54 protein-coding genes (1 of these 54 cut by a window edge) are annotated in these 56,719 nt (G+C 73.0%); 20 read left to right on the top strand and 34 right to left on the bottom strand.

What is annotated here, in order from left to right; all coding sequences use genetic code 11:
- Together FHP29_RS21385 and FHP29_RS21380 are read left to right on the top strand one after the other, a co-directional pair.
- Positions 1 to 1,931, top strand: partial view of an MMPL family transporter gene (locus FHP29_RS21385; protein WP_139624870.1) — the 3' portion only. It extends 238 nt beyond the left edge of the window; 1,931 of the gene's 2,169 nt are visible here — the last part of the coding sequence; the start codon falls outside the window, past its left edge; it ends in the stop codon at positions 1,929 to 1,931.
- A 23-nt stretch (positions 1,932 to 1,954) separates the two neighbouring features.
- Positions 1,955 to 3,130: a THUMP-like domain-containing protein gene (locus tag FHP29_RS21380; RefSeq protein ID WP_139624869.1), complete on the top strand. Its 1,176-nt coding sequence runs from the start codon at positions 1,955 to 1,957 to the stop codon at positions 3,128 to 3,130.
- Between the two features lie 65 nt (positions 3,131 to 3,195).
- Here FHP29_RS21380 and tsaD read toward each other — a convergent pair whose 3' ends face one another.
- The 11 genes from tsaD to glmS form a co-directional block, all read right to left on the bottom strand.
- On the bottom strand, positions 3,196 to 4,260 hold the full coding sequence (tsaD, locus tag FHP29_RS21375; RefSeq protein WP_139624868.1) for a tRNA (adenosine(37)-N6)-threonylcarbamoyltransferase complex transferase subunit TsaD: 1,065 nt from the start codon (positions 4,258 to 4,260) through the stop codon (positions 3,196 to 3,198).
- Complete coding sequence (gene rimI / locus FHP29_RS21370; protein WP_139624867.1) at positions 4,257 to 4,715, bottom strand: ribosomal protein S18-alanine N-acetyltransferase; 459 nt, start codon at positions 4,713 to 4,715, stop codon at positions 4,257 to 4,259. The genes tsaD and rimI overlap by 4 nt, the downstream gene beginning before the upstream one ends.
- The gene (gene tsaB, locus FHP29_RS21365; protein ID WP_139624866.1) at positions 4,712 to 5,335 is read right to left on the bottom strand and encodes a tRNA (adenosine(37)-N6)-threonylcarbamoyltransferase complex dimerization subunit type 1 TsaB; all 624 of its coding nucleotides are present in this window, start codon (positions 5,333 to 5,335) and stop codon (positions 4,712 to 4,714) included. Before tsaB ends, rimI begins: the two co-directional genes overlap by 4 nt.
- A 41-nt stretch (positions 5,336 to 5,376) precedes the next feature.
- Positions 5,377 to 6,513, bottom strand: a complete 1,137-nt coding sequence (locus FHP29_RS21360; RefSeq protein ID WP_139624865.1) for a glycoside hydrolase family 16 protein — start codon at positions 6,511 to 6,513, stop codon at positions 5,377 to 5,379.
- A gap of 156 nt (positions 6,514 to 6,669) precedes the next feature.
- Positions 6,670 to 7,575 (bottom strand): glycoside hydrolase family 16 protein, encoded by a 906-nt coding sequence (locus tag FHP29_RS21355; protein ID WP_139624864.1) that lies wholly within the window; start codon positions 7,573 to 7,575, stop codon positions 6,670 to 6,672.
- Between the two features lie 117 nt (positions 7,576 to 7,692).
- A complete protein-coding gene (tsaE, locus tag FHP29_RS21350) occupies positions 7,693 to 8,646 on the bottom strand; it encodes a tRNA (adenosine(37)-N6)-threonylcarbamoyltransferase complex ATPase subunit type 1 TsaE (RefSeq protein WP_139624863.1) in 954 nt (317 codons plus the stop codon).
- Positions 8,643 to 9,740 carry an alpha/beta fold hydrolase gene (locus tag FHP29_RS21345; protein WP_139624862.1) on the bottom strand — a complete coding sequence of 366 codons (1,098 nt, stop codon included), beginning with the start codon at positions 9,738 to 9,740 and terminating at the stop codon, positions 8,643 to 8,645. The genes tsaE and FHP29_RS21345 overlap by 4 nt, the downstream gene beginning before the upstream one ends.
- Entirely contained in the window at positions 9,737 to 10,906 is a 1,170-nt protein-coding gene (alr, locus tag FHP29_RS21340) for an alanine racemase (RefSeq protein ID WP_139624861.1), read from the bottom strand. Before alr ends, FHP29_RS21345 begins: the two co-directional genes overlap by 4 nt.
- A 4-nt stretch (positions 10,907 to 10,910) precedes the next feature.
- Positions 10,911 to 12,347, bottom strand: a complete 1,437-nt coding sequence (locus FHP29_RS21335) for an NAD(P)H-hydrate dehydratase (RefSeq protein WP_139624860.1) — start codon at positions 12,345 to 12,347, stop codon at positions 10,911 to 10,913.
- Positions 12,348 to 12,354: 7 nt separating this feature from the next.
- Positions 12,355 to 12,708, bottom strand: coding sequence for a holo-ACP synthase (locus FHP29_RS21330; RefSeq protein WP_139624859.1), 354 nt, complete (start codon positions 12,706 to 12,708; stop codon positions 12,355 to 12,357).
- A 13-nt stretch (positions 12,709 to 12,721) separates the two neighbouring features.
- Entirely contained in the window at positions 12,722 to 14,566 is a 1,845-nt protein-coding gene (glmS, locus tag FHP29_RS21325) for a glutamine--fructose-6-phosphate transaminase (isomerizing) (RefSeq protein ID WP_139624858.1), read from the bottom strand.
- Between the two features lie 95 nt (positions 14,567 to 14,661).
- Between glmS and coaA the strand changes: the two genes are divergently transcribed.
- Entirely contained in the window at positions 14,662 to 15,657 is a 996-nt protein-coding gene (coaA, locus tag FHP29_RS21320) for a type I pantothenate kinase (RefSeq protein ID WP_139624857.1), read from the top strand.
- A gap of 42 nt (positions 15,658 to 15,699) precedes the next feature.
- Here coaA and FHP29_RS21315 read toward each other — a convergent pair whose 3' ends face one another.
- The 5 genes from FHP29_RS21315 to rplM form a co-directional block, all read right to left on the bottom strand.
- On the bottom strand, positions 15,700 to 16,503 hold the full coding sequence (locus FHP29_RS21315; protein WP_139624856.1) for an ABC transporter permease subunit: 804 nt from the start codon (positions 16,501 to 16,503) through the stop codon (positions 15,700 to 15,702).
- The gene (locus FHP29_RS21310) at positions 16,500 to 17,399 is read right to left on the bottom strand and encodes an ABC transporter ATP-binding protein (RefSeq protein ID WP_139624855.1); all 900 of its coding nucleotides are present in this window, start codon (positions 17,397 to 17,399) and stop codon (positions 16,500 to 16,502) included. The genes FHP29_RS21315 and FHP29_RS21310 overlap by 4 nt, the downstream gene beginning before the upstream one ends.
- 43 nt (positions 17,400 to 17,442) lie before the next feature.
- On the bottom strand, positions 17,443 to 18,798 hold the full coding sequence (gene glmM, locus FHP29_RS21305) for a phosphoglucosamine mutase (RefSeq protein ID WP_139624854.1): 1,356 nt from the start codon (positions 18,796 to 18,798) through the stop codon (positions 17,443 to 17,445).
- Between the two features lie 206 nt (positions 18,799 to 19,004).
- Positions 19,005 to 19,505 (bottom strand): 30S ribosomal protein S9, encoded by a 501-nt coding sequence (gene rpsI / locus FHP29_RS21300; protein ID WP_139624853.1) that lies wholly within the window; start codon positions 19,503 to 19,505, stop codon positions 19,005 to 19,007.
- 36 nt (positions 19,506 to 19,541) lie between these two features.
- Positions 19,542 to 19,985 (bottom strand): 50S ribosomal protein L13, encoded by a 444-nt coding sequence (gene rplM, locus FHP29_RS21295; protein ID WP_139624852.1) that lies wholly within the window; start codon positions 19,983 to 19,985, stop codon positions 19,542 to 19,544.
- A 343-nt stretch (positions 19,986 to 20,328) separates the two neighbouring features.
- Between rplM and FHP29_RS21290 the strand changes: the two genes are divergently transcribed.
- A complete protein-coding gene (locus FHP29_RS21290) occupies positions 20,329 to 21,618 on the top strand; it encodes a citrate synthase (protein ID WP_139624851.1) in 1,290 nt (429 codons plus the stop codon).
- A gap of 73 nt (positions 21,619 to 21,691) precedes the next feature.
- Here FHP29_RS21290 and FHP29_RS21285 read toward each other — a convergent pair whose 3' ends face one another.
- Both FHP29_RS21285 and FHP29_RS21280 read right to left on the bottom strand, forming a co-directional pair.
- The gene (locus FHP29_RS21285; RefSeq protein WP_139624850.1) at positions 21,692 to 22,993 is read right to left on the bottom strand and encodes a M1 family metallopeptidase; all 1,302 of its coding nucleotides are present in this window, start codon (positions 22,991 to 22,993) and stop codon (positions 21,692 to 21,694) included.
- A gap of 9 nt (positions 22,994 to 23,002) precedes the next feature.
- A complete protein-coding gene (locus FHP29_RS21280; protein ID WP_240044650.1) occupies positions 23,003 to 26,860 on the bottom strand; it encodes a Pls/PosA family non-ribosomal peptide synthetase in 3,858 nt (1,285 codons plus the stop codon).
- Between the two features lie 93 nt (positions 26,861 to 26,953).
- Between FHP29_RS21280 and FHP29_RS21275 the strand changes: the two genes are divergently transcribed.
- Together FHP29_RS21275 and FHP29_RS21270 are read left to right on the top strand one after the other, a co-directional pair.
- Complete coding sequence (locus FHP29_RS21275; protein ID WP_205014309.1) at positions 26,954 to 28,594, top strand: long-chain-fatty-acid--CoA ligase; 1,641 nt, start codon at positions 26,954 to 26,956, stop codon at positions 28,592 to 28,594.
- Positions 28,595 to 28,678: 84 nt separating this feature from the next.
- The gene (locus FHP29_RS21270) at positions 28,679 to 29,896 is read left to right on the top strand and encodes a S1C family serine protease (RefSeq protein WP_139624848.1); all 1,218 of its coding nucleotides are present in this window, start codon (positions 28,679 to 28,681) and stop codon (positions 29,894 to 29,896) included.
- Positions 29,897 to 29,966: 70 nt separating this feature from the next.
- Here FHP29_RS21270 and FHP29_RS21265 read toward each other — a convergent pair whose 3' ends face one another.
- The 6 genes from FHP29_RS21265 to FHP29_RS21240 all read right to left on the bottom strand — a co-directional run bounded on the left by FHP29_RS21265 (position 29,967) and on the right by FHP29_RS21240 (position 36,584).
- Positions 29,967 to 30,149, bottom strand: coding sequence for a DUF5302 domain-containing protein (locus tag FHP29_RS21265; RefSeq protein ID WP_139624847.1), 183 nt, complete (start codon positions 30,147 to 30,149; stop codon positions 29,967 to 29,969).
- A gap of 93 nt (positions 30,150 to 30,242) precedes the next feature.
- Entirely contained in the window at positions 30,243 to 31,943 is a 1,701-nt protein-coding gene (locus FHP29_RS21260; protein WP_139624846.1) for an ABC-F family ATP-binding cassette domain-containing protein, read from the bottom strand.
- A 66-nt stretch (positions 31,944 to 32,009) separates the two neighbouring features.
- A complete protein-coding gene (locus FHP29_RS21255; RefSeq protein ID WP_139624845.1) occupies positions 32,010 to 34,751 on the bottom strand; it encodes an ABC transporter permease in 2,742 nt (913 codons plus the stop codon).
- Positions 34,748 to 35,473, bottom strand: a complete 726-nt coding sequence (locus FHP29_RS21250; protein ID WP_139624844.1) for an ABC transporter ATP-binding protein — start codon at positions 35,471 to 35,473, stop codon at positions 34,748 to 34,750. Before FHP29_RS21250 ends, FHP29_RS21255 begins: the two co-directional genes overlap by 4 nt.
- Positions 35,470 to 36,063 carry a PadR family transcriptional regulator gene (locus tag FHP29_RS21245; protein WP_240044649.1) on the bottom strand — a complete coding sequence of 198 codons (594 nt, stop codon included), beginning with the start codon at positions 36,061 to 36,063 and terminating at the stop codon, positions 35,470 to 35,472. Before FHP29_RS21245 ends, FHP29_RS21250 begins: the two co-directional genes overlap by 4 nt.
- Before the next feature lie 98 nt (positions 36,064 to 36,161).
- Entirely contained in the window at positions 36,162 to 36,584 is a 423-nt protein-coding gene (locus FHP29_RS21240; RefSeq protein ID WP_139624842.1) for a hypothetical protein, read from the bottom strand.
- A gap of 185 nt (positions 36,585 to 36,769) precedes the next feature.
- Here FHP29_RS21240 and FHP29_RS21235 point away from each other — a divergent pair, with 185 nt between their 5' ends.
- The 6 genes from FHP29_RS21235 to FHP29_RS23210 are packed head-to-tail and all read left to right on the top strand — an operon-like array spanning position 36,770 to position 41,021.
- The gene (locus FHP29_RS21235) at positions 36,770 to 37,339 is read left to right on the top strand and encodes an RNA polymerase sigma factor (protein ID WP_139624841.1); all 570 of its coding nucleotides are present in this window, start codon (positions 36,770 to 36,772) and stop codon (positions 37,337 to 37,339) included.
- A complete protein-coding gene (locus FHP29_RS21230; protein WP_139624840.1) occupies positions 37,336 to 38,217 on the top strand; it encodes a zf-HC2 domain-containing protein in 882 nt (293 codons plus the stop codon). The genes FHP29_RS21235 and FHP29_RS21230 overlap by 4 nt, the downstream gene beginning before the upstream one ends.
- Positions 38,214 to 39,074, top strand: coding sequence for an ATP-binding cassette domain-containing protein (locus FHP29_RS21225; protein WP_139624839.1), 861 nt, complete (start codon positions 38,214 to 38,216; stop codon positions 39,072 to 39,074). The genes FHP29_RS21230 and FHP29_RS21225 overlap by 4 nt, the downstream gene beginning before the upstream one ends.
- A gap of 59 nt (positions 39,075 to 39,133) precedes the next feature.
- On the top strand, positions 39,134 to 40,066 hold the full coding sequence (locus FHP29_RS21220; RefSeq protein ID WP_139624838.1) for a hypothetical protein: 933 nt from the start codon (positions 39,134 to 39,136) through the stop codon (positions 40,064 to 40,066).
- Positions 40,063 to 40,725 carry a hypothetical protein gene (locus FHP29_RS21215; protein WP_139624837.1) on the top strand — a complete coding sequence of 221 codons (663 nt, stop codon included), beginning with the start codon at positions 40,063 to 40,065 and terminating at the stop codon, positions 40,723 to 40,725. The genes FHP29_RS21220 and FHP29_RS21215 overlap by 4 nt, the downstream gene beginning before the upstream one ends.
- The gene (locus FHP29_RS23210) at positions 40,722 to 41,021 is read left to right on the top strand and encodes a response regulator transcription factor (RefSeq protein ID WP_139624836.1); all 300 of its coding nucleotides are present in this window, start codon (positions 40,722 to 40,724) and stop codon (positions 41,019 to 41,021) included. The genes FHP29_RS21215 and FHP29_RS23210 overlap by 4 nt, the downstream gene beginning before the upstream one ends.
- 20 nt (positions 41,022 to 41,041) lie before the next feature.
- Here FHP29_RS23210 and FHP29_RS21205 read toward each other — a convergent pair whose 3' ends face one another.
- The 4 genes from FHP29_RS21205 to FHP29_RS21190 are packed head-to-tail and all read right to left on the bottom strand — an operon-like array spanning position 41,042 to position 44,140.
- Positions 41,042 to 41,716 carry an SIMPL domain-containing protein gene (locus FHP29_RS21205; protein WP_139624835.1) on the bottom strand — a complete coding sequence of 225 codons (675 nt, stop codon included), beginning with the start codon at positions 41,714 to 41,716 and terminating at the stop codon, positions 41,042 to 41,044.
- Between the two features lie 25 nt (positions 41,717 to 41,741).
- Positions 41,742 to 42,341, bottom strand: a complete 600-nt coding sequence (locus FHP29_RS21200) for a class I SAM-dependent methyltransferase (protein WP_139624834.1) — start codon at positions 42,339 to 42,341, stop codon at positions 41,742 to 41,744.
- Positions 42,338 to 43,198 carry a tRNA pseudouridine(38-40) synthase TruA gene (truA, locus tag FHP29_RS21195; protein ID WP_139624833.1) on the bottom strand — a complete coding sequence of 287 codons (861 nt, stop codon included), beginning with the start codon at positions 43,196 to 43,198 and terminating at the stop codon, positions 42,338 to 42,340. The genes FHP29_RS21200 and truA overlap by 4 nt, the downstream gene beginning before the upstream one ends.
- A gap of 9 nt (positions 43,199 to 43,207) precedes the next feature.
- Positions 43,208 to 44,140 (bottom strand): PfkB family carbohydrate kinase, encoded by a 933-nt coding sequence (locus FHP29_RS21190; RefSeq protein ID WP_139624832.1) that lies wholly within the window; start codon positions 44,138 to 44,140, stop codon positions 43,208 to 43,210.
- 28 nt (positions 44,141 to 44,168) lie between these two features.
- Between FHP29_RS21190 and xseA the strand changes: the two genes are divergently transcribed.
- Entirely contained in the window at positions 44,169 to 45,407 is a 1,239-nt protein-coding gene (xseA, locus tag FHP29_RS21185) for an exodeoxyribonuclease VII large subunit (RefSeq protein WP_139624831.1), read from the top strand.
- Positions 45,400 to 45,633, top strand: coding sequence for an exodeoxyribonuclease VII small subunit (locus FHP29_RS21180; RefSeq protein WP_139624830.1), 234 nt, complete (start codon positions 45,400 to 45,402; stop codon positions 45,631 to 45,633). The genes xseA and FHP29_RS21180 overlap by 8 nt, the downstream gene beginning before the upstream one ends.
- On the opposite strand, the gene FHP29_RS21175 is transcribed toward FHP29_RS21180, so the two are convergent.
- Positions 45,634 to 46,215: a DUF4245 family protein gene (locus FHP29_RS21175; RefSeq protein ID WP_158296667.1), complete on the bottom strand. Its 582-nt coding sequence runs from the start codon at positions 46,213 to 46,215 to the stop codon at positions 45,634 to 45,636.
- A 111-nt stretch (positions 46,216 to 46,326) separates the two neighbouring features.
- Here FHP29_RS21175 and FHP29_RS21170 point away from each other — a divergent pair, with 111 nt between their 5' ends.
- The 5 genes from FHP29_RS21170 to glpX are packed head-to-tail and all read left to right on the top strand — an operon-like array spanning position 46,327 to position 50,395.
- On the top strand, positions 46,327 to 46,737 hold the full coding sequence (locus tag FHP29_RS21170; RefSeq protein WP_139624828.1) for a TOBE domain-containing protein: 411 nt from the start codon (positions 46,327 to 46,329) through the stop codon (positions 46,735 to 46,737).
- A complete protein-coding gene (gene modA, locus FHP29_RS21165) occupies positions 46,737 to 47,510 on the top strand; it encodes a molybdate ABC transporter substrate-binding protein (protein WP_139624827.1) in 774 nt (257 codons plus the stop codon). The genes FHP29_RS21170 and modA overlap by 1 nt, the downstream gene beginning before the upstream one ends.
- A complete protein-coding gene (locus FHP29_RS21160) occupies positions 47,507 to 48,292 on the top strand; it encodes an ABC transporter permease (RefSeq protein WP_240044648.1) in 786 nt (261 codons plus the stop codon). The genes modA and FHP29_RS21160 overlap by 4 nt, the downstream gene beginning before the upstream one ends.
- 7 nt (positions 48,293 to 48,299) lie before the next feature.
- A complete protein-coding gene (locus FHP29_RS21155; protein WP_139624826.1) occupies positions 48,300 to 49,340 on the top strand; it encodes a sulfate/molybdate ABC transporter ATP-binding protein in 1,041 nt (346 codons plus the stop codon).
- Positions 49,341 to 49,381: 41 nt separating this feature from the next.
- Entirely contained in the window at positions 49,382 to 50,395 is a 1,014-nt protein-coding gene (gene glpX, locus FHP29_RS21150; RefSeq protein WP_139624825.1) for a class II fructose-bisphosphatase, read from the top strand.
- A 290-nt stretch (positions 50,396 to 50,685) separates the two neighbouring features.
- Here the strand turns inward: glpX and FHP29_RS21145 are convergent, their stop codons facing one another.
- Positions 50,686 to 51,519 (bottom strand): esterase/lipase family protein, encoded by an 834-nt coding sequence (locus FHP29_RS21145; RefSeq protein ID WP_139624824.1) that lies wholly within the window; start codon positions 51,517 to 51,519, stop codon positions 50,686 to 50,688.
- Between the two features lie 58 nt (positions 51,520 to 51,577).
- Here FHP29_RS21145 and FHP29_RS21140 point away from each other — a divergent pair, with 58 nt between their 5' ends.
- Entirely contained in the window at positions 51,578 to 52,519 is a 942-nt protein-coding gene (locus tag FHP29_RS21140) for an alpha/beta fold hydrolase (RefSeq protein ID WP_240044647.1), read from the top strand.
- Positions 52,520 to 52,532: 13 nt separating this feature from the next.
- Here the strand turns inward: FHP29_RS21140 and FHP29_RS21135 are convergent, their stop codons facing one another.
- The 4 genes from FHP29_RS21135 to FHP29_RS21120 all read right to left on the bottom strand — a co-directional run.
- On the bottom strand, positions 52,533 to 53,732 hold the full coding sequence (locus FHP29_RS21135; RefSeq protein ID WP_139624823.1) for an ABC transporter ATP-binding protein: 1,200 nt from the start codon (positions 53,730 to 53,732) through the stop codon (positions 52,533 to 52,535).
- A 7-nt stretch (positions 53,733 to 53,739) separates the two neighbouring features.
- Entirely contained in the window at positions 53,740 to 54,624 is an 885-nt protein-coding gene (locus FHP29_RS21130) for a carbohydrate ABC transporter permease (RefSeq protein WP_139624822.1), read from the bottom strand.
- Positions 54,624 to 55,562 carry a carbohydrate ABC transporter permease gene (locus FHP29_RS21125; RefSeq protein ID WP_139624821.1) on the bottom strand — a complete coding sequence of 313 codons (939 nt, stop codon included), beginning with the start codon at positions 55,560 to 55,562 and terminating at the stop codon, positions 54,624 to 54,626. The genes FHP29_RS21130 and FHP29_RS21125 overlap by 1 nt, the downstream gene beginning before the upstream one ends.
- Positions 55,559 to 56,719 (bottom strand): extracellular solute-binding protein (locus FHP29_RS21120; RefSeq protein ID WP_158296666.1); only part of this gene is annotated, 1,161 nt, incomplete at its 5' end. The genes FHP29_RS21120 and FHP29_RS21125, both read right to left, overlap by 4 nt.

Here is a 56,719-nt window from a genome sequence, read left to right as displayed (position 1 = left end):
AGCTGACCGGCGACGACGCCGAGAAGGTCACGGCGATCGGCTCGAGGCTCGGTCCCGAGCTCGGCCCGAAGACGTTCCAGCCGCTCGTCGTCGCCCAGGACGAGTCGGGCAAGCCCAACCTGTCCGAGGACGGCACGGTGATGTTCGCCGTCATCCCGCTCGCCGACGGCGCCACGGGCTACGACACCCAGGCGATGGACGACGCCAAGGCGCTGCGCAAGGACATCGAGAAGCTGGTCGCCGGGTCCGGGCTCGAGATCCGCGCCACCGGCGCGGTCCCCCAGGGACTCGACTCCCAGGAGTCCAGCGCCGACACGCTCCTCATCGTCGGCATCGCGACCGTCGTGCTCATCGTCGGTCTGCTCGCCCTGATCTTCCGCAGCGTGCTGATCTGCCTGCTGCCGATCGTCGTCGTCGGCCTGGTCTCCTCGATCGCCACGGGCGCCATCGCCTGGGCCAACGACGTCTTCGACCTCAAGGCCGACTCCTCGGTGCAGCAGATCCTGATCGTCGTCCTCTACGGCGTCGGCACCGACTACATCCTGTTCTTCCTGTTCCGGCACCGCGAGCGGCTGCGCACGGGCGCCACGGTCAAGGACTCGGTCGTCCACAGCCTCGACCGGGCGGGCGAGGCCATCGCCTCCGCGGGCGGTGCGGTGATCGTCGCGTTCATGGCGCTCGTCCTCAGCTCGCTCAGCATCTTCCGGGCGATCGGCCCGGCGCTGGCGATCGCGGTGTTCGTCACCCTGCTGGCGGCGCTCACGCTGGTCCCGGCTGTCGTCTCCCTGCTCGGCAAGGCGTTGTTCTGGCCGTCCAAGTCGTGGCAGGAGGAGCCGAAGCACGGCACCTTCATCAAGCTCGGCAACGCCGTCGGCCGCCGCCCCGGCCTGACCGCGCTGGTGTCGGGTGGCGCCATGACGGTGCTGGCGATCTTCGCGCTCAGCTTCAACCCGTCCTTCGACTTCAACTCCAGCCTGCCCGAGGGCGTCGAGTCCACCGAGGCGATGGAGACCTTCACCGAGCACTTCTCGGCCGGTGCGGCCGAGCCCGTCCCGGTCCTGGTCGACGCCGAGGGCGCCGACGTCGCTCCCGACCAGCTCGCCGCCTTCGCGACCGCGCTGGGCGAGGCCGAGGGCGTGGACTCGGTGGCCGGGCCCCTGCCGTCGAAGGACGGCACGGCCTACCAGTACTACCTGACCCTGTCCGACGACCCGGTCTCGGACGCCGCACAGGACAACGTGGCCGGGCCGATCCGCGACGCCGCCCACGACGCCGCACCGAAGGGGACCGAGGCGTACGTCGGCGGCACGCCCGGCATCTTCGCCGACATGTCCTCGGCCATGGCGCGCGACTACAAGGTGGTCTTCCCGGTCGCGGCGGTGATCATCATGCTGATCCTCGCCCTGCTGCTGCGCAGCCTGGTCGCGCCGTGGTTCCTGATGGCCGCGGTCGGGCTCGGCTTCGCCGCGACCCTCGGGCTGACGGTCATCGCCTTCCAGCACATCGGTGGCGAGGCCGGCCTGATCTTCATGCTGCCGATCTACATCTACCTGTTCGTCACCGCGCTCGGGACCGACTACAACATCTTGATGATCGCCCGGCTCCGCGAGGAGGCGCGCGAGGGACGCGACCCTCACGACGCCGCACGCCAGGCGGTCACCCACGCGGGCCCGACGATCGCCGCTGCCGGCGTGATCCTGGCGGGCACCTTCGCCTCGCTGATGCTGGGCGGCAACACGCTCATCGTCTCGATGGGCTTCGCGCTCGCGGTCGGCATCTTGATCGTGTCGTTCGTGATGTCGATGTTCTTCACCCCTGCGCTGACCTCGCTCCTCGGCCACACGGCCTGGTGGCCCGGCCACGGCGACGAGAAGCGCGACGGGGCGACGGGCGGCGACGAGCCGGAGAGCGAGCTCGTCTCCGCGACCTGACCGGACCTGACAGGATCGGGGGCGTGGACCTCGACGACTTCCGGTGGCTGCTGACCGACGACGGCCAGACTCTGCTCGCCGAGGCCACCGCCCTGGTCGCCGCGGGCACGGCTCCGCTCGCCGCGGGCTCCGCGCTGCGTCGTACGACGACGCCGGAGCGCGCGGCGACCGCGCTCACCCAGGTCGAGCTGCGCGACCGCGCCGCCGCGAAGTTCGGCGAGCTGGCGCCGCGGATGTACTTCACCCCCGACGCCCTCGAGCAGGCGACCCGCCTCCGGGTGGCCCAGCACCGCGCCGGGCGCGCACAGGCCTTCGGCACGCGGACCCTGGTCGATCTCGGCTGCGGGATCGGGGGCGACCTGCTCGCCGCCGCGTCGGCCGGGATGGTGTGCGCCGGCGTCGACCTCGACCCCGTCCGGGTCGCGGTCGCCGAGGCCAACCTCGCCGCGCTCGGCCTGCCCGGCGCGGTCCAGGTCGCCGACGCCACCACGGTCGACCACAGCGGCTTCGACCTGGCCTTCGCCGACCCGGCGCGCCGCTCCGGGGCGGGACGCACCTTCCGCGTCGAGGACTGGAGCCCGCCGTGGACCTGGGTGGAGGGACTGCTCGCCCGCGACGCCTGCGTCAAGGTCGCCCCCGGGATCCCCCACGCGCTGGTCCCCCGTGGCGTCGAGGCCGAATGGGTCAGCGACGAGGGCGAGGTCAAGGAGGCGGCGCTCTGGTCCGGACGGACGGCGACCGTCGCCCGGAGGGCCACCGTGATCGGCACCGGCGGCCTGGCCACGATCACCGACGAGGACGACCCCGGCGCCGACGCGGTGGGCGTCCGCGAGGTGGGCGACTACCTCTACGAGCCGGACGGTGCGGTGATCCGCGCGGGCCTCGTCACCGCCGTCGCCGCCGGGATCGGCGGCGGGCTGGTCGACCCGAAGATCGCCTACGTGACCGCCGACCGGCCCTTCCGCACACCCTTCGCCCGCAGCTACCGCGTCCTCGAGACGCTCCCCTACCGGGAGAAGCAGCTCAAGGCGGCCCTGCGGGAGCGGTCCGTCGGTCGGCTGACCATCAAGAAGCGCGGCGTCGACATCTCCCCCGAGGCGTTGCGCAAGCGGCTCGCCCTCAGCGGGGACGCCGAGGCGACCATCGTCCTCACCCGGGTCGCCGGCGCGGGCACCGCGCTGCTCGTCGAGCCGATCTGACGGGCCGATCCGACGGGCCGATCCGACGGGCCGATCCGACGGGCCGACCGCGGCACCGTGCGGGGTCAGCCCGCCAGGACCTCGGTGACCGGGAGGCTCGAGTCGGCGGGCAGGTCGAGCGGCGAGGGGGTCCGGCCGCGCTCGACCATGGTCGCGCCGAGGGCGGCGACCATCGCGCCGTTGTCCGTGCACAGGCCGGGACGGGGGACGCGGACGCGGATGCCCAGCTGGGCGGCACGCTCCTCGGCGAGGGCGCGGAGCCGGGAGTTGGCGGCGACGCCGCCACCGATCATCAGATCCTCGATGCCCTCGCTGCTGGCCGCGTCCAGTGCCTTGCGGACGAGCACGTCGCACACGGCCTCCTGGAAGGAGGCGGCGACGTCGGCCACGGGCACCGGCTCGCCCGAGCGCTCGCGGGCCTCGACCCAGCGCGCGACGGCGGTCTTGAGCCCGGAGAAGGAGAAGTCGAAACGATGCCGCTCAAGGTCGCGGCGGCCGGTGAGCCCGCGCGGGAAGTCGATCGCGACCTGGTCGCCCTCGCGCGCGACGCGGTCGATGTGGGGCCCACCGGGGAACGGCAGGCCGAGCAGGCGGGCGACCTTGTCGAAGGCCTCGCCGGCCGCGTCGTCGATGGTGGCGCCCAGCGGGTCCACGCCTCCGTCGTACCCCGTGATGTCGGTGACCTTGAGCAGACTGGAGTGGCCGCCGGAGACGAGCAGCGCGAGGCAGGGCTCGGGCAGCGGTCCGTGCTCGAGCTGGTCGACGGCGACGTGGGCGGCGAGGTGGTTGACGCCGTAGATCGGCTTGCCCAGCGAGAGCGCGAGCGCCTTGGCCGAGGCGACGCCCACCAGGAGCGCGCCGGCGAGGCCCGGCCCGTGGGTCACGGCGATCGCGTCGACGTCGGTGAGCGAGACGCCCGCGGTGTCGCAGGCACGCTGGATGGTCGGCACCATGGCCTCGAGGTGGGCCCGGCTGGCGACCTCGGGGACGACGCCCCCGAACCGCGCGTGCTCCTCGACGCTGCTCGCGACGGCGTCGGCGAGCAGGGTGTGGCCGCGGACGATGCCGACACCGGTCTCGTCGCACGAGGTCTCGATGCCGAGGACCAGGGGTTCGTCGCGGGTCGTCACGGGACCATTGTGACGGGCGAGCTCAGCACCCGTGCGTCGGTGCCGTCGCGGTAGTAGCGCAGGCGGCGGCCGAGCTCGGTGAACCCGTGCCGCTCGTAGAACAGCAGAGCCGCGAGGTTGTCCTCGCGGACCTCGAGCAGCAGCCGCTCGGCACCGCCGCCGGCCGCGACCGTGCGGGCGGCGGCGAGCAGGGCCGTGGCGATGCCGGTACGACGCAGCTGCTCGGGGACCGCGATCCGCTGCAGCTCGGCGTCGACGTCGACCACGCTGAGCACCGCGTAGCCGGCGAACGCGCCGTCCTCCTCGGCGACGAGGTAGGTGACGGTCGGCAGCGAGCCGACGACGCCCTCGCGGACCAGGTTGTCCGACCAGGGGTCGAGCGGGAAGGAGTCGGCCTCGAGCGCGACGATCGGCGCGACGTCGGCGACCGTCGCCGAACGGGTCGTGGTGGTCATCGAGGTCCCGCCACCGCGTCGGGGCGGCGGAGGTAGAGGGGCTCGGAGCCCAGGATCTCGAACCGTCCGGCGACCACGCCGCGCGCCAGCCACGCGGCGTCCGGGCGCTGCGGGCCGCGCGCGTCGGGGAAGGACTCCGGGTAGAGCCGGGCACCCTCCCCCACCACCGGACCGGCTGTTGCGAGCGCCGCCGGCTTGTCGACGACCGGCCCGTCCCGGCGGGTCCCGTCGGCGTCGTACGACGCGAGGTAGACCTCCTTGCGCCGCGCGTCCGAGGCGACCACGAACGCCCCGCTCACGGCCCCCGTCTCGACCGCCTCCAGGGCGAGCGCGTCGAGCGAGCACACCCCCTGCACCGGGACGCCGAGCACGTGGGCCATCGTGCGGGCGGTGACGAGGCCGACCCGCAGCCCCGTGAACGGACCGGGTCCGACGCCGACCGCGATCCCCGTGAGATCGGCCGGACGGGTGCCGCCCTCGGCCAGCACCTGCTCGATGAGCGGTGCGAGCTGCTCGCCGTGCTTCATCCCGTGCGCGGAGCTCGTGGCGGCGACCACGTCGGTCCCGTCGTGGAGCGCGACGGTGACCGTCGATGAGGCGGTGTCGAAGGCGAGCAGCACCCTCCGAGGCTACCGGCCGGCCGGAGGGGCTACGGCGAGTCCTAGCGCCAGACCTTGACGTAGTCGACGTCGAGAGTGGTCGGCGACAGGTCACCGGGGAGGAACTGGTTGGCGCCGCTGGGCGTCAGCAGCTGCGAGAAGGCCATGATGAACCGCTTGCGGAAGCTCGCGCCCCCCGTCGTGTTGCGCAAGCACTCCCGGCCGTCGACGGAGATGACGAGCTGGTCGGCGGTCCACTCGAGCGCGTAGGTGTGCCACTGTCCGCGCGCGGCGGCGCAGTTCCAGGCCGTGTTCAGGCCGGGGACCGGGCCACCGTTGTCGTTCCCGGTGTAGTGCAGGAACGGGATCGCGAGGTTCGGGTGGGCGGCGTAGGTCTCGGCGATGTCGATCTCGCCCGACGCCGGCCAGGTCAGGTCGGTGCTGTAGCGGATGTCGGGCCACAGCCAGAACGCCTCCTGGGGTCCGGCGAAGGGCACCGCCTGCGACCTCATCCGCGCCTCGAACCGTCCGTACTGCTGGCTCCACTTCCAGAAGGTGTTGACCGAGCCGGTGACGAACTCGGCGCGGGTCCCGTCCGGGCGCAGCGGGCACTGGTCGGCGCTCGCCGCCGGGCGCACGGTGAGGTGGAGGGCGCCGGAGTGCACGGCGACGGTCTGCGGGGTGTCGACCATGCAGGCCGCGCCTTCGCTCACCTTGTCCATCACGTGCCAGAGACCGCGGTCCACGGCCGAACCGTCGAAGTCGTCGACGAGCGTGCACTGGTAGGTTCCGCCGCCCGGACGCGTCACGAGCGGTCCGCAGGCATCCGACCCGACCGGCTTCGAGGCCGGCACGGCGACGGCCGGGGTGGACGCGACGTCGTACGTCTTGCTCGTCCGGCCCGCTGAGACCGCACGGAAGGTGCGTCGCCGGTCGGCAGTGGCGACGACGATCCGGAAGCGGCCGCCGCGCGAGGCGCGGTCGCGGCCGACCGTCGCCCAGGCCGAGGGTGACCTGACCTGCAGGCGGACCTTCGCGCGGGGACGCGCACGACCCGTGAAGACCACGGAGGTGCCCGCCTGTCCGGGACGGTGGAGCACCGGCGCCCTGTCGTCGCTCGCGGCCTCGGCAGCAGGGGCCGCGAGCCCCCAGCTCACCACGGACAGGAGCAGCACCAGCGCTGCGCTCCAGCTCTTCACTTCGATCCCCCCGGACAGGATGTGCGGACTCCATCGAGCCTAGGAATGGCGGCCCCCGTCCCGGCACCTCCGCACGATCCGGATGACTAGTCCTAAAAACAGCCGAGTCCCGGGACCGAGGTCCCGGGACCGTCGACCGATCGGCGGACCGTCAGCTCACCGCCAGACCTTCACGTAGTCGACCTCGAGCGTCGTCGGCACCGCCGCGGCGGAGACCATCTTGTTGGCGCCGCTGTCGTCGAGCAGCTGGGAGAACGCCATGATGAAGGGCTTGCGGAAGCTCGCGGCGCCGGCGGTGTTGGTCAGACAGGTGTTGCCGTCGACCTTGATCACCAGCTTGGCCGCTGTCCACTCCAGCACGTAGGTGTGCCACTGCCCACGCTGGGCGAAGCAGCTCCACGAGGTGTTGAGCCCGGGCACCGGGCCGCCGTTGTCGTTCGAGGTGTAGTGCAGGAAAGGGATCGCCAGGTCCGGGTGGGCCGCGTAGGTCTCGGCGATGTCGATCTCGCCGGACGCGGGCCACGTGGCGTCCGTGCTGTACCGGATGTCGGGCCACAGCCAGAAGGCCTCGTGCGGCCCCGCCGCACTCGCGACCGGCGACTTCATCCGCGCCTCGAAGCGGCCGTACTGCTGGCTCCACTTCCAGAAGGTGTTGACCGAGCCGGTGACGTACGCCGCCCGCGTGCCGTCCGGGCGCACGGGACACTGGTCCGCCGAGGCGACCGGTCGCGCGGTCAGGCGCAGGGTGCCGCCGGCGACCACGACCGTGTCGCTGCTGTTCGCGGTGCACGCCTCACCTTCGCTCGACCCGTCCATCACGTGCCACAGCTGGCTGTCGAGCGTCGAGCCGTCGAAGTTGTCGACCAGGGAGCACTGGTAGTAGCCGCCGGCGGCCCGCCTGATCCGCGGTCCGCAGGGGTCGGTGCCCGCTGCCATCCGGACGCTTCCCGCTCGGTCGCCCGGCGACGCCTCACTCTGCGGGGTGACCAGGACCTGCAGCCCCAGCACCACCAGCGCGGCGCCGCCCAGCGCCAGCGCGCGCTTCATTGCGATGTTCCCCATGAACCCTCCGACTCCGTTCGTCCGTGGACATGGGGGACCATATTGTAAAACACTGGCGCGCAGGAATCCGTGCCTGGTCGGACGGCATGGCACGCCCGGACCAGCACGATGGGCCCGTCAGGCGGTAGCGGACTCCGGTCCCCGCGTGCCGAGGGAGCGCAGGTCCTCCCTCAGCCACCGCGCACCGACCCCGTCCAGTTCGACCAGCCGTGGGTCGGCGTCGGGGTCGACGTCCGGCTGTGCGGTCGCCCGGCTGATCCGCACCTCCATGCGCGCCTCCGCAAGGCTCTCGGCGATGCCCGTGCCCCACTCGACGACCGTCACCGCCTCGTCGAGGTCGGTGTCGAGGTCGAGGTCGTCGAGCTCGGCCCGTCCGCCGAGGCGGTAGGCGTCGACGTGGACCAGCTCAGGCCCGTCGCCGAGGGAGGGGTGCACCCGGGCGATGACGAACGTGGGCGAGGTGATCCCCCCGCGCACGCCCAGCCCCTCGCCGAGGCCCTGGGCGAACGTGGTCTTCCCGGCCCCGAGCTCGCCGCTGAGGACGAGCACGTCGCCCGCGGTGAGGTACGCCGCCACGCGGCGGCCCAGGTCGTGCATGTCCTCCGCGCCGGGCACCTCGACGACGACCGGCGCGGGACGCGCCATCTCGACGTACGGCGTGTGGCGACCCGTCTCGACGAAGCCCAGGTCGCGCCAGAAGCCGATCGTGCGGGGCAGCTCCTCGCGGGCGAGCAGTCGGACCCGCCGGGCACCGGAGCGCGCGATCTCCGACAGCGCGGCGCGGACCAGGCCGTGGGCGAGGCCGTGGCCCTGGGCCGACGGGTCGACGCTGACGCGACGCAGGTAGACGGCATCGTCGTCCGGGTCGAGCACGAGCGCGCCGACAGGCCGTCCGTCCTCGACGGCCAGCAGCCCCCCACCCGCGGCGAGCAGGGCTGCGATCGACTCCTCGGTCTCGGCCAGGGCGTCGGCCGGGGGGTCGAGCACCGGGCGGTCGGCGAACGCCGCCCGGACCACGGCCAGCACCTCCGCGGCGGCCTCGGGGCCGACGCGCCTCGTCTCGACCGTCACCGCGAGGCCGCCCGTGCGGACGCCGCGGTGATCAGCTGGTCGAGCTCGGCGTTGACCAGCTCGTGCCGCTCCATGATCACCATGTGCCCGGCCTCGTCGCACTCGAGGAGCCGCGCGCCGTGGATCCGGGACTGCAGCTTGCGGGAGTGCCCGATCGACGTGAGCCGGTCGGCGGTCCCGCAGATGACCGAGGTGGGCACCCGGGAGAGGACCTCGACGAAGTCGAACTTGTCGAGGCCAGCGAAGTGCGGGAAGAAGTCGGCGACGACCTCGAACGGGGTGGCGGCGAGCATCTCGTCGACGAACTCGACGTAGCCCCGGGGGACGTCGGTGCCGAACGCGAACCGGTCGGTGGCGACGGTCGCGACGGCGCTGCCCGCGCGACGCAGCGAGTCGATCGCCCGGTGGCCGAGATGGAGGGTCCGCACCGCCCCGCCGGCCAGCGGTCCGGCGAGCCGGGCCGGCAGCATCGGGAGCAGCATCCGGCTCGGGTCGAGCCCGCCGGCGGTCGTGGAGATCAGCCCCACGCCGACGACCCGGCTGCCGATCAGCTCCGGGTGCTCCTCGGCCAGCGCGACGATGGTCATGCCGCCCATCGAGTGGCCCACCAGCACGACCGGGCCCTCGGGCACGACCTCCTCCAGCACCCGGTGCAGGTCGCGGGCGAGCTGCTCGATCGTCGAGTGCTCCCGGTCGGAGTTGCCGGAGCGACCGTGCGAGCGCTGGTCGTAGTAGACGGCGCGGACCAGACCGCGGTAGGCCGCACGCTGGAAGTGCCAGCAGTCGAGGTTGAGGCAGAAGCCGTGGACGAAGACCACGGTGACCGGCGGCGTGCCGTCCTTCGTGCGCCGCAGCAGCCGGTCGACCGCACCGCCGGTCGGCTGGGGCACGACGTCGTCGACCTCGACGTGCAGCGGCACGCCGTCGTCGGCCACGACCGTGACCGGCGTCGAGCGCAGCGCGCCGAACGCGATCTCCTCCCCCGCACGCCTGCTGATCGCGCGCTGCTGGCGCAGGATGCCGACGGCGACCGTGCCGGCGGCGACGCCGAGAGCACCCGCCAGCGAGCCGACGAACCGTCCTCGGCGACTCATGACGCGGACCCTTCGACGTCGGAATCCACGTACCTGCGCGCCATCCGGCCCCCGATCCTGGTCACGATCTCGTAGTTGATGGTGTCGCACGCCTCGGCCCAGTCCTGGGCGGTCGGCCCCCCGGCGCCGGGCGGGCCGAGGACGACGACCTCGCTGCCGACCGGCGGGCGGTCGCCCCCGAGGTCGACGACCACCTGGTCCATGCACACGGTGCCGCGGAGGGGCCGGCGCCTGCCCGCGACGCCGACGGTGGCGGCCCGGTCGGCCGCGCCGGGCCGGGTGGCGTGGCGCGGGATGCCGTCGCCGTACCCGACCGGGACCAGGCCCACGGTGGTCCGCTCCTCGGCGACCCAGTGTTGGCCGTAGGACACGGCGTCGCCGGGGACGAGGTCCTTGACCATGAGCAGCGGCGCCGTGACGGTCATCGCGGGCACCAGGCCGATGTCGGTGGCCTCCCCGGGCGCGGGGTCGAGGCCGTAGAGGGCGATGCCGCAGCGCACGGCGTCGAAGCGCGACGAGGGGCGCAGGATGGTGGCCGCGGAGTTGGCGAGGTGGCGCAGCTCGGGGCGCAGGCCGTGCTCGGCGGCGAGGTCGAGCGCGTCGCGGAAGCAGCGCTCCTGGCGGTCGTTGGCCGGATGGCCGGGCTCGTCGGCGCAGGCGAAGTGGGACCAGAGACCGGTGATCCGCCACGAGCCGGCCTCCTCGCCGGCCCGGGCGCGCGCGAAGAGGTCGGCCCAGTCGGCGCGCGGCGCGCCGCTGCGCGACAGGCCGGTGTCGACCTTGAGCTGCACCCGCGCCGGCCGCTCGCGCCCGGCGAACGCCGCGGCCATGGTCTCGAGATGGGCGACGCTGCTCGCGGTCAGGTCGATGCCCGCCCCGGCGGCGGCGGCGAGATCGCTCCGCGGGCCGTTGATCCAGCACAGGAGCGGCCCGTCGACCCCGTCGGCGCGCAGCGCGAGCGCCTCCTCGACGGTGGCCGTGGCCAGCCAGTCGGCACCGCCCTGCCGGGCCGCGCGGGCGCTGGCGAGCATCCCGTGGCCGTAGCCGTCGGCCTTGACCACCGCGATGAGCGGTACGCCGGCCGTCGCGCCCAGCAGCCGGGCGTTGGCCCGGATCGCCGCGAGGTCGACGACGATCTCGGCCGGTCCGAGGGGCGGGCGGTCCATCCGGCTATCGTCCCATCAGGTCGGCGAGCAGCCCGGGCAGGGCCGCAGCCACGTCGCTCGCGACGATCGGCCCGCCGGCGGATGCCTGGGTCGCTGCCGCCCCGTGCAGCCAGGAGCCGACCGACGCCGCGTCGAAGGGGTCGAGGCCGGCGGCGAGCAGCGCACCGATCAGGCCGCCGAGCACGTCGCCCGCACCCGCGGTCGCCAGCCACGGCGTGCCGGTCATGGTGACCCGCACCTGCCCGTCGGGGCGCGCGACGACCGTGTGCCGGCCCTTGAGCAGCACCACGGCGTCGTACCTGCGGGCGGCGAGGCGGGCGTGCGCGAGCCATCGCGCCTCGACCTCCGAGCGCTCCACGCCGAGCATCCGCGCCAGCTCGCCCGCGTGCGGCGTCAGCACGGCCGGGCGGCCACGGGCCGACTCGGCGAAGGCGAGGGCATCCGCGTCGAGGACGAGCGGCACGTCGTCGGCCACCGAGAGGCGGACGGCGTCCTCGGCGCCGTCGTCGCTCCCTGACCCGACGACCCACGCCTGCACCCGACCGGGACCGACCACCTCGGGATGGGCGGCCCGGACCCGGTCGGCCGCGGCGGCGTCGCCGTCGTAGCGCACCATCCCCGCCAGACCGCACGCGGCGCCGGCCACGCTGAGGAGCGCGGCTCCGGGATAGGCGGCCGAGCCGGCACGGACGCCGACGACGCCGCGGGTGTACTTGTGGGCATCGGAGGCCGGCCGCGGCAGCAGCGCGGCGACGTCGGCAGCCTGGAGAGACTCGATCGGCGCCTCGGGCAGGTCGAGTCCGATGTCGACGAGGTGGACCGCACCGCAGGCCCGCGCCGCGGGGTCGACCAGGTGGCACGGCTTGTGGGTCCCGAAGGTGACGGTGACGTCGGCGGTGACGTGGGGGCCGTCGACCTCGCCCGTGTCGACGTCCACGCCCGAGGGGGTGTCGACGGCCACGACCGGGATCCCGGCGACCGCCTGCAGTGCCTTCGTCGCCTCCGGGCGCAATCCCGGGCGGCCGCCGATGCCGACGATGCCGTCCACGACCAGGTCGAAGTCGTTGCGGTTCGGGACCGAACCGCGGGATTCGGGGGTCGGGACGTGCGGTTCCTGCCCCATGGACGGGGGTGGGAGGACCCGACCGCCGGCACGGCGGAGTTCCTCGAGTCCGCCGAGATGGGCTGCCTCCGACAGCAGCCACGCCTCCACCTGGACACCGCGCCGGGCGAGCAGCGCGCCGGCGTACAGCGCATCGCCGCCGTTGTCGCCCGAGCCGACGAGCAGCAGCACCCGGCGGCCGTAGGCGGTGCCGAGGAGGTCGAGCACGGCGTAGCCCAGGCCGGCCGCGGCGCGCGCCATGAGCGCTCCCTCCGGCAGGCGCGCGAGGAGGTCGGCCTCGGCGGCGCGGACCTGCTCGACGTCGTGGGCCCGGATCATCGGTGCCTCACGACTCCAGCACCACGACGGCCGAGGCGATCCCGCCGTCATGGGTCAGCGAGAGGTGGACCGAGGTGACCCCGAGCGCGTCGGCCTCGGCGAGGACGGTGCCGCGCAGCACGAAGCGCGGTCGGCCGGAGTCCTCCGAGACGACCTCGGCGTCGTGCCAGGCCATCCCGCGCGGGGCGCCGAGTGCCTTGGCGAGCGCCTCCTTCGCGGCGAAGCGCGCGGCCATCGAGCGGATGTGCAGGTCGCGCTCGGCCTCGGTGAACAGCTTCGTCACCAGCGCAGGGGTACGCCGGCACGACTCCTCGAAGCGGGCGATCTCACACACGTCGATGCCGACGCCGACCACGGCCACCAGGTCGCTCCTGTCACTCCACCGTGACGGACTTGGCGAGGTTGCGGGGCTGGTCGACGTCGTGGCCGAGCACGGTGGCCAGCTCGCACGCGAACAGCTGCAGCGGCACGATCGAGACCAGCGGCTGCAGCAGGACCGGGACCTTCGGCAGCCGGATCAGCACGTCGGCGTACGGCTCGATCGAGGCGTCGCCCTCCTCGGCCAGGCAGATGGTGCGGGCGCCGCGGGCGCGCACCTCCTGGATGCCGCTGAGCATCTTGCCGTGCAGGTGGTCACGGCCCTTGGGCGGCACCACGCAGAGCACGGGCAGGCCCTCCTCGATCAGCGCGATCGGGCCGTGCTTGAGCTCTCCGGCGGCGAAGCCCTCGGCGTGGAGGTAGGCCAGCTCCTTGAGCTTCAAGGCGCCCTCGAGCGCCACGGGGTAGCCGGCGTGGCGGCCGAGGAAGAGCACGGAGCGGGTGCTCGCGTGGTCGGCGGCGAGGCCGTAGACCTGGTCGGCGGTGCCGAGCACGGTCTCGATGTGGTCGGGCATCGCCTCGAGGTGGCGCATGATCTCGTCGATCTCGTCGCCGAACCGGGTGCCCTTGACCTGCGCGATGTAGAGCGCCAGCAGGTAGCAGGCGACGAGCTGGGTCAGGAAGCCCTTGGTGGACGCGACGCCGATCTCGGGGCCGGCATGGGTGTAGATCACGGCGTCGGACTCGCGCGGGATCGAGGAGCCGTTGGTGTTGCAGATCGCCAGCACCTTCGCCCGCTGGCTGCGCGCGTGCCGGATCGCCTGGAGGGTGTCGGCGGTCTCGCCGGACTGGCTGATCGCGACGATCAGCGTGGTGGAGTCGATGATCGGGTCGCGGTAGCGGAACTCCGAGGCGAGCTCGACCTCGACCGGGGTGCGGGTCCAGTGCTCGATCGCGTACTTGGCGACCATGCCGGCGTAGAACGACGTCCCGCACGCGATGATGATGATCTTGTCGACGTCGCGCAGCTCCTCGTCGGCGAGCCGCATCTCGTCCAGCTGCAGCAGCCCCGACGGCGTACGACGCCCGATCAGCGAGTCGGCCACGGCGCGCGGCTGCTCGAAGATCTCCTTGCGCATGAACCAGTCGTGACCGTCCTTCTCGGCCGACGAGAGGTCCCAGTCGACGTGGAAGCGGCGCGCCTGGACCGCGCGGCCCCAGAAGTCGGTGACCTCGACCGCGTCGCGGGTCATCACGACGATCTGGTCCTGGCCCAGCTCGAGCGCCTCGCGGGTGTGCTCGATGAACGCGGCGACGTCGGAGCCGAGGAAGTTCTCGCCCTCGCCCAGCCCGACCACCAGCGGGGAGTTGCGGCGGGCGGCGACGACCTTCCCGGGCTCCTCGGCGTCGATCGCGACCAACGTGAACGCGCCGTCGAGCTTCTGGCAGACCCGCTGCATCGCCGTGGTGAGGTCCTCGCCGGACTGCACCTGCAGCTCGAGGAGCTGCGCGACGATCTCGGTGTCGGTGTCGGAGAGCAGCTCGTGGTCGTCGGCCTCGAGCCGGGCGCGCAGGTCGAGGAAGTTCTCGATGATGCCGTTGTGCACCAGCGCCACCCGGCGCCCGGGGCCGGTGTGGGGATGGGCGTTGACGTCGTTGGGCGGACCGTGGGTGGCCCAGCGGGTGTGGCCGATCCCGACCTCGGCGACCGGCATCGGCCGCTCGCCGAGCGCCTTCTCCAGGTTGGCGAGCTTGCCGGCCCGCTTCTCGACGCTCAGCGCACCCTCGTGGACCACAGCGACGCCGGCGGAGTCGTAGCCGCGGTACTCGAGCCTGCGGAGACCGTCGATGACGGTGTCCTGGGCCGACTGTGGCCCGACATATCCGACGATCCCGCACATGGTCGGCCAGTCTAGGACGCGGCGGTCCGGCACGCCGCGTCCGGATCAGGGACGCGCCGGGCCGGCCTCGGGACCCGGCTGGAACAATCGAGCGCATGACGACCGGCAGCCCGGCGGAGACCCACCACGGCGACGAGTCGCCACGGGAGGCGTCGCCGTACGTCGAGCTGGACCGTGCGGCCTGGGCCCAGCTGGCCGCGGAGTGGGACCAGCAGGGCAGCCCCCTCGGCAGCGACGAGGTGATGCGGCTGCGCGGCATCGGCGACTCGCTGGACCTCGACGAGATCCGGGACGTCTACCTGCCGCTCTCCCGCCTGCTCTCGCTGCGGGTCAACGCCGCGACGCGCCTGCACCACGAGCAGGAGCAGTTCCTGCATCGTCGCACTCCCCCGCGCACGCCGTTCGTGATCGGGTTGGCCGGCTCGGTGGCGGTCGGGAAGTCGACCGCCGCGCGCGTGCTGCAGCAGATGCTGGCCCGCTGGCCCGAGCACCCGAACGTCGCGCTCGTGACCACCGACGGCTTCCTCTACCCCAACGCCGAGCTCGAGTCGCGCGGCCTGCTGCAGCGCAAGGGGTTCCCGGAGTCCTACGACCGCCGGGCGCTGCTGAAGTTCGTCATCGACATCAAGTCCGGCATCGACGAGGTGGAGGCGCCGGTCTACTCCCATCTGGTCTACGACGTCGTGCCGGACGAGAAGGTCGTCGTGAAGCGGCCCGACATCGTGATCGTCGAGGGCCTCAACGTCCTGCAGCCCGCCCGGGTCCGCGACGACGGCCGCACCGGCCTGGGCCTGTCGGACTTCTTCGACTTCTCCGTCTTCGTCGACGCCAACACCAACCACATCCGCGAGTGGTACGTCGACCGCTTCCTGCGCCTGCGCGAGACCGCCTTCCGCGACCCCAACTCCTACTTCGCCCGGTACGCCGCCCTCCGCCACGCCTCCGCCGTCGACGAGGCCCGCCGGATCTGGGACTCCATCAACGGACCCAACCTGGTCGAGAACGTCCTGCCCACCCGCTCCCGGGCGACCCTGGTCCTTCGCAAGTCCGTCGACCACACGGTGAAGTACGTGCGGCTGCGCAAGATCTGACCGGCCCGCGTCGTCGCGAGGGCGGGCCAGGCTCATCCGAGCTCAGCCCACGTCGCGGCGCAGGGTGGTCAGCCTCCCGAGCACCGCGAGCCCGGCGGCGTACCCCAGCAGCACGAGCACCGCCGCCCAGCGCGGCAGCAGGTCGACGGTGCCGGTGCCGCCGAGGAAGGAAGCACCGATGAGCGAGTCCGCGGCACCGCCGGGCAGGTAGGCGGCGGCGCCGGCCAGCGCGTCGACCTGGCCGAGGCCGACCCGGACGATCGGCTCGACGAACTGGGTGAACGCGAGGATCACCACGATCGCGGCCACATGGTTGGACAGGACGCTGCCCACGGCGACGCCGATGACCGCCCACAGGGCGACGACGACCACGCCGAGCAGCAGGCCGACGATCACGTCGCCGTCGCCGAGGAACGCGCCGTCGCCCTGCGCGGCGAGCAGCGGCGCGCCGCCGGCGACGGTGGCGAGCTGGCCGACGACGCCGGCCGCGAGCCCGATCGGGACCACGGACAGCAGCTTGGCCAGCAGGAACCGGGTGCGGTCCGGCTCGACGAGCAGGCTCTGGGTGATCGTCTTGTGCCGGAACTCCGTGGTCATCGCGAGGCTGCCGATGACCAGCGGGAAGACGTAGCCGACCCCGTTGACCAGCGAGTACGTCGCCCGCGCGGCGTCCTCCCCGACGAGCGGCGCCTCGACGCCCTCGGGCACGAAGGCGAACGACGCCGAGACGGCGGCGCCGACGAAGGCGAGGTAGCCGACCATCACGACGAGCAGCAGCCACCAGATCCGGGTGCTGACGAGCTTGCGGTACTCCGCGAGCAGCGCGGCCCTCGTGGGGTGGGTCATCGGTTCGCCTCCGGCCGCGTGAGCTCGAAGAAGAGCGCCTCCAGGTCGACGTCGCGGCGGACCAGCTCGTGGAGCTCGATCCCGGCCGTGTGGGCGGCCGCACCGACCTCGGCCGCGGTCGCGCCGTCGACGACGAGCCCGTCGCCGTCGGCGGTGGTGGTCCAGCCGCGGTCGGTGGCCAGGGTGGCCAGGACGTCGGGTCGCGGCGCGACGACGTACGCCGCCGGCGTGGCCCGGGTGCGCAGCTCGGCGAGCGAGGAGGCGTGCCGGAGCCGGCCCTGGGCGATGACGACGACCTCGTCGACGCTGGCCTCGACCTCGCGCAGCAGGTGGCTGGAGACCAGCACCGTGCGCCCCTCGGCGGCGAACTGCCGCAGCAGGCGCCGGATCCACACGATGCCCTCCGGGTCGAGCCCGTTCGTCGGCTCGTCGAGGACGATCACGGGCGGGTCGGCGAGCAGTGCGGTCGCCAGCCCCAGCCGCTGGCGCATGCCGAGCGAGTAGCGGCCCACCCGCTGGCTCGCCGCGTGATCGAGGCCGACCGCCTCGAGCACCTGGCGGCACCGGGCCCGGGACACGCCGACCTGGGGCGCGAAGACCTCCAGGTGACCGAGCCCGGTGCGGCCCGGATGGAAGCTCGACGCCTCGAGCGCGGCGCCGACGACGCGTCCGGGCCGGGGATGCGCGGCGTACTCCCGGTCGCCGACCAGAGCACGTCCCCCGGTGGGCCGGGTCAGGCCGAGGAGCATCCGCAGGGTCGTCGTCTTCCCGGCTCCGTTGGGGCCCAGGAAGCCCGTCACGGCGCCGGGACGCACGGTGAACGTCAGGTCGTCGACGGCTCGCACCGCTCCGAACTGCTTGGTGAGGCCTTCGATCGCCAGGACGGGCGCGCTCATGGTGACACCTTGCCAGTTCGCCGCCTGGGGGCTCCCGGCGGGGTCAGAGCGCCAGGCGCTCGCGGACGACGTCCGCGAGGCGCTGGGCGACACCGTCGGCCTGCTCCGCGGTGGGCGCCTCGACCATGACGCGGACCAGGGGCTCGGTGCCCGAGGGGCGCAGCAGCACGCGTCCGGAGGCGCCGAGCTCGGCCTCGGCACCGGCCACGGCCTCGAGGAGCGCGGGGTCGTCGGTGCGGGTGCGGTCGACGCCGCCGACGTTGACGAGCACCTGCGGGAGGCGGGTCATCACCCCGGCGAGCTCCTGCAGCGAGCGGCCGGTGGTGGCCATCCGCCGGGCGACGTGGAGGGCGGTGAGGATGCCGTCGCCGGTCGTCGCGTGCGCGCGCATGATGACGTGGCCCGACTGCTCCCCGCCGAGGCTGAACCCGCCGCGGCGCATCTCGTCGAGGACGTAGCGGTCGCCGACCGCGGTCTGCACGACCTTCACGCCGGAGGCCTCCATCGCCTGGAGCAGACCGAGGTTGCTCATCACGGTGGCGACGAGGGTGTCGTCGACCAGACCGCCGGACTCGCGGAGCGAGAGGGCGAGGATGCCCATGATCTGGTCGCCGTCGACGATCTCCCCCGTGTGGTCGACGGCCAGGCACCGGTCGGCGTCGCCGTCGACCGCGAAGCCGGCGTCGGCGCCGTGCTCGAGCACGGCCTTCTGGAGCAGGGCCAGGTGCGTGGAGCCGCAGCCCTCGTTGATGTTGAGCCCGTCGGGCGAGGCGCCGATGGTGACGACCTCGGCGCCGGCCGCGGCCAGCGCCCGGGGGCCGACCTCGCTGGCGGCGCCGTGGGCGCAGTCGAGGACCAGCCGGAGTCCGGCGAGCGGCTTGCCGGCGGGCGCATCGAGGGTGCGGACCAGGTGGTCGACGTACTCCTTGACCGTGGGGCCGTAGGGCGTCACGCGCCCGACGGCGGCGCCGGTCGGGCGCTCCCAGTCCTGGCCGAGGAGCGCCTCGATCTCCCGCTCGAGCTCGTCGTCGAGCTTCACGCCGCCCCGGGCGAGGAACTTGATGCCGTTGTCGGGCATCGGGTTGTGGGAGGCGCTGATGACCACACCGACGTCCGCGCCGAGGGCGTCGGTGAAGTAGGCGACGCCCGGGGTGGGCAGGACCCGCAGCCGCAGCACGTCGACGCCGGCGGAGGCGAGGCCCGCCACCACGGCGTGCTCGAGGAACTGGCCGGAGATCCGGGTGTCGCGGCCGACGACGGCGAGCGGGCGGGGCCGGCTGTAGCCGCCGTGCTCGACCAGGACCCGGGCCGCGGCGCTGCCCAGGTCGACCGCCAGCTCGGCGGTCAGCTTGTCGTTCGCGAGGCCGCGGACGCCGTCGGTCCCGAAGATGCGTGGCACGTGCTACCCCCTGCGGGAGCTCGATGGTGCGGGTGAAATGGCGACAGGGCCACGGACCGCGGCAGCGGTGCGTGGCCCTGTCGTGGTGATCCGGGCTGCGTCGCGTGCCGGAGTGCCTCGCAAGGCGGAGCCACGAAGGCGACCTTAGAGCGGAGCGGTCGTCGAGTGGCGACAACGCCGCGAGGTGCCCGGCACGCGGCGCAGGATCAGCGCTTGCTGTACTGCGGGGCCTTACGGGCCTTCTTGAGACCGGCCTTCTTGCGCTCGGTCGCACGCGCGTCGCGGGTCAGCAGACCGGCCTTCTTCAGCGTCGGGCGGTAGGCGTCGAGGTCGACCCCGTTGAGCGAGCGGGCCACACCGAGGCGCAGCGCACCGGCCTGGCCGGTGATGCCGCCGCCGTGGATGCGGGCGATCACGTCGAAGCGGCCCTCGAGGCCGAGAGCCGCGAAGGGCTCGTTGACGACCTGCTGGTGCAGCTTGTTGGGGAAGTAGTCGTCGATGGTCCGGCCGTTGATGGTCCAGTTGCCGGTGCCGGGCACGATCCGCACGCGGGCGACGGCCTCCTTGCGGCGGCCGGTGGCCGCGCCGGGGGCGACGGTGACGGGGCGGTCGTCGGCGACGGCCGACGCGGAGGTCTCGCTGGTGTAGGCGACACCCTGCTCGTCGGTCTCGAAGGTCTCCTCGACCTCGTTCACGTTGTCAGTCACTTGGTAGTCCTCAGTCCGTTCAGATCAGTCGAGAAGTCACTGGGAGATCTGGGTGATCTCGTAGGGCACGGCCTTCTGGGCCTGGTGGGGGTGAGCCGGGCCGCTGTAGACCTTCAGCTTCTTGATCATCTGCCGGCCGAGGCGGTTCTTCGGCAGCATGCCCCACACGGCCTTCTCGACGGCCTTGCGGGCGTCCTTGTCGAGGACCTCGCCGATGGGGGTCGCGGTCAGACCGCCCGGGAAGCCCGAGTGGCGGTAGACCATCTTGTCGGCACGCTTGTTGCCGGACAGGGCGACCTTGTCGGCGTTGACGATGATGACGAAGTCACCGGTGTCGGCGTTCGGGGCGAAGATCGCCTTGTGCTTGCCGCGCAGCAGGTTGGCGGCGGTGACAGCCAGGCGACCGAGGACGACGTCGGTCGCGTCGATCACGAGCCAGGCGCGCTCGACGTCACCGGGCTTCGGAGCATAGGTGCGCATGATGCGTACCTCTTCCTTGCTAGTTCGTTGCCCGTACGGCGGACGCCGTGCGGGTTGCCGTCGGCGGCTCATCGACCGGGCCGCCTCGGGCGACATCTCCTGACGAACTCAGCCCGGCCCACGCACGCTCGTCTCTCGACGATCCGTGAAGCGATCCGGGTCTGCCCCGACGACCACCCGGGGGCGGCGTACGAAGCGGCAGAAGACGCGACCTGCAAGGCTACGGCGACGTCGTCACGAGGGCCAAATCCCGGCCGCGCGGAGCACCGCTCCGAATCACGCCCGACTCACGCTTCGGGACACCGCCTTCCGGCGAGGCGAGGGAGGCGACTAGGTTGCAAGGGTGACTGACTCTCTCACCGTACGCGACAACCGCACCGGCGCGGAGTACGAGATCCCGATCACCGACGGCACCATCAAGGCCGCGGACCTCGGGCAGATCAAGCTCAACGACGACGAGCCGGGCCTCGCCACCTACGACCCGGGCTTCGTGAACACGGCCTCGTGTCGCAGCGCCATCACCTTCATCGACGGCGACAAGGGCATCCTCGAGTACCGCGGGTACCCGATCGAGCAGCTCGCGGAGAAGTCGAACTTCCTCGAGGTGGCCTATCTCATCGTCCACGGCGATCTGCCCAGCAAGGAGCAGTACGACGCCTGGGTGCACGAGATCACCTATCACACGTTCGTGCACGAGAACGTGAAGGGCTTCATGGAGGGCTTCCGCTACGACGCGCACCCGATGGGGATGCTGATGGCGTCGGTGGGGGCCCTCTCGACGTTCTACCCGGAGTCGAGCAAGATCGCCGACCCGGACAACCGGCACATCCAGATCGTGCGGATGATCGCGAAGATGCCCACGCTCGGCGCCTGGGCCTTCCGTCACGCGCAGGGCAAGCCCTACGTCTACCCGGACAACGAGCTCTCCTACGCCGAGAACTTCCTCTCGATGCTCTTCAAGATGAGCGAGACGAAGTACGCCGCCGACCCGCGCATCGCGAAGGCGCTCGACGTGCTGTTCATCCTGCACGCCGACCACGAGCAGAACTGCTCGACCAACGCAGTGCGCTCCGTCGGCTCCTCGCAGGTCGACCCCTACTCGGCCGTCGCCGCCGGCATCGGCGCGCTCTACGGCCCGCTGCACGGCGGTGCCAACGAGGCGGTGCTGAAGATGCTGCGCCGCATCGGCACGGTCGAGAACATCCCGGCCTTCATCGAGGGCGTCAAGAACGGCGAAGAGCGCCTGATGGGCTTCGGGCACCGGGTCTACAAGAACTTCGACCCGCGCGCGAAGATCATCAAGAAGGCCTGCGACGACGTCTTCGAGGTCACCGGGGTCAACCCGCTCCTCGCCGTCGCCAAGGAGCTGGAGAAGATCGCGCTCGAGGACGAGTACTTCATCAAGCGCAAGCTCTACCCCAACGTGGACTTCTACTCCGGTCTCATCTACGAGGCCCTCGAGTTCCCGCCGGAGATGTTCACGGTCCTGTTCGCGATCGGCCGCACCCCCGGCTGGCTCGCACAGTGGCTGGAGCTGACCCAGGACAAGGAGCAGAAGATCGCGCGCCCCAAGCAGATCTACACCGGCGACCGCGGCCTGACCTTCGTTCCCGCCGAGGAGCGCTGGGCCTGAGGCCGTAGCGGCACATCTCCACGCGACGACCCCGGTCACCTGGTGACCGGGGTCGTTGCGCGTCCCGCGCCGCTCAGCCCTTCGGGTACGGCGGCAGCGCGGCGTCGTACAGCCACGGCCGCAGCAGCGCCTCGACGTCCGAGCCCGTGCGCTCGGACGCGAGGTCGAGGAACTCCTCGGTGGTGACGGAGTCCCCCGCCCGCGAGGCCGCCCACTCACGGAGCACGTCGAAGAAGGCGTCGTCGCCGACGGCGACGCGCAGGGCGTGGAGGGCGAGGGCGCCGCGCTTGTAGACGCGGTCGTCGAACATCAGCTCCGGGCCGGGGTCGGCGAGGATCAGGTCCTGGTCCAGACCGGTGAGCCGCTCGTGGTGGTGGCGGGCCCACTCGTCGCAGGTGCGGGGCCCACCGCTCTCCTCCGACCACAGCCACTCGGCGTAGCAGGCGAAGCCCTCGTGCAGCCAGATGTCCTGCCAACGGCGCAGGGTGACGGCGTTGCCGTACCACTGGTGGGCCAGCTCGTGGGCGATCAGCCGGACCTGGGACCAGTCGGAGGAGCAGAAGTTGCGGCCGAACGTCGACAGGCTCTGGCTCTCGAGGGGGATCTCGAGCTCGTCGTCGGTGATCACGGCGGCGTACGCGTCGAAGGGGTACGGGCCGAAGACGCGCTCGAAGTAGGCGAGCATCGCGGGCTGCTGGTCGAAGGAGTCGACGAGGTCGGCGTCCGGTGGCGCGACGGTGCGGGTGCGCGCGTCGTGCTCGGTCGCCGTGTAACGGCCGATCTGGACGGTCGCCAGGTAGGTCGCCATCGGCCGGTCCATCACCCAGGTCCAGCTCTCGCCGCTCGCGCGCCGCTCGTGCGCGGCCAGGGATCCGTTCGAGACGACGGTGTAGCCGGCGGGCGCGGCCAGCGTGATCCGGTAGGTCGCCTTGTCGTCGGGCCGGTCGTTGCACGGGAACCAGGTGGGTGCGCCGTGCGGCTGGGCGGCGACGATGACGCCGTCCTCGAGCTCCTCCCAGCCGGCGTCGCCGTGATGCTTGGCGACCACCGGCCTGGGCGAGCCGCCGTACTGGACGGTCAGCCTCAGCGCCGCACCGGCCGCGACGGCACGGTCGAGCTGGATCACCAGCCGGTGGTCGCGGGCCGACCACTTCTTGATCCGTGCGCCCTCGAGGCGCAGCTTCGACACCCGCAGGTGCGCGAGGTCGAGCACCAGGCGTGCGGTCGGCTCGCGCACGACGAGGTCGAGGACCGCCGTCCCGGTCAGGCGGTTGCCGTCGGGGACGTAGGCGAGGTCGAGGTCGTAGTGCCGCACGGCGTACGACGGGTCGCCGTGGCCGGGCAGGTACGGGTCAGCGGTGGGCAGGAGCGGCACGGACGGACCTCAGTCGGCCCACGGACCGATGGGATTGCCGATCCACCGCGTCTTGTCCGGCACGGACTCCCCCCTCATCACCAACGACACCGGGCCGACCGTAGCGTGCTTGCCCAACGACGCGGCAGGCAGCACCACCGAGTTGGGGCCGACGGTCGAGCCCCGGTGCAGCCGGACCGTGTCGGTGGCGAGCAGCCGGTCGTGGAACAGGTGGGTCTGCACGACGCTGCCCTGGTTGACGACGGAGCCGTCGCCGAGCTCGACGAGGTCGGGCTCGGGCAGCCAGTACGACTCGCACCACACGCCACGGCCGACCTTCGCGCCCATCGCCCGGAACCACACCGCGATCAGCGGCGAGCCCGTCGCGAGGCCGGCGAACCACGGGGTCGCGACCACCTCGACGAAGGTGTCGGCCAGCTCGTTGCGCCACACGAACGAGCTCCACAGCGGGTGCGACCCGGCTCGCACGCGACCGACCAGCAGCCACTTCGCGAGGATCGCGACGACGGCGGCGACGAGGCCGGCGACCCACAGCAGGACGGGTACGGCGAGCGCGCCGGCCAGCGCACCGTGGTCGACCGACACCGCCAGGGTCCCCAGCGCCACGGCGAGCTGGAGGAGAACGGCGAGCGTGACGGGCAGCAGGCGCGCGATCTCCCAGCAGGCGCGGGCTACCTTGAGGCGGGTCGGCGGGGCGTAGGTGCGCTCGTCGGCGGATCCTTGCGCGGAGCGACGCAGCGGTGCGGGCGGGCTCCCGAGCCACGACTCGCCGGCCTTCACCGTGCCGCGGGCCGGAGCGGCCGAGAGCACCGCCACCAGGGAGCGCTTCGGGACCTTGCGGCCGGGCGCGGCCATCGCGGAGTTGCCGACGAACGCGCGCTTGCCGACCTTGACCCGCTCGGCGCGCAGCCAGCCGCCGCCGAGCTCGTAGCCGCCGATCAGGGTGTCGTCGGCCAGGAACGCCTGGTCGCTGACGCTCACCAGCGACGGGATCATCAGGGCGGTCGAGGCCTCGACGTCCTTGCCGATCCTCGCGCCGAGCAGCCGCAGCCAGCCGGGGGTGAGCTGCGAGCTGTAGAGCGGGAACAGCCAGGTCCGGGCCTCGTCGAGCACTCGGATCGTCGACCAGATGCACAGTGCCGGGCGGCTCTGCAGCGGGTGCGCGCCGGCCTTCACGCCGAGCGCGAGCAGCCGCACGGCGGCCAGGACGAGGGCGGCCAGGACGACGAAGCCGGCCAGCACCGCCGGCACCAGCCAGGGCGCGAGCGTCGCGGCCGCGTCCCCGGCGCTGGTGGTGCTGCCGACGTCGGCCAGCAGCAGGACCGGGACCGCGACGACGAGCACCGCGATCGCGGGCAGGCAGGACAACAGGCCGGCCACGGCGCCGTACGCGATCGCCCACGTGCGCAGCGAGCGGCGCGACGCCGGCGGGCGCTCGGCCCACGGCCCCCGGGCGACCGAGCTCATCCGGGCCGCCGGGGCGCCGGACCAGAACTCGCCCGTCGGGACCTCGCCGAAGACGGCCGAGCCGGGCGCGACCTCGGCGTCGTCGCCGACGACCGCGCCGGGGCACAGCATCGAGCGGGTTCCGATCCGGGCGCGGCGGCCGATCCGGATGCCGCCCACGTGCAGGGTGTCGCCGTCGATCCAGTAGCCGGTGAGGTCGACCTCCGGCTCGACCGACGCGCCCTTGCCCACGGTCAGGTGGCCGGTCACGGGCGGCAGCGAGTGGAGGTCGGCGCCGCGGGCGACCTTGGCGCCGAGGAGGCGCGCGTACCAGGTGATGTACGGCGCCCCGGCGAGCCGGGTCGCGCCGAGCTCGTCGGCCATCCGCTCGGCGGTCCAGATCCGCAGGTGGACCTTGCCGCCGCGTGGATACGCACCCGGCTCCACGCCGGCGAGCACCGCCTGGGCGAGCTTGGCGGCCACGAGCATCCGCCCCGGCGGGCTGACGAAGACGGCGAGCAGCAGGACGAGCACCCACCACGGCGCCGCAGGCAGCCACCCGACGTCGAGGACGTCGTGGCCGAGCCTGGCGAGGGTGAGGATCCCGGCGATCCAGCGCGGAGCCGCGAGGGCGCGCAGCAGCGGGATCGCCAGCACCTGGCCGACCTGGGTCTTGCGCGGGATCGGCTTCACCTTGCGGCTCTGCTCGGCCAGCACGGACGGCTCGAGCCCGTCGAGGAAGCCCGCCAGCCCGTCGACGGTCGGGTTCTCGTAGAGGTCGGCGACCGTCAGGTCGGCGTGGTCGGCGCGCAGCAGGGTGACCACCTGCGCGGCGGTCAGGCTGCCGCCGCCCAGGTCGAAGAAGTCGGACCTCGGGCCATCCGGTGCGGCGCCGATGACCTTCTGCCAGACCTCGGCGATCCGGGCCGAGGTGCCGTGCAGGCCCGCGTCGGCGGGGTCGGCGGCGGCCAGCGGCCAGGGCAGCGCGTCGCGGTCGACCTTGCCGGAGGTGCGGGTCGGGATGTCGTCGACGACCGCGAGCCGGGGCACCAGCGCGGCCGGCATGGTGGCCCGCAGGTGCGCGGTGGCCGCCGGGCCGTCGTACTCCGCGGTGGTGGTGAGGTAGCCGACGAGGAGCTGGTTGCCGGTCGACGTGCGGCGTACGGCGGCCGCCGCCGCGCTCACGCCGGGCAGCGCCAGCAGCGCGGAGTCGATCTCGCCGAGCTCGATCCGGCGCCCACCCACCTTGACCTGGTCGTCGGCACGGCCCGCGAACAGCAGGCCGGCGTGGTCGTTGACGACGATGTCGCCGCTGCGGTAGGCGCGCTCCCAGCCGAGGGTCGGCATGGGTGCGTACTTCTCGGCGTCCTTGGCGGGGTCGAGGTAGCGGGCCAGGCCGACGCCGCCGATGATCAGCTCGCCGCGCTCGCCCTCCCCCACGGGCTCGCCGGTCGCCGGGTCGACCACGGCCAGGTCCCAACCGGCCAGCGGCAGGCCGATCCGGACCGGACCCTCGGCGTCGACGAGCGCGCCGCACGCGACGACGGTGGCCTCGGTGGGGCCGTAGGTGTTCCACACCTCGCGGCCGGGTCTGACCAGGCGGGCGGCCAGCTCGGGCGGTAGCGCCTCGCCGCCGAGGATGAGCAGTCGGACCCGTTCCAGCGCGTCGTCGGGCCACAGGCTGACCAGGGTCGGGACGGTGGAGACGACGGTGATGTCGTTGGCCGTCAGCCAGCGGCCGACGTCGACGCCGCTGCGCACGAGCGCGCGCGGCGCGGGGACCAGGCAGGCGCCGTACCGCCAGGCCAGCCACATCTCCTCGCAGCTCGCGTCGAAGGCGACGCTGAGGCCGGCCATCACCCGGTCGGCCGGGCCGATCGGCGCGCCCTGGAGGAACAGGGCCGCCTCGGCGTCGACGAAGGCCGCAGCGTTGCGGTGGGTGACCGCGACGCCCTTGGGGGTCCCGGTCGAGCCCGAGGTGAAGATGACCCAGGCGTCGTCCTCCACGCCGGGGTCCCTGCGGTCCCGCGCCGCTGCCTCGCGCCGGGACTCGATGACCAGACCGGGGCCGATGACGGCGCAGGCCCGCGCCTCACCGAACACCAGTCGGGCCCGTTCCTCGGGGTCGTCGGCGTCGACCGGGACGTAGGCGGCACCGGCGAACAGGACCCCCATGATCGCGACGTACAGGTCGGTCGTCCCGGACGGCAGCCGGATCCCGACCTTGTCCCCCGGCCCGACCCCGAGCTCGGCGAGCTCGACGGCCACGATCTCGGCCGCCTCCGCGAACTCGGCGTAGGTCACCGTGTCGTTGCCGCCGTCGAGGGCCATCGCGTCCGGGTGGTCGGCCGCCGTACGACGGAACACGTCGACGAGCGTGCGCGGCGCGGGTGCCTCGGCGCCGCGGAGCAGGGGGTTCACCTCTCGATCCTTGTCGATGCAGGTGAACGGAGCTTGAACCCGCCGGGGTGCGGGTCGTTGTGCGGGTTTGTGATGTGGGCCACAATCGGCGAGGTGAGTGCGACGACCGAGCCCCAGCCCCCCGCCCCGTCCACCGCCCGGCGGGCCTGGCCGCCCGCGACGCCGCCGGAGCCGACATACGTCGAGGACCGGCTCAACCACTGGGCCGCGGCCACGCCGGATGCCGAGGCGATGACCTACCTCGGGCGCACCTGGACGTGGAAGGAGTGGCACGAGCGGGTGCACCGCGCCGCGGGCGGGCTGCGGGACCTCGGGATCGCGCGCGGCGACGTCGTCTCGTTCCTGGACAAGAACCACCCGGCCTGCGTGGAGATCAGCCTGGCGGCCGGGTCGATCGGCGCCGCGAACGCGATCATCAACTGGCGCTCGGCCGGCGACGAGATCGACTACGCCGTCAACGACTCCGGGGCGCAGGTGCTCTTCGTCGGGCGGGAGCTGATGCCGACCATCGCGGCGATCCGCGACCGCCTCCCGAACGTCCGCAGGATCATCGAGGTCACCCCCGAGGGCGGTCCGGACGACGAGTACGAGCAGTTCCTCGCCGAGTCGCCGGTGTGCGACGACGGACCCGACGTGCTCGAGGACGACGTGTGCCTCGTCATGTACTCCTCCGGCACCACCGGGCGTCCCAAGGGCGTCATGCTCACCCACCGCAACATGGTCCAGCACACGATCAACGCCCACGACGGCTGGGGATTCGAGCCCGGCGACAAGTCGATGGTCGCCATGCCGCTCTTCCACGTCGGCGGCTCGTCGTACGTCCTGTTCGGCATCCACGACGGCGTCCCCAGCGTGATGACGCGCGAGCCCGACGCCGCCTCGCTCGCCGGGGCCATCATGGCCGGCGCGAACCGCACCTTCCTGGTGCCCGCGGTCCTCGCGCAGGTCCTCCAGGGCGGGCCGGACGCCGTGAAGCTGTTCGGCGCGCTGCGCACCTACACCTACGGCGCCGCGCCGATGCCGCCGCCGCTGCTGCGCGCCGCCATGGAGGCCTGGCCCGAGACCGACTTCATCCAGGTCTACGGACTGACCGAGGTGGCCGGCGTCGCCACCCACCTGATGCCCGACGAGCACCGCACCGCGGAGGCCGACGGCCACCCCGAGCGACTGGTCTCGGCCGGGCGACCGATCCCCGAGTGCGAGGTGCGGGTGGTGGACCCGGCCACGCTGGCGGAGGTCGCGACCGGCGAGGAGGGCGAGATCTGGCTGCGGACGCCGCAGCTGATGAAGGGCTACCTCGGCAAGCCGGAGGCGACCGCCGAGGTCATCACCGAGGACGGCTGGTTCCGCACCGGCGACGTGGGCCACGTCGACGAGGAGGGCTACGTCTTCGTGTCCGACCGGATCAAGGACATGATCATCACCGGCGGGGAGAACGTCTACTCCCCCGAGGTGGAGCGGGTCCTCTCGGAGCACCCGGACGTCCTGGAGGTCGCCGTGATCGGCGTACCCGACGCGACGTGGGGTGAGTCGGTCAAGGCCGTCGTGGCCCTCAAGGACGGCTCGGACGCCTCCGAGGCCGAGCTGGTGGGCTGGACCCGCGAGCGGCTGGCCCACTTCAAGGCACCCCGCTCGGTCGACATCGTCGACGCCCTGCCCCGCAACCCCACGGGCAAGATCCTCAAGCGCGAGCTGCGCAAGCCCTACTGGCAGGGCCAGGACCGGCAGGTCTGAGGGCCCGAGGCGATCGAGGCGCCTCAGAGGAAGTCCTCAACCCGTCCTCAGCCGGATCACAGGGAGGGCTCGCACAGTGGAGCCATGAGCCAGGTCCTGCCCCCGATCCCGCCGTCGCAGCCGGCGCCGCCCGTCCCCCCGTCGTTCCCCCCGCCCTCCCCCGGGTGGGCGCCGCCCCACCGGCGCCCGCGGCGGGCCGGGTTCGCGGTGGCGGTGCTGACCGGTGCGCTGCTGGTCGGGGGCGGAGCCGGGCTCGGCGGCGCCGCGCTCTACGACGCCGCCACCGGTGACGGCAGCGGCAGCGGCGGTACGTCGTCGCTGCCGGTCGTCGACAACGGCAACCGGCCCGCGGCGTCGGGCAGCGTCGAGTCCGTCGCCGCCGCCGTCCTCCCGTCCGTGGTGGCCCTCGACGTGAGAGGCAGCGGGGGCGAGGGCAGCGGCTCGGGGGTGGTCCTCGACTCCGAGGGGCTGATCCTGACCAACGACCACGTGGTGACCCTCGGCGGACAGATCCCGGCCGACCAGGCGGAGGTCACCGTGTCGTTCAACAACGGCGAGAAGGTGCCCGCGACCGTCGTCGGCACGGATCCGCTCACCGACACCGCGCTGGTCGAGGTCGACGGCGTCGCCGACCTCAAGCCGGTCACCATCGGCAAGTCGAGCAACCTCGACGTCGGCGAGCAGGTCGTGGCCATCGGCTCGCCGTTCGGCCTGGACGCGACGGTGACCAGCGGCATCGTCAGCGCCCTCGACCGTCCCGTCGAGGTGGCGCGCGACGCCCAGGGCAACGCGACGGCGTACCCGGCGATCCAGACGGACGCGGCGATCAACCCGGGCAACAGCGGCGGACCTCTGGTCAACATGGACGGTCAGCTGGTCGGCATCAACGCCTCGATCCGCTCCACGTCGTCGGGCCAGGGCGCCGAGTCCGGATCGATCGGGCTCGGGTTCGCGATCCCGATCGACGAGGTGCTGCCGATCATCGACCAGCTCCGGGCGGGCGACACCCCGACCCACGCACGGCTGGGCATCCAGGTGTCCGACGTGGCAGGCGCGGCCGGCTCGAGCGACGCGACCCTCAGCGGCGCACGGATCGCCGAGATCGAGCGGGGCTCGGCCGCCTCGGACGCCGGGCTGCGGCAGGGCGACGTGATCACCGCGATCGACGACCACCGGATCGAGGGCACCGAGGCGCTGATCGCGACCGTGCGCTCCTACCGGCCGGGAGAGACGGTGAAGATCACCTACCTGCGCGACGGCAAGGAGAGCACGACCGAGCTGAAGCTCGGATCGGACGGTTGAGCCTCCCCCGAAGACGCGAGGGGGCAGACGTCTCGAAGGTGTCTGCCCCCTCGCACCATGCGTGCGAAGCTCAGGACCCGCCGCCGCCGGCCTTGCGCCGGTGCATCTTCGGAGCCCCGCCGATCACCTCGGACCCGTGGGCCTTCTCCTTCGTGGGCCCGTCGGCGTGGACGCCCTGCTCCTTGCTGTTCTTGCGGTCCAGGGCCTCGCGCATCTTGGCCTTGAGATCGTCGTTGGCGCTGTCGGCAGCCATGGTGGTCCTTCCTCGAAGCGGGAGTGGCTCCCCCACCGTCGCATCCGTGGGCCGCCGAGCCAAGGCCTTATCGCCCGCGAGGCCCGCGAGCCCTCACCGGGCTCGGGCCACCCGGCCCTCGTCCCAGACCGGTCCGTCGGCCTCGTAGACCGTCCCGTCGGCGCCGAACACGCAGAACCGGTCGAACCCGCGGGCGAACCAGCGGTCGTGGGTCACCGCCACGACGGTGCCGTCGAAGGCGGCCAGCCCCTCCTCGAGCGCCTCGGCCGACTGGACGTCGAGGTTGTCGGTGGGCTCGTCGAGCAGCAGCAGCGTCGCTCCGGACAGCTCCAGCAGCAGGATCTGGAAGCGGGCCTGCTGCCCGCCCGACAGCGAGTCGAAGGCCTGCTCGGCGCTCGCCGCCAGCTCGTAGCGGTCGAGGACGCGGCTCGCCTGCTCGCGGCCCATCCCCTGGCGACCGTTCGGCGTGCCGTCGCCGCGGTGCAGGATCTCGACGAGCGTGCGGCCCATCAGCTCGGGGTGCTCGTGGGTCTGCACGAACCAGCCCGGGCGCACCCGGGCGCCGAGCCGGGCCCGGCCGGTGTGCGCCACCGGCGCGATGGGCACCTCGGCCACGGGGCGGTGCTCGACATCGGGATCGGTGCCGCCGGCGGCGAGCAGGCGCAGGAAGTGGGACTTGCCGGAGCCGTTGGACCCGAGCACGGCCAACCGGTCGCCGTACCAGACCTCGAGGTCGAAGGGCCGCATCAGCCCGGTGAGCTCGAGGTCCTCGCAGACGACCGCCCGCTTGCCGGTGCGGGCGCCGGACAGGCGCATGGTGACCTGCTGCTCGCGCGGCTGCTCGGTCGGCGGGCCCGCCTCCTCGAACCTGCGCAGCCGGGTCTGGGCGGCGCGGTACTGCGACGACATGCCGTCGTTGTACTCCGCCTTGATCTTCAGCCGCAGCACCAGCGCCTTGATCTTGGCGTGCTCCTCGTCCCAGCGGCGGCGCAGCTCGGCGAAGCGCGCGAAGCGGTCCTTGCGCGCCTCGTGGTACGACGCGAAGCCGCCGACGTGCGTCCAGGCGCTGTTGCCGGCTCCGCCCGCGCCGAGCTCGACGGTGACCACGTGGGTGGCGGCGTTGGCCAGCAGCTCGCGGTCGTGGCTGATGAACAGGATCGTCTTGTCCGATGCGGCGATGCGCTGCTCGAGCCGGATCTTGCCGGGCACGTCGAGGAAGTTGTCGGGCTCGTCGAGGAGGAGCACCTCCTCGGGGCCGGCGAGGAGATACTCCAGCACCAGGCGCTTCTGCTCGCCGCCGCTCAGCGTGCGGAGCTCGCGGTACTTCGCCCGGTCGTAGGCGACGCCGAGCGCCTTGACGGTGCACACGTCCCAGACCACCTCGACGTCGTAGCCGCCCGCGTCGGCGTACTCCGCCAGGGCGTGGGCGTAGCGGAGCTGGGTGGCCTCGTCGTCGGCGTCCATCAGGGCCAGCTCGCAGCGGTCGACCTCGACGGCGGCCCTCCGCACCCGCTCGGGCGCGAGGCCCAGCAGCAGGTCGGCGATCGTCGGCTCCTCTCCGAGGCCGCGGTCCACCATCTGCCTCATCACGCCGAGCCCGCCGGAGCGGGTCACCGCGCCCGCGTGCGGCGTCAGGTCGCCGGTGATGATCCGGAACAGCGTGGTCTTGCCCGCGCCGTTGGCGCCGACCAGCGCGACCTTCGCTCCCTCCCCGACCCGGAACGACACGTCGTCGAGCAGCACCCGCCCGTCGGGCAGCTCGTACCGGACGCCGGCGACCTCCACATGACCCACGAGGATCGATTGTCCGGGTAGCCGGCGCCGACCGCGAGCGAAATAGCGACAGTGCTCAGCTCGGACTCACGCTCGGCGCTCCAGCATCGGCACTCGCGAGCGCGTGCACGCCGCGGTGATCAGCGCGGCCAGGACAGGGACCCCGAGCCCCACGCCCGCGAGGTTCGCCCACGGCACCGTGAACGACGGCGCCCCGAACGTCGCCCGCAGGGCGTAGGACACGGAGATCCCGAGGACCACCCCGACCAGAGCGCCGACGCCTGCGATGACCAGTGCCTGCGCGCCGGCCAGGCGGCGGCGTACGGCGGGATCGGCGCCCACCGCGGACAGGGTGGCGAGCTCGCGGCGGCCCTCGGCGGCCGAGAGCGCGACGGCGATGGCGACGCCGATCAGGGTGACGAGCCCGGCGAGGCCGCCGACCGCGAGGAGCGCGAGCCGGTCCCGCGCCTGGTACGGCTGCTGGACCCAAGCCTCGGTGCGGTGACCCGTACGCGCCGCCTTCAGTGCGGCCCGGATCTGGGCGGGCGTCGCGTCGGAGGAGAAGGTCAGGGTCCGCATGTTCGCCGACGGCAGGGCGACGAGTCCGGCCCGCTGCGCCGTCTCCGCGCTCATGAACACGCTGGGCAGGGCGCCGTAGTAGGTCTTCCGCTTCACGACGTGCGCCGGCAGGGACAGCTTCGGGATGTCCTCCTCGCTGTAGCTGCCGTCGTCCCGGACCTCGACGCGGGCGTCGAGCGACGCGGAGACCTTGCCGTCCGGGCCCACCAGGGCGGGTGAGAGGGCGAGCACCTCGCCGCGGTCGAGCGCGGCCGACTCGTCCGCGGTGAGGTCGCGTCCGAGCGTGAGCCGCACCAGCGCCGGATCGGCGATCGCCGCGCTGCCCCCACCGCCGTAGCTGACGCAGCTCGACGAGCAGTCCTCGAAGCTGTTGAACCAGATCTCCGACAGCGGCTGCGCGTTGTTCTCGTCCTGCTGCGACGGGGCGGTCTGGTAGCCGAGTCCGGCGGGCTCGAGGACCTCGGCGCCCGGCAGGACGGCGGCCGCGCGGCGTGCGGCGGCATCGGCAGTCTGCTGACCGTCACCGACGTCGTAGCTGGAGTAGATCTGCATCGTGTGGAGGGGCAGCTGCGGCACCCATCGCGACTCCTCCGCGCGCTCGGTGCCGGCGATCGCGCACGCCGCGACCACCGAGCCCGCCACGGCGAGCATGATCGCGCTGGTGGCCGGACCGGTCCGGTGCCGGTGCCGGTCGGCATCCCGCACCGCGAGGCGTGCCGGCAGCGGCAGCCGCGCGGCGAGACGTCCCAGGGCTCCCAGGACCACCGGCATCGCGAGGACCAGGCCGGCGATGGCGAGCACCGCACCGGCCAGCACGAGCGCGATCGGGATCGTCGGGCTCGGCGTCATCAGCGACGTCCCGGTCCGGCGCACCGAGGCCAGCGTCTCGGCGTACTCGTGGAAGTCGTCGGCCATCTGCGCACTGCCGGCCAGGCCGAGCAGGACGCCGGCGAGAACGGCCACACCGCCGGCGATTCCGACCCGGCGCGAGCGCCGCCGGGTGACCCGGAAGCGGCCGGAGAGGGCGTCGAGCGGCTGCTTGCGGGCCGCGCCGATCGCGGGGACGACGGCGGCCAGCACCCCTGACAGCACGCCCACCACGACCGCGATCAGGATCTCGGGACCGAAGCGGAAGACCGGCAGGACCGAGCCGTTGAGGTACTCCCACAGCGGCCAGCCGAGACGGGCGACCGCGAACCCCACGACGACGCCTCCGACCGTGCCGAGCACGCCGAGCGTCGCCCCCTGGACCAGCAGCACCGCCCGGAGCTGGCGCGGCGAGGCGCCTCCCGCGCTGATCAGCCCCATGTCGCGGGCCTGCTTGCGGGCGCCGACGGCGAAGGCCGCGCCGGCGAGCAGGATCACCTCGAGCAGGCCGAGCCCGACGATCAGCGTCGTGAGCGCCGCGCCGCGGACCTGGTCGAGCGTCACCGGCTCGTCCCACCGTCGGTAGTCCTCCGGGTGCAGGTAGGTGTCCCGCGGGAAGAGCACCACGCCGTGGTCCGCGAGCCGGCGCGCGAGGGCGTCGGGATCGGTGCCGGCCGGCAGGTCGAGGAGGTACGTCGGCTGCACGAACTCCCGGGCAGGCGCGCCCGGGCGCTCCGGCGTCGGCAACAGGTCCCGGCCGGGCTGGGCGAAGACGCCGGGACACCGCAGGCAGCTCTCGTCGCGGACGACTCCGCTCACCGTGAGCTCGACGCCCGTCAGGTCGTCGGTGACGACGTCACCGGCGCCGACCCGCAACCGGGCGGCCGCGCTCCGGGCGAGCACGATCTCGCCGGCCTCGGGGAACCTGCCCTCGCTCAGCTGGAGCCGGTCCGGCCGGAAGCGGGAGGGCATCGTCGTCTGCTCGAGCCACGACTCGTCGTACCTCGTGCCGTGGCGCAGGAGGAGCCCGACTCCGCCGTCGTTCTGGGTCGCCTCGATGCGGGTTCCCTGCGGGAGGAGCGCGGCGACGTCGACCGTCGACGGGTCGCGACGGGTCCCACCCTCCTGGTAGCCGCCGTCCCACTCCGAGCTGACCACGAAGTCGCGGAGCCGCTCGTTGGGGGTCACGACGAGCTTCGCGTCCGCGCTGCCCAGCTCGAGATAGGCGGTGCGAGCCGGGGAGTCGCTCGATCGGTAGAGCACGTCGCTGAAGGTCGCCACGGCGACCGGCAGCCCGATCAGCAGCGCGATCAGGACCGACCGCGCGAGGTTGCGGCGGATCGACCGGCGCGCCATCCGCCGCGCAGGCTTCCAGACGCTCACGTCAGCGCGCCCAGGTCGAGGACGGCGGGAGCGTCGGCGGTGGTCTCGTCGATGATCGCGCCGTCGCTGATGAACACGACCCGGTCGGCCCAGGCGGAGTGCCGGGGCTCATGGGTCACCAGCAGGCACGCGGCACCCGCGTCGCAGCGGGCGCGGAGCAGGCGCATCACGCCCTCACCCGTCTCGCTGTCCAGGGCGCCCGTCGGCTCGTCGGCGAGCACCAGGCGCCGCGGGCCGATCAGTGCCCTGGCGATGGCCACGCGCTGCTGCTGTCCGCCGGACATCTCGTCGGGGAATCGGTCGGCGACCTCGCGCAGCCCGATCTCCTCGAGTGCGGCGAGCGCCTCGATCCGGGCCTCGGCGGCGTGCGTGCCGTCGAGCTCGCGCGGCAGCGCGATGTTCTCCGCGGCGGTCAGGGACGGCACGAGGTTGAGATCCTGGAAGACGTAGCCGATCGAGCGGCGCCGCAGCCGGGCGAGCTCCTTGCGCGACATCCCGGACAGGGCCTGGCCCTCGACGAGGACGTCCCCCGTGCTCGGTGCGTCGAGACCGCCCGCGAGGTGCAGCAGCGTGCTCTTGCCGGAGCCCGAGGAGCCACGGACCGCGACCAGCTCACCGGCCGCGACGGTCAGGGCCGCCCCGTGCAGCGCGGTCACGAGGGTCTCCCCCTCGCCGTACACCTTGCCGGCGTTGCGAAGTTCCAGGACGGGGTTGGCGGTCACTGGACGGCCTCCTTCTCGGGGGTCTTGACGTCGGGGGTCTGGGCGGTTCGGGCCTTGCGGAGCCGGGCTTCACACCGGTCGAGCCAGCTCACCTCGGCCTCGACGGCGAAGATCAGCGAGTCGACGACCATCACCCGGGCCAGGTCGTCCTCGGGGACGGTCGCCTTGGCCCGGGTCAGGGACTGGAGCGAGCTCATCGCCTGGCGGCGCTGGGCCTGGACGACCTCGCGCGCCTCGACCCCCGGCGTGTTCACCGCCATCGCGAGCTTGATGGCGAGCTCGTCGCGGGGCCTCGACTCCTGCGCGATCGGCGAGCGGAACCAGCCGGCCAGCTCCTCGCGACCCGCGGGGGTGAGCGCGTACACGACGCGCCCGTCGTCGTCCGGCACCCCGTCCGCCTCGATCTGGCCGCCCTTCTCCAGACGCTGGAGCGTCGAGTAGACCTGCCCGATGTTCAACGGCCAGGCCGACCCGGTCGTCGCCTCGAACTCGGCCTTGAGCTGGTAGCCGTACTTCGGGCCCGGCGCCAGGAGCGCCAGGAGACCGTGCTTGATGGACATAAGTACGGAGTATGCATACGGCGTATCCATTTGTCCAGGATGGGGAGCTCGCACCGGTGGTCGAGGCGATCGGAGACGACGACGCCGCCTGAGGCGAGCGAGCCTCAGGCGGCGTGGTTCTGTCTGGGCTACTCGAAGACGACGCCGGCGCAGTCCTCCTCGGCGGCGATGAGGCCCTCGACGATGCCGAACTCGATGTAGTCGAACGGCTTGACGACCTTGCCCTGGTGCGCGGCGCCGCCACCGGTGGTCGCCTTCATGTGCACCGTCGGCTCGGTCGCGATGCCGGCGGCGGTGAGGTAGTCGGCCGTGATCTCGTCGGCGTGCGCGGCGCACTCCGGGGTCCCGCCGGGCAGGAAGTTCACGATCGCGAAGCCGACGAAGTCGCTCATCGCCATCCAGGCGGTGCCGCTGGAGACCTGGGCCCGGGCCGCGTCGTTCCACTCCTTGAGGCAGTGGTGGGCGGACGCGGGGCCGGCTGCCACGAGGGCGAGGGCGGCTCCGGTGGCGGCGACGGTTCCGGTGCGGCGAAGGTACGTCGGGATGCTCATGGTGGTGCTCCTGTGATGTCGTTGTCCCTGGTCCGCCACGTGCTTCGCGGCGGTGCGTCGAGCCTGACGTCCGCGAGGGCTCCCCACATCGGCCCGGCGGCGGATCCGCCTCCTCCTCGAGAACGACACCGAGCCCGTCCGCCGATTCGGGAACCTTTCGGGCGCCCCGCTGCGACAGTGAGTTCGTGGGCACCGATCAGCAGGGCGTCAGCGACGCGGACCTCCTGCACGCCGCCGCGGACGGTGACCTCGGGGCGCTCCGCGAGCTCTACGACCGCCATGCACCCTGGCTCGCGGCCCGGCTGCACCGGCGCTGCAACGATCCGGACGTGGTCCTGGACGTCGTCCAGGACAGCTTCACCGTGCTGTGGCGCGACGCCGGCAGCTGGCGTGGCGACGGGGACGTGGCGGGCTGGCTGTGGGGCATCGCGTTCCGGCGGATGATCTCGCGGCTGCGCCAGCGCAAGGACGTGATGCTCCTGCCCGACTGGGACTCCGCCCGGCTCGGCGTCCTCCCGGCCGCGGAGGACCAGGTCCTGTCGGGCGTCGAGTACGGCGACCTCGGCGCCGCCCTGCGCCGCCTCTCCCCCGAGTTCCGGGCCGTGGTGCAGGCATGCGTCCTCGACGGGCTCACCGCCCGCGAGGCCGGCCGCCTGCTCGGCGTACGGCAGAACACCGTGAAGACCCGGCTGCACCGCGCGAAGGCGCAACTGCGCGAGGCGCTGGCCGACTCCCGTCTGGAGGGACTGTCATGAGCACGACCGGCTGGCACGCACCACCCGAGCTGCTGCGCGGCTATCTCGCCGGCGACCTCGACGCCGTCGCTGCGGCCTCCGTCGAGCGCCACGTCGACCGTTGCGGCACCTGCCGCGGCAGCGTCCGGCCCCTCCTCGACTCCCCGGCCCTCGACTCCCCGGCCCTCGGCTCCCCGGCCCTCGGCTCGGGCCTCGACTCCCGCAGCCTCGACCTCGCCTGGACGGTCATCCGAGATCGGGCCCAGGCACCGCGCCTTCCCCTCCTGATCCGGCTCGCGCAGCAGGTGGGGCTGCGCGAGCCGACGGCCATCCTGCTCTCCGCGGCGGCCTCCCTGCGCGCCGCGTGGCTCTCAGGGGCCGTCGTCGTCCTCGGGTTCGCGACCATCGCCGCGACCCTGGGCGACCACCGGATCTGGCCCTATCTGCTCGTCGCGCCGCTGATCCCGGTCCTCGGTGTCGCCGCGGCGTACGGCGACGCCGACGAGCCCTTCGAGGCCCTGGCGGCCACGGCGCCGTACGGCCGGACCCGGCTGGTGCTGCTGCGCACCCTGGGCGTGATCGTCAGCACCGTCCCGGTCGCCGCCCTGCTGGGTGTCCTGCTCCCGGGGCCCGCGTGGGTGGGCGTCGCCTGGCTCGGACCCGCACTGGCGATGATCCCGGTGCTCCTCGCGCTGGCCGGCTTCATCGGGTCCCGGACCGCCGGTGCGGTGGTCACGTTGCTCTGGTCGGGGCTGGTGCTCGGCTCCGTCCGAGGGCTCGAGGCGACCTGGCCGGTCGCCGCCACCCAACAGGCCGTCTACCTCGGCCTCGCCCTCGCCGCGCTCGGGGTGATCGCCGTCCGATCCCGCATCACCCACCCGATGGGAGCGGCGCTGTGAACCACGTCGAGCTGACCGGCGTCGGCAGGTCCTACGGCAGCTTCCGGGCACTGGCCGACGTCGACCTCACCCTCGGCGCCGGGGTCACCGGCCTCCTCGGCCCCAACGGCGCCGGCAAGACCACCCTCCTGCGCATCGTCGCGACGAGCATCGCGGCCGACCGCGGCGAGGTGCGGCTCCTCGGCCGCGGCCTGGGCGGGCACGCCGAGCTCACCGAGATCCGGCGCGAGCTGGGCTACCTGCCGCAGGAGCTCGGCTACCCGGGCGACATGTCGGTGTTCGGCTTCGTCGAGTACGTCGCGGTCCTCAAGGAGTGGGACGACCGACGAGCCCGCCACCACGAGGTACGCCGCGTGCTGGATCTCGTCGGCCTGGCCGACCTCTCCGGCAAGCGGATCTCCCGACTCAGCGGCGGCCAGCGTCGCCGCGTCGGCCTCGCCCAGGCGCTCCTCGGGAGCCCGCGCCTGCTGGTCCTCGACGAGCCGACCACCGGACTCGACCCGGCGCAGCGGGCCGCCCTGCGGCGCACCCTGGGCGTCGTCGCACAGGACGCGACGGTGCTGCTGTCGACCCACCAGACCGAGGACGTCGCGGCGCTCTGCGAGCGCGTGGTCGTCCTCGCCGGTGGCGCCGTGCGGTTCGACGGCGCCGTCATCGACATGGTGGCGACCGCCGCCGGCCGGGTCTGGCACAGCGACGTCGAGGTGCCCGGCGCCCAGGTGAGCTGGCGCACCGGCACCGGGCGGCACCGGATCGTCGGCGGCAGCCGACCACCCGGCGCCGAGGCCGCCGAGCCGACGCTCGAGGACGCCTACCTGCTCATGCTCGGCCCGGACGCCGTCGCGTCCCCGGCCTGACCCGTTCCGCCACCCGCTCCACAACCCGTTCGAGACACGTCCGTTCAAGGGAGTCCGTCATGTCCACGACCCTGCCCGCCACCCACCGTGGCAGCCTTCCCGCCATGGTGCGCATCGAGGCGATCCGGTTCCTGCGCCACCCGCTCCTCCTGATCGGCGTGCTGGCGGCCTACGGCGTCGAGGCGTGGCTCATCCTCGCCGACAGCCCCACGGCGACCGACGGCGAGCAGTACGCCGTGGATCTGCTGTCCCAGCCGATCATCCCGGCCTTCTTCATCGGGCTGACCAGCCTGGTGGTCGCCGCGCGGCTGACGCGCTCGACCGAGGTCGCCGTCGAGGCGATGGCCACCGCTCCGGGGACCGAGGCCCGTCGTACCCTCGCCGTCGCGGGCGCCTGCGTGGTCCCGCTGGTCGCCGGTCTGGGCTGGCTGGCGGAGGTGCTGGTGCTGATCACGGTGCACCCGCCGCATCCCCACGAGCTGTGGTTCGGCACGGTGAACGACGTCTACGTCTGGAGCATCCTGCTCGCGCTCGGCCCCGTCGCCTGCCTCGGCGGCGCCCTCCTCGGCATCCTGGTCGGCCGCTGGCTGAGCTTCCCCGGCGCGCCCGCCGTCGCCGTCGTGCTGCTGGTCCTGCTGACGATGGTCGGGCAGCTTCCGTACGCCTACTCCGAGCAGGGGAACCTCCGCGTCTGGGTGCCGTGGGCGATGTTCCACACCGGCACCATGTCCGACGGCAAGGCCTGGGAGGGCATCCCCGGCTACGCCCAGGCGCTGGTCCCCGGCAACCCCGCCGCCTACCTCGGCTACGCGCTGGCGCTCTGCGCCCTGGCGGTCGTCGGCGCGGTGTGGCACGACCGGAGCGCACGGACCGTCCGGCTCCGCCTGCTCGCGTGGGGTCTCGTCGCGCTCGCCGTCGCGCTCTACCTCCTCGCCGCGTTCACCGGCTTCGAGCAGATGCTCGTCTCGGAGCCGCTCCCTCTGGCGGCGTGATGCTCTGGTTCGCGCGCCGCGCGGTGTCCTGGCCACCGATGCTCGGCAGTCTCGTCGCGGCCGCCGGGGTCGTGGCGCTCACCCACCGATGGGAGTCACTGAGCGTCCTCACGCTGCCGTTGACCGCCGTGCTCGTCGCGGCGAGCGCCGCCTTCGTGTACGACGACCCCGCCGTCGCCGCGGCCGCGGTCACGCCGCGCGGCTCGGTCTGGGCGCTCGCCGTCCGGTCGGCGTGCGGGATCGTGACGCTGGCGACCGGGCTCGTCCTGCTCCTCGGCGCCCCCGGCGACCAGGACACGGGCGGCTGGGCGCTGGTGCTCGGTGGTCTCGGTGGCGGCGTCCTCGGTCTCACGCTCGCCGGGAGCCGGCGTCAGGTCGCTCTTCCCGGGACGGTGATCGCGCCGGTCGTCGTGCTGGCCGGGCTCGCGCCGCTGGTCGTCGTGCTCTTCGCCGACGTCCGCTCGCCCTACCCGCTGCCCGCGCTCGACGGTCCGTTGCGGATCTTCTGGTCCACTCTGGCGGTCGCCTCCGCGACGCTGGCCGCCATCGCCCTCCACCGCGGCAGGTCCCTCCGGTTCGGGTCGGTAGTCCCTGGTGCCCGGGACACCCGGCCCGCCACGATCGCCGGCACGCCCCCCGAAGCAGGAGCCCGACGATGATCACCGACTGCGCCCAGCGCCCCACCTACCGTCCCGCCTATCGCGCCGCCTCCGCGCCGCGTCGGCACCGCACTCCCGCGTCCCGGGCCCCGTGGCTGGACCTGTTGACCGACCGCGAGCAGGAGGTCCTCCGGCACCTGGCGGCCGGCCGGTCCAACCAGGAGATCGCGGAGATCCTGTTCATCAGCCCGACGACCGTGAAGTCGCATGTGGCGAGCCTGCTGAGCAAGCTGATGCTGCGCGACCGGGTCCAGCTGGTCGTGGCCGCCTACACCTCCGGGTTCGTGTCCGCCTGACCCGAGGATCGGGCTCCGACTCAGTCCGCGACGAAGCGGGCGTCGACCTCGGCGGTGACCTCGATGTCCTCGGGCGCGAGCTCCAGCTCAGCACCTCCACCGGTGTCCGCGGCGGCCATCCGGACGTAGGCGCCACCGCCGCCGCCGCCGAGCGGAGCGATGCCCTCGCCGAGCATGCCGGCATCGGCGAGCGCGACCGGGCGGACCGGACCGAGACCCAGCGCGTCGGCGTACTCCTGGGCGCGGCGGGCCGCGGCCTGCACGGCACGGGTCCGGACGGTGCGCTCGAGGTCGAGCCGGTTGGCCTCCGTGAGCGCCCAGGTGACGCCGTTGAGCCGGAATCCCCGCGTGGCGGCGACGTGCTGGCCGACCCAGCCCGCGAGTGCGCCGAAGTCGCGGAACTTCACCTCCACCCCGACGCTCGCGTGGTGCACGAGCGGCAGCTGCTTGCCGTCCTTGTTCCACGGCCGGCTGGCCCAGGTCCGCACGTGCTGCGTGGACCACCAGGTGACCGGACCGGCCGCCGGGTCGTGCAGCGGCTGGATCGAGGCCTTCACCGCGTCGAGGTCGCGGACGACGTGCTCGAACACCGGCTGCAGTGCCGGTCCCTCGAGCGCCAGCGTCACCCGGGCGGTGGCGCGCTCGGGCGCCTGGAAGGCGGAGTGGGATCCGCGCACGGTGAACTCGGTCGGCATGGCGCCCACTGTAGGCACCGGCCGCTCACGCGCGGCGGGTCTCGAGGACGCGGAAGCCCTTGGCGCTCGCGATCCGCTCGGTCGGGAAGCCCTGCTCCCCCAGCCAGCGCTGCAGCGAGTCGGCCCCGAGGTTCTTGCCGACGACCATCACCGCGCGACCGTCGGGCGCGAGCCGCGGGAGCCAGGCCAGCAGCAGGTCGTGGAGCGCGGCCTTGCCGATCCGGATGGGCGGGTTGGACCAGATCTCGTCGTACGTCGCCGCGGAGTCGACCTCCTCGGGGAGGCTCGCCGTGAACCGGTCGGCCACCCCGAGCGAGGCGGCGTTCTCGTTGGCCAGCAGGACCGCCCGCTGGTTCACGTCGACGGCGGTCACGGTGGCGGCGGGAGCCACGACGGCGCAGGCGAGCCCGATCACGCCGTACCCGCAGCCCAGGTCGAGGATCCGGCCGCCGGTCGGCGGCTCGGTCTCCCGGAACAGCACGGACGTCCCGATGTCGACGCGCCCCTGCGCGAACACCCCGGACCCGCTGACCAGCCGCAGCTCGTGCCCCCACACCTCGGCCTCGACCGGCGCGCGCTGGAAGGCGACCGACGGGTCGGCGGAGAAGTAGTGCTCGTCGCTCATCCCTCGACCCCGTCCGTCTCGGCGTGGGTACGACGGGCCGCGGTCTGCGCCACGCGATCCGCGAGCCCCGCGGCGTCCGGGTAGGCGACCTCCTCGAGCGTCAGCCCGTGCGCCGGGACGACGACCACGCCCTGGTCGCGCCGCCGGCCGGTGAGGATCTCGACCGCCCACTCCGGCTCCTGCCGCCCCTCGCCGATCGCGATCATGCAGCCGACCAGCGCCCGCACCATCGAGTGGCAGAAGGCGTCGGCCTTCACGTGCCCGACGACCAGGCCGTCCTCGGTGCGGGTCCAGCCGAACTCCAGCAGGGTGCGGATCGTGGTGGCACCCTCGCGGTGCTTGCAGAAGGCGGCGAAGTCGTGGAGGCCGACCAGCGAGCGGGCCGCGGTGTCCATGGCGGCGACGTCGAGGGGACGCGGCCAGAAGAGCACGTGGTTGCGGGTGAGCGGGTCGACGCGCGCGGGGTCGTCGACGATCCGGTAGGCATAGCGCCGCCACAGGGCGGCGAAGCGGGCGTCGAAGCCGGCCGGCGCCTCGCTGATCCGGCGCACCCGCACGGTCTTGTCGAGCACCCCGTTGACCCGCCGGGCCAGCACGTCGAGCTGGGTGATCTGGCGGGCCGCGGTGGGCGAGCCCTCCTCGGGGTCCTCGGGCACGTCGACGTGCACGACCTGGCCGCGCGCGTGCACGCCCGCGTCGGTGCGCCCGGCGCAGGTGACCCGCAGCGAGCCCTCCGGCAGGCGCAGCACCGTGGTGAGGGCGGCGGTCAGCTCGCCCTGGACGGTGCGCAGCCCCGGCTGGGACGCCCAGCCGCGGAAGTCGCCACCGTCGTAGGCGAGATCGATCCGCAGCCGCACCGCGCCAGCCTATTGCGTGGGCGCCGCGAGATCGGCGCGGGTGGGCGGGTCCGCCCCGACCCGGCCGACGGTGACGGCCGCGGCCCGGCCGGCCCAGGTCAGCGCGGCGGTCCAGTCCTCGGGTCCGAGCGCGGCGATCCGCTCGCGGCCGCCCGGGCCCAGTAGCGGCCAGAGGTGGTCGACCAGAGCCGCCGCGAAGGTGTCGCCCGCCCCGATGGTGTCGACGACGTCCGCCGGCTCCGCGTGCACGCCGCCGGTCGACCAGTCCGGTCCCGAGCACGCGTGCCACGAGGCCCCCTCCCCGCCGTGGGTCACCACGACCGCCACCGGCCCCGGCTCGAGGGCCAGCAGCGCCGCGGCCGACTCGCCCGCCGACCGGTCCGGCCACAGCGCGAGCAGGTCCTCGTCGGAGGCCTTGACCAGGGTCGCCCACGAGGCCGTCCGCAGCACCCGGTCGACCACCTCGGACCGCGCGCCGGTGATCGCGGGACGCAGGTTGACGTCGTAGCTCACGCAGGTGGTGGGCGCGATCCGCTCCAGCAGGGCCAGCACGTCGTCGGCGCCGGGTGCGAGCAGCGGCGCCAGCGACGTCACGTGCACGACGTGCACCGCCTCGTCCCCGATCACGGGCAGCCGCCACCCGACGTCGAAGGTGTACGACGCCGCGCCGGTCGCGTCGATCACCGCGTCCGCGCGCGGCGTGGAGTCCACCACGTGCGGGTCGCCGGCGAGAGCCACGCCGGCGGCCGCCAGGTGCCCGGCGATCCGCGCCCCGGCCGGGTCGTCGGCGTACGCGGTGGCCAGGCGGACCGGCCGCCCGAGCCGGGCGAGCGCGACCGCCGCGTTGACCGCGGACCCGCCGGGCCGCTCGTCGGGGGCCGCCCCCGCCACGTGCACCACGTCGAGCACCGATTCGCCGATCACCAGCGCCGTCGCCGTCATGTCGCCACCCTGCCATAGGCTCGCCGCCGTGGCCCTCGAGACGTCGCTGGAGAAGCCGGCACCGGTCCGCGCGATCGCCAACGCGCTCTCCGGCTGGATCGACCGGCTCGGCGCGGTGTGGGTCGAGGGCCAGGTGACCCAGATCAGCCGGCGCCCCGGCCTGGCGACGGTCTTCCTCACGCTGCGCGACTCGGTGGCCGACATCTCGGTGCCGGTCACCTGCTCGCGGGTCCTGTTCGACGGCCTGCCGACGCCGGTCACCGAGGGGGCCAGCGTCGTCATCCACGCCAAGCCCTCCTACTACGCCAATCGCGGCAGCCTCTCCCTCAACGCCCGCGAGATCCGGATGGTCGGCCTCGGCGAGCTGCTCGCTCGTCTCGAGCGCCGCCGCCAGCTGCTCGCCGCGGAGGGGCTCTTCGCCCAGGAGCGCAAGCGCCGGCTGCCTGCCGTCCCCCGCCGGATCGGGCTGGTGACCGCTCCCAAGTCGGCGGCCGAGCGCGACGTCGTCGAGAACGCCACGCGCCGCTGGCCGGCCGTCGCCTTCACGACCGCCTACGCCTCGATGCAGGGCCAGCGCTCCGCGGCCGAGGTCATCGAGGCCGTTCGTCGCCTCGACGCGGACCCCGAGGTCGACGTGATCGTCGTGGCCCGCGGCGGCGGGTCGGTCGAGGACCTGCTGCCGTTCTCCGACGAGGGCCTGATCCGCGTGGTCGCCGCCGCCCGCACCCCGGTCGTGTCCGCGATCGGGCACGAGCCCGACTCCCCGCTGCTCGACCTGGCCGCCGACGTCCGCGCCTCGACGCCGACCGACGCGGCCAAGCTGATCGTGCCCGACATGGCCCAGGAGCGGATGATGGTCGACCGGGCCCGCGACGCGCTGCGCCGCGCCGTCCGGCACCGCCTCGACCGCGAGCAGGCCCAGCTCGACGCGCTGCGCTCGCGTCCCGCGCTGGCCCACCCCGGCACCCTGATCGACACCCGTCTGGCCGAGCTCGACGAGTGGCGCTCCCGGATCCGCCGTCAGCTGGAGTGGCAGCTCGACCGGGCCGCCGACGACCTCGACCACCGCCGCGCCCGGGTCCGCGCCCTCTCGCCGCTGGCCACGCTGCGCCGCGGCTACGCCGTGCTGCAGGACGCCGACGGGCACGTCGTCACCTCCGTCGGGGAGGTCGCCCCCGACGCCCCGCTGTCGGTCCGCGTCGCCGACGGCCGCATCCACGTCAACGCCACCAGCACGGAACCGATCGCCGAGGAGACCCATGACTGACGACACGACCGAGGGCACGACCGACGAGCTGTCCTACGAGGACGCGCGCGCCGAGCTGGTCGAGGTGGTCCGTCAGCTCGAGGCCGGAGGTACGACGCTCGAGGAGTCCCTCACGCTGTGGGAGCGCGGCGAGGCGCTGGCCACCACCTGCCAGGGCTGGCTCGACGGCGCCCGGGCCCGGCTGGAGTCGGTGCTCGGAAAGGACGAGGACGACGACGAGGTCTGATCAGCCGGCGGGCTCGGCGACCAGCGCGTCGACGATCGTCCGCAGGTCCTCGACGGGGGCGGACCCGAACACGAGGACCGTCTGGTCGCCCACCTCGGCGACCAGCGCGGAGTCGCCGCCGGAGTCGGCGTACCCCTTCCACTCCCGCGCGACGGGCGAGCCCACCGACGCGGGGACGGTGTAGCCGGCCCTCTTCTCGGTGTCCTCGTCGACCCAGCGCGACAGCAGGGCTCCCGGCGAGGCGTCCTCCTGGCGGACGGCGACGAACCGCTCGTCATCGGTGAGCAGGCGGACCATGAAGCCCCGCTCGTCCTCGGTCGGCACGTCGACACCGGTGGCGATCCACCCCTTCGGGAGTGCCGCGGGATAGATCGGGTCCAGCCCGGCCCGTTGCGCGGACCGCACGATCTCCAGGTGGTCGACGGCCTCCGGCTCGACCTCGAGGTCGTGCCGGAAGGCGCCCATGACGTAGAGCAGCCCGCCGATGGCGACGACGGTGACGACCAGCGAGGTCGCCAGGCCGACGACGGACCGCTGATAGCGGCCGGGACGCCCGGCCGGCTGTGCCTGCTGCTCGCTCATGACGGGCCCAGTGTCCCAGTCACCGTCCGTCCACCAGCACCCCACCCCGCAGACAGACGCAGATGCGTCCGCTTGTTGCATCTTGAGACGCAGATGCGTCAAAGTGATGCCGTGACCGTCTACCGCGTGGCCGAGGCCGCCGAGCTCCTCGGCGTCTCGACCGACACGGTCCGCCGCTGGATCGACGCCGGCCGGGTCCCGAGCGACACCGCCGACGGGCGCACGGTCGTCCCGGGCCCCGACCTCGCCGCGCTGGCGGCGTCCCTGGTCGACGAGGCCGACCGCGACCGGACCCGCGCGGGCGAGGTGAGCGCCCGCAACCGGATGACCGGGATCGTCACCCGCGTCATCGCGGACACGGTGATGGCCCAGGTCGAGATGGTCTGCGGGCCGCATCGGGTCGTGTCCCTGATGAGCGCCGAGGCCGCCGCCGAGCTCGGCCTGGCGCCCGGCGTACGCGCGATCGCCTCGGTGAAGTCCACCAACGTCGTCGTCGAGCGCCCCGTCCCGAGAAGGTCCTGATGCACGCGACCCGACTCGGCGCCCTGCTCCTCCCGATCCTCCTGCTTCCCCTCACCGCCTGCGGCAGCGGCGGCGACGGGAGAGCGGGCGACGTCGACGCGACGTTGACCGTCTTCGCCGCCTCCTCGCTGACGACGACCTTCGAGGAGCTGGAGCGGCGCTACGAGCGCGAGCACCCCGGCGTCGACGTCCGGCTCTCCTTCGGGGGCTCCTCCGATCTCGTCGCGCAGATCGCCGAGGGCGCCCGGGCCGACGTCCTCGCCACCGCCGACACGGCCACCATGGACACGCTGGCGGACGCCGGACTGGCGCACGGCGAGCCGCGGGAGTTCGCGACCAACACGATGGTGATCGCCGTGCCGCCGGGCAACCCCGGCCGGATCACCGGCCTCCCGGACCTCGCGAAGAGGGACATCGACCTCGTGCTCTGCCAGCCCGAGGTGCCCTGCGGCAGTGCGGCCCTGAAGGTCGCCGAGGCGGCCGGCCTCGAGCTCGCCCCCGTGAGCGAGGAGCAGTCGGTGACCGACGTGCTGGCCAAGGTCGAGTCCGGGGACGCGGACGCCGGACTGGTCTACGTCACCGACGTGACGGCCGCCGGCGACAGCGTCCAGGGCATCGCGTTCCCCGAGGCCGCGGACGTCGTCAACCACTACCCCATCGTCGCCGTCGAGGGATCCGGCGAGCAGGAGCTCGCGAAGGAGTGGATCGAGCTCGTGCTCGGCACCGGCCGGTCCGTCCTGCAGCACGCCGGGTTCGGGGCGCCCAGCTCGTGAGCCGCGCGCGGCACGTCGGCCTCCCCCGCTGGGTCTTCGCGCCCGCGCTGCTGGCCGCCGCGTTCGTGGTCCTGCCGGTGGTGGCGATGACGACCCGCATCGACTGGGCCGCGCTGCCCACGCTCGTCACCTCCGAGGGCGCGCGCTCCGCCCTCCTCCTCAGCCTGCGGACATCGTCCGCGAGCACGGTGCTGTGCCTCCTGCTCGGCGTTCCCCTGGCCACCGTGCTCGCCCGCAGCGAGGCACGCTGGATCGGCCTGCTCCGCGCGCTCGTCCTGCTCCCGCTGGTCCTGCCCCCCGTGGTCGGCGGCATCGCCCTCCTCGCCGCCTTCGGCCGCCAGGGCCTGCTCGGCGGCCACCTGGAGACCTTCGGTCTCCGCATCGCCTTCACCTCGGTCGCGGTCGTCCTCGCGCAGACCTTCGTGTCCCTGCCCTTCCTCGTCGTCAGCCTGGAGGGCGCCCTGCGCACCGCCGGCGAGCGGTACGACGTCGTCGCGGCCTCGCTCGGCGCGCGGCCCACCACCGTGCTGCGCCGGGTCACCCTGCCGCTCGTGCTGCCGGGCCTGGCCTCGGGCACCGTGCTCGCGTTCGCCCGCTCCCTCGGCGAGTTCGGCGCGACGATCACCTTCGCCGGCAGCCTCGAAGGAACCACCCGCACGCTTCCGCTGCTGATCTACAACCTCCGGGTCACCGACGCCGACGCCGCCGTGGCCCTGTCCCTCGTGCTGGTGGCGGTCGCCGTCGTCGTGATCGCCCTGGTCCGCCCCCGCGGTGCCCTGTGAGCGCCCGATGAGCGTGCAGGCCCGGGTCGTCGTCGAGGACCGCGGGATCGACGTCTCCTTCGACGTCGCCGACGGCGAGACCGTCGCCCTCCTCGGCCCCAACGGCGCCGGCAAGTCCACCACCCTCGCGGTCCTCGGCGGGCTGCTACGCCCCGACGCCGGCCAGGTCGTCCTCGACGGGCAGGAGCTCACCGGCCCCGGCCGCTGGGTCGCGCCCCACGCCCGACGGACCGCCCTCCTGGCCCAGGACCCGCTCCTCTTCCCGCACCTGAGCGCCCTCGAGAACGTCGCCTTCGGCCCACGGAGCACCGGCACCGGTCGCCGTACCGCACGCGCGGCCGCCCGGCACTGGCTGGCCGAGGTCGACGCCGCCGAGCTCGCCGGCCGCCGGCCGGCCCGGCTGTCCGGAGGCCAGGCGCAGCGCGTCGCGATCGCCCGCGCGCTGGCCGCCGAGCCGCGGCTGCTGCTCCTCGACGAGCCCATGGCCGCGCTCGACGTGGCCGTCGCGCCCGCCCTGCGCACCCTGCTGCGCCGCGTCCTCACCGGCCGGACCACCGTGATCGTCACCCACCACGTCCTCGACGCGCTGCTCCTGGCCGACCGCGTCGTGGTGATCGAGGGCGGGCGCGTCGCCGAGCAGGGCCCCACCGCCGAGGTGCTGTCCCGTCCCCGCAGTGCGTTCGCCGCCCGGTTCGCCGGACTCGACCTCGTCGCGGGCACCGCGACCCCCGACGGCGTACGACGCCCCGACGGCCTGCTCCTGCACGGCACCCTCGGCGACCCGGCCCCCCGCCCGGGCGCCGACGCCGTGGCCGTCTTCCGCCCCTCGGCGGTCGCCGCCCACAAGGAGCCGCCCGGCGGCAGCCCGCGCAACGCGCTGCCCGTCACCGTCACCGAGCTCGAGCCGCTCGGCGACCTGGTCCGGGTGCGTGCCGGCGAGCTGTCCGCCGACGTGACCGTCGCGTCCGTCGCCGAGCTCGGCCTGGCGCCCGGAGTCGCGGTCACCTTCGTCGTCAAGGCGACCGAGGTCGATGTCTACGCCCGCTAGCAAGTCCGGGACGAAGGCCGGGAAACGATAGGGTTCGACCCATGAACGACGCCCTCAGCGTGCCGCCGCCCGCCCCCGACCGCAACCTCGCCCTCGAGCTGGTGCGGGTCACCGAGGCGGCCGCGATGGCGGCCGGACGCTGGGTCGGCCGCGGCGACAAGAACGGAGCCGACGCCGTCGCCGTCCAGGCGATGCGCGTGATGATCTCGACGATCGGCATGAACGGCACCGTCGTCATCGGCGAGGGCGAGAAGGACAACGCCCCCATGCTCTACAACGGCGAGCAGGTCGGCGACGGCACCGGCCCCGAGTGCGACGTGGCCGTCGACCCCATCGACGGCACCACGCTGACCGCCAAGGGCATGGCCAACGCCGTCGCCGTGCTCGCCGTCGCCCCCCGCGGCACGATGTACGACCCCTCGGCGGTCTTCTACATGGAGAAGCTCGTCACCGGCCCGGAGGCGGCCGAGGTCGTCGACATCCGCTACCCCGTCGCCGAGAACATCCACCAGGTCGCCAAGGCCAAGGGCTCCAACCCCTCCGACGTCACCGTCGTCCTGCTCGACCGGCCGCGCCACGACACCCTCGTCGAGGAGATCCGCGCCACCGGCGCCCGGATCAAGTTCATCACCGACGGCGACGTCGCCGGCGCCATCATGGCCGCCCGCCCCGACACCGGCATCGACCTGCTCCTCGGCATCGGCGGCACCCCCGAGGGCATCATCGCCGCCTGCGCGCTCAAGGCCATGGGCGGCACCATCCACGGCCGGCTCTGGCCCACCGACGACGAGGAGCGGCAGCGCGCCATCGACGCCGGCCACAACCTCGACCCCGACCACATCCTCACCACCGACCCCCTGGTCACCGGCGACGACTGCTTCTTCGTCGCCACCGGCATCACCGACGGCGAGCTGGTCCGCGGCGTCCGCTACCGCGGCGGCGGCGCGGTCACCCAGTCACTCGTGATGCGCTCGCGCAGCGGCACGATCCGCACCATCACCTCCGAGCACCAGCTCTCCAAGCTGCGCAGCTTCTCGGCCATCGACTTCGACTAGTTGGATGGCGCGAGCTCGTCGTCGCTTCGCTCCGCCGCGCTGCCGCGCGCGCAGTCGAGTCCGGTAGATGGTCGGGTCCGCCTGGCGGCCACACGGTCGGCTCGCGGAAAGGCTCGGGCTCCTTCGCTCCGGTCGCTCCTTCGTCGCTCCCTGCGCTGCGTCGCCCTCGCTTCCCGCGATGACCGACGCGACGGATGGGCGCGAGCGCGTCAGTCGAGTCCGGTCGATGGTTGCGTCCGCCTGGCGGCCACACGGTCGGCTCGCCCCGACAGATGGGCGCGAGCGCGGGGCTACGCGGTCTCGACGACGGACAGCGGGGTGGCGTACGGCGTGCTCTGGCGCAGCAGGGCGCTGCTGACGACGTCGATCACCCGCGGGTCGAGCGCCATGCCGACGTGGGAGGCCCGGACCTCGACGGGACTGCCCGCCGGGTCGATGCAGGCCCTCCAGTCGACGATGCCGTCACGCCGTGAGTAGACGTTGGTCATCGCGACGTCGGCGCGCAACGGCTCCTGCGACTCGGTGAAGCTCAGGTGGGCGCACTCGCCGGCGACGCAGTCCTCCCCCATCAGCCCGGGGAAGCCGGCGTCGGCGAGCCGGTTGAGCACCCGCACCCCCCGGGTGAGCAGCGCGTGGTGGGCCGCGGGCGCCCGCATCGGGCTGCCCATCGTCACAATGCCCGCCACGAGATCGGGCCGTCGGGCGGCGAGGCCCCGCGCGATCATGCCGCCGAGGCTGTGCCCCACGATCTGGACCCGCGCGTCGCGGCGCTCGGCGATCTGCTCCAGCCGGGCCTCCAGGGTGAGCGCGGAGCCGAGCGTGCAGCCGACGTTGGCGTGGATGTGGGAGCGGTAGGTCCGGAAGCCGCGCCCACGCAGCTCGGAGGCCATCGCGGTGAGCGTCCAGTCGCCGGCGAGGAATCCGGGGATCAGCAGGACCGGCTCGACCATCCGGGCCGCGGAGCGGGCGGCGAGCGGCGTACGCCGACGCACGCGTCGGGTCGCGCCACGACGGGCCGCGAACCGGCCGGCCTCGGTCACCACCGTGCCCTCGCGCAGGAGCGCGGCCAGCGCCGGACGGCCGTAGCCGTCGGGCAGCAGCCAGGGCGCCAACGTGTTGCTCATGTCACAGACGGTACCCAGTTGAAAGGGCAACTACTCGCCATTGAGGCAAACTGTCGGCATGTCCGGACACTCGCCCAGCCTTCCCCCGCCCGAGATGACCCCCCAGGTCGCCACTTCGGAGGAGCTGCTCGCCCCCATCAGCCCCGAGATCGAGCTGTGCTACCAGACCTTCGGGGACCCGCAGGACGAGCCGCTCCTGCTCGTGATGGGCCTCGGTGGGCCGATGACGTGGTGGGACCCCGAGCTGTGCGCCCAGTTGGCTCGCGAGGGCTTCTACGTCGTGCGCTACGACAACCGCGACGTCGGACGCTCCTCGCGCGCCACCGGCCACGTGCGCAGGCGCGACCTGGCCCGCGCGATGTTCGGCAGACGCGCCCGGGCGCCGTACTCGATGGCCGACCTGGCCCAGGACGCCTTCGGCCTGCTCGACCACACCGGGATCGACTCGGCCCACGTCGTCGGCGTCTCCATGGGCGGCATGATCGCCCAGACGATGGCCATCGCCCGTCCGGAGCGGGTCCGCAGCCTGACCAGCATCATGTCGACCACCGGCCGGCGCAGCGTCGGACGCTCGCACCCGAGCCTGATCCCGGCGCTGCTGGCGCGGCGCGGCCAGGACCGCGAGAGCTACATCGAGGGCAGCGTGGCGATGTGGCGGCTGATCGGCTCCCCGCGCTTCCCCGCGCCCGAGGATCGGCTCCGCACCCGCGCCGGTGAGACCTACGACCGCGGCGTCTCCCGCGCCGGCGTGCTGCGCCAGATGATGGCCATCGCGACGCAGCCCGACCGCACCCTCGCGCTGGCCCGGATCTCGGCCCCGACCCTGGTCATGCACGGCCTGGCCGACCGGCTGGTCCATGTCTCGGGCGGACGCGCGACCGCCGCCGCCGTCCCGGGGGCCAGGGCGACGTTCGTCGAGGGCTGGGGGCACGACCTGCCTGCCGCCCTGCACCCGACGTTCACGACCGCGATCCGCCGCAACGCGGACCGCGCTCGCTGAGCGGCCTCGGCCGCTAGGCCGAGACCTTCGCGCCGGGGATCCGCCCGGCCCGCTCGCGGTCGACGGTGAGGTTCTCACCGGTCGCCGGGTCGAAGAGGTGGATCCGGCGGCCGTCGACCCAGATCTCGGCGTCCTGGCCCTCGGCGATCCGGCTGGCACCGTCGAGGGAGACCACGAGCTGGGTGCGCATCGCCTCACCGTCGAGGTCCTTCTCCAGCTGTTGGAGCTGCTGCTTGACCTCGTCGGGCGACTCGAACGGGATGTAGGCGTAGGTCTCGTTGCCCAGCCACTCCACGACGTCGACCTTGGCCGAGAACGTCGAGCCGGCGCGCCGGTCCTCGGCGGCCAGCGAGGCGTCCTCGAAGTGCTCGGGACGGATGCCGGCGATGAGCAGGCCCTTGCCGGCGGCACGCTCGGCCTTCTCGGCCGGGATCTCCACGCTGCCGAAGGGCAGCTTCACCTGGTTGCCCTCGACGGTGGCCGGCAGGAAGTTCATCGGCGGCGAGCCGATGAAGCCCGCGACGAACAGGTTGCCCGGGTTCTCGTAGAGCTCGCGCGGCGTCGCGAGCTGCTGCAGCAGCCCTCTCTTGAGGACGGCGACCCGGTCGCCGAGGGTCATCGCCTCGGTCTGGTCGTGGGTGACGTAGACGGTGGTGATGCCGAGCCGCTTCTGCAGCCGGGCGATCTCGGTGCGCATCTGCCCGCGCAGCTTGGCGTCGAGGTTGGACAGCGGCTCGTCGAAGAGGAACGCGTCGGCCTGGCGCACGATCGCGCGGCCCATCGCGACCCGCTGGCGCTGACCACCGGACAGGTTGCCGGGCTTGCGCTCGAGGTGCTCGTTGAGCTCCAGCGTGTCGGAGGCGTCGCGGACCAGGCGGTCGACCTCGTCGTCGGACATCTTGGCCAGGCGCAGCGGGAAGGCGATGTTCTCGTAGACGGTGAGGTGGGGGTAGAGCGCGTAGTTCTGGAACACCATCGCCAGGTTGCGCTCGCGGGGCGCGAGGTCGTTGACCCGGCGGTCGCCGATCAGCATGTCGCCCGAGGTGATGTCCTCGAGACCCACGATCATGCGCAGCAGGGTCGACTTCCCGCATCCGGAGGGGCCGACGAGGATCATGAACTCCCCGTCGGCCACGTCGATCGAGACGTCGTTCACGGCGGGGAAGCCGTCGCCGTACTGCTTGACGATGTTCTTCATCGTGATGGCGGCCATGGCAGCTTCACCCCTTCACTGCGCCGGAGGTGAGGCCGGCGACGATCTTGCGCTGGAACAGCAGGACGATGACGATGATCGGAACGGTGACCACCACGGAGGCCGTGGCGAGCTGACCGTAGGGCGGGTTGAACGGGTCGGGCCCGACGAAGAACGACAGTTGCGCGGGCACCGTGCGCGACCCGGTGGTCGAGGTCAGCGAGATCGCGAGCACGAACTCGTTCCAGGCGAAGAAGAAGGTCAGGATCGCCGCGGTGAAGACGCCCGGCGCGGCGAGCGGCACGATCACCTTCCGGAACGCCTGCCACGAGGTGGCGCCGTCGACCTGGGCGGCCTGCTCCATCTCCCACGGGATCTCGCGGAAGAACGCGGTCAGCGTCCAGATCGCCAGCGGCAGCGTGAAGGTCATGTAGGGGATGATCAGACCCGGCCAGGTGTTGAACAGGTGGAACGTGCGCCACATGTCGAAGAGCGGGCCGACCAGCGACACGACCGGGAACATCGCGATGGCCAGCGCGATCGAGAGCACGAGCCGCTTGCCGCGGAACTCGAGCCGGGCGATGGCGTAGGCCGCCAACGTCGCGAAGACGACCGAGAGCAGGGTCGCGACGAGCGCGATCCCGAAGGAGTTGAGCAGCGCCCGGAGGAAGTCGTCGGAGACCGCCGGGTCGGGCGCGTCGCCGCTGCTCAGGTTGCCGACGCCCAGCACGGTCTTGTAGTTGTCGAGCGTCGGGTCCTTGGGCAGGAACTGCGGGCTGCCGGCCGCGGTCTCGGCGGCCCCCTTGAACGACAGCGAGATGATCCACGCCACCGGCAGCAGGCACCAGACCAGGATCAGCACGAAGCCGACCGCGGTGCCGGCCTTCGTCTTCGTGTCCGACTGCATGGCCATCAGCCCTCACCCCTCGCCTGTGCGAGGTCGACTCGGAACAGCTTCACGATCGAGAAGGCCAACAGCAGCACGCTGAGGAAGAGCAGGACCGACAGCGCCGAGCCCAGACCCAGCTGGAACTGCTCGATGACCTGGCGATAGGTCAGGAACGACGACGACTCGGTGTCCTGCGCGCCGCGGGTCATCACGAAGATGTTGTCGAAGATGCGGAACGCGTCGAGGGCGCGGAACAGGACGGCGACCATGATCGCGGCCCGCATGTTGGGGAGGATGACCTTCCACAGCCGCTGCCACCACGTCGCGCCGTCGACCTTCGCCGCCTCGATCATGTCCTCGCTCACCTGGGAGAGCCCGGCGAGGAGCAGGAGCGACATGAACGGGGTGGTCTTCCAGATCTCCGAGACCATGATCGCGAACATCGCCGGCCAGTGGTCGCCGAACCAGTTGGTGTCCGAGGAGATGCCGGGCAGCCAGGCGAACCAGCTGTTGACCCAGCCGTTGCTGAGGCTGAACGTGAACTGCCAGGCGAAGGCCGAGACGACGGTGATGATGCCGTAGGGGATGAGGATCGCGGTGCGGATGACGCCGCGCGCGAAGATCACCCGGTGCATCACCATCGCGAAGACGAAGCCGATGACCAGCTCGACCGCGACGGTGACCACCATGATCAGCAGGGTGTTGAACGTGTCCTGCCAGAACAGGCTGTCGCCCAGCACCGAGGCGTAGTTGGCCAGGCCGACGAACTCCTTCTCGTCGGGTGCGGTCAGGCGATACTGGAACAGCGAGAGGTAGAGCGCCTGGATCATCGGCCAGGCGGTGACGATCAGCATCACGACCACGGCCGGGGCGACGAGCTTGAGGCCGAGACGGTTCTCGCCCGCGGCGCGGTCGCTGGTCCTGGCGGTGGTCTTGCCCGTGGGCACCGCGGTCGCGCTCACAGCAGGTCCTTCTGGTGCAGGACGTCGGTGATGAACTTCTTCGCCTTGTCGGGCGTGTCGTCATCGACGGACGAGGGTGGGTGGAACCGGCTCTGGAGAGCGCCGGAGATGTCGCTCCAGTACGGCGACACGGTGCGTGGCGCCGCGGCCTCGAGGCTCTCCTGGAAGAGGTCGAGGAGCTCCTGCGGGTAGGTCTCCTTCAGGGCGGGATAGTCGTAGCCGGCCGGGCTCGACGGCATGTTGCCGGTGAGGTCGGCGTTGACCCCCTGGCTCTCCGGGCTCGTCAGGCACTCCAGGGCCTCGATCGCCTGCTCCTTGTGGTCGGAGAACGCGCTCACGCCGATCCCGATGCCGCCGTACGGCGGTCGGGAGTCCTCGCCGTCGACCGTGCGCGGATAGCGCGCGAAGCCGAGGTCGTCCTTCACCTCGGGCTGGCTGTCGTCGTAGTTGGTCCAGATGTAGGTCCAGTTGACCATGAACCCGCCGACGTCACTGCCGAAGGTCGCGCCGGCCTGGCCCTCCTGGGCCACCGAGAGATCGGCGGGCGCCGCCTCGGAGTGGGCGAGCTCCTCGATCACCCGGGCCGCCTCGTGGCCGGCCTCGCTGTCGACTGTGATGGTGGCGTCGGCCCCCTTCTCGGTGTTCTCGGCGATCTCACCGCCCGCGCCCGCGACCAGGGCGTTGATCCACACGGCGTAGCCCTCGTACTTGTTGGACTGGACCGCGACCTTCTTCCCTGTCGTCGACGCGGCCTCGATGATCTGGTCCCAGGTGACCGGCTGGGTCATGTCGAGCCCGGCCTCCTGCGCGACGGACTTGCGGTACCAGAGGACCTGGGTGTTGGACCAGAACGGCGCGACGACCAGCTGGTCCTCCCACGTCGCCGCGGCCGCCGCGCCCTCGAACGCCTGGTCGCGCAGCCGCTGCTGCATGTCCTCGGGGAGCTCGGCGAGATAGCCGGCGTTGGCGAACTCCGCGGTGTAGGGCGGGTCGATGCTCATCAGGTCGATGGCCGAGTCCTCCGCGGCCAGGCGCCGGGCGAGCTGGATGCGCTGCTCGCCGGCCGCCTGCGGAAGGACCTGCGTCGTGATGTCGACGCCGAGCTCCTCGCTGCACGCCTTCGCGACGGCCGCTTGACCGCCCGCGTCGGGGTTGAT

The organism is Nocardioides albidus (assembly GCF_006335005.1).
GTDB classification, from domain to species: Bacteria; Actinomycetota; Actinomycetes; order Propionibacteriales; family Nocardioidaceae; genus Nocardioides; species Nocardioides albidus.
This window is presented reverse-complemented; position numbering and strand designations above follow the sequence as displayed.

Bases quoted from the DNA above. Each gene is read 5' to 3' on its own strand.
- FHP29_RS21355 (WP_139624864.1), bottom strand. From the start codon at position 7,575: ATGGGGAACATCGCAATGAAGCGCGCGCTGGCGCTGGGCGGCGCCGCG.
- alr (WP_139624861.1), bottom strand. From the start codon at position 10,906: ATGGACCGCCCGCCCCTCGGACCGGCCGAGATCGTCGTCGACCTCGCG.
- FHP29_RS21135 (WP_139624823.1), bottom strand. From the start codon at position 53,732: ATGGCCGCCATCACGATGAAGAACATCGTCAAGCAGTACGGCGACGGC.
- FHP29_RS21205 (WP_139624835.1), bottom strand. From the start codon at position 41,716: ATGCCGACCGAGTTCACCGTGCGCGGATCCCACTCCGCCTTCCAGGCG.
- FHP29_RS21200 (WP_139624834.1), bottom strand. From the start codon at position 42,341: ATGAGCGACGAGCACTACTTCTCCGCCGACCCGTCGGTCGCCTTCCAG.
- FHP29_RS23210 (WP_139624836.1), top strand. From the start codon at position 40,722: ATGATCACCGACTGCGCCCAGCGCCCCACCTACCGTCCCGCCTATCGC.
- FHP29_RS21180 (WP_139624830.1), top strand. From the start codon at position 45,400: ATGACTGACGACACGACCGAGGGCACGACCGACGAGCTGTCCTACGAG.
- FHP29_RS21230 (WP_139624840.1), top strand. From the start codon at position 37,336: ATGAGCACGACCGGCTGGCACGCACCACCCGAGCTGCTGCGCGGCTAT.
- FHP29_RS21145 (WP_139624824.1), bottom strand. From the start codon at position 51,519: ATGAGCAACACGTTGGCGCCCTGGCTGCTGCCCGACGGCTACGGCCGT.
- FHP29_RS21270 (WP_139624848.1), top strand. From the start codon at position 28,679: ATGAGCCAGGTCCTGCCCCCGATCCCGCCGTCGCAGCCGGCGCCGCCC.
- FHP29_RS21130 (WP_139624822.1), bottom strand. From the start codon at position 54,624: ATGGCCATGCAGTCGGACACGAAGACGAAGGCCGGCACCGCGGTCGGC.
- FHP29_RS21345 (WP_139624862.1), bottom strand. From the start codon at position 9,740: ATGAGTCGCCGAGGACGGTTCGTCGGCTCGCTGGCGGGTGCTCTCGGC.
- rimI (WP_139624867.1), bottom strand. From the start codon at position 4,715: ATGACCACCACGACCCGTTCGGCGACGGTCGCCGACGTCGCGCCGATC.
- coaA (WP_139624857.1), top strand. From the start codon at position 14,662: ATGACGACCGGCAGCCCGGCGGAGACCCACCACGGCGACGAGTCGCCA.
- FHP29_RS21310 (WP_139624855.1), bottom strand. From the start codon at position 17,399: ATGAGCGCGCCCGTCCTGGCGATCGAAGGCCTCACCAAGCAGTTCGGA.
- rplM (WP_139624852.1), bottom strand. From the start codon at position 19,985: ATGCGCACCTATGCTCCGAAGCCCGGTGACGTCGAGCGCGCCTGGCTC.
- FHP29_RS21315 (WP_139624856.1), bottom strand. From the start codon at position 16,503: ATGACCCACCCCACGAGGGCCGCGCTGCTCGCGGAGTACCGCAAGCTC.
- FHP29_RS21265 (WP_139624847.1), bottom strand. From the start codon at position 30,149: ATGGCTGCCGACAGCGCCAACGACGATCTCAAGGCCAAGATGCGCGAG.
- FHP29_RS21190 (WP_139624832.1), bottom strand. From the start codon at position 44,140: ATGACGGCGACGGCGCTGGTGATCGGCGAATCGGTGCTCGACGTGGTG.
- FHP29_RS21245 (WP_240044649.1), bottom strand. From the start codon at position 36,063: ATGGATACGCCGTATGCATACTCCGTACTTATGTCCATCAAGCACGGT.
- modA (WP_139624827.1), top strand. From the start codon at position 46,737: ATGCACGCGACCCGACTCGGCGCCCTGCTCCTCCCGATCCTCCTGCTT.
- FHP29_RS21140 (WP_240044647.1), top strand. From the start codon at position 51,578: ATGTCCGGACACTCGCCCAGCCTTCCCCCGCCCGAGATGACCCCCCAG.
- FHP29_RS21155 (WP_139624826.1), top strand. From the start codon at position 48,300: ATGAGCGTGCAGGCCCGGGTCGTCGTCGAGGACCGCGGGATCGACGTC.
- glpX (WP_139624825.1), top strand. From the start codon at position 49,382: ATGAACGACGCCCTCAGCGTGCCGCCGCCCGCCCCCGACCGCAACCTC.
- FHP29_RS21175 (WP_158296667.1), bottom strand. From the start codon at position 46,215: ATGAGCGAGCAGCAGGCACAGCCGGCCGGGCGTCCCGGCCGCTATCAG.
- glmS (WP_139624858.1), bottom strand. From the start codon at position 14,566: ATGTGCGGGATCGTCGGATATGTCGGGCCACAGTCGGCCCAGGACACC.
- FHP29_RS21220 (WP_139624838.1), top strand. From the start codon at position 39,134: ATGTCCACGACCCTGCCCGCCACCCACCGTGGCAGCCTTCCCGCCATG.
- FHP29_RS21240 (WP_139624842.1), bottom strand. From the start codon at position 36,584: ATGAGCATCCCGACGTACCTTCGCCGCACCGGAACCGTCGCCGCCACC.
- FHP29_RS21335 (WP_139624860.1), bottom strand. From the start codon at position 12,347: ATGATCCGGGCCCACGACGTCGAGCAGGTCCGCGCCGCCGAGGCCGAC.